This is a genomic window from Anaerolinea thermolimosa (assembly GCF_001050195.2).
Taxonomy (GTDB): domain Bacteria; phylum Chloroflexota; class Anaerolineae; order Anaerolineales; family Anaerolineaceae; genus Anaerolinea; species Anaerolinea thermolimosa.
Window position 1 is genome coordinate 1,673,836 of the sequence record NZ_DF967965.1, and the last position, 57,671, is coordinate 1,731,506.

The window sequence follows — 57,671 nt, forward strand, 5'->3', positions numbered from 1 at the left end:
TTTACAAGCAATATTACGAGATGACCGTCGATGCGCTCAATAAGTGCAACAACATCCAGCACGATATCTGGCGAAAGAACAACATGACCGTGATTAATTCGTTCCTCAAGCCAGATTGTCTGGAGAAAGGACAACACATCGGCAATATGGGCTATCGTTACAACGCCACCTTCAATGTGGAATCCTGCGGAACCATCAACATGGTCAACTCTCTGGCGGCACTTAAGAAGCTGGTGTATGAAGAGAAGAAATACACCCTTGACCAGATGCGTGAAGCGATCCTTGAGAACTTCGGCTTCAAGACGGCTCATGAAGTGGGAAGCTTCTCCCTCTTCTCGCAGGTCAAGAAAGCTGGCGGCGAAAAATACGACAAAATTCACAGCGACTGCCTGCTTGCGAATAAATACGGTAATGACGATCCGTTTGTTGACCACATTTTGCGCGAGTACGAAGAGTGGTTCTGTGAGATGTGCCACAATTACGAGTCGCTGTATGCCCGGCCGTTGTACGCCTGCCAGATTTCTGTTTCTACCCACGGCCCACAGGGTGCAGCCACCCTGGCCACCCCAGATGGTCGCCTGGCCGGCACAACCTATGCCGATGGTTCAATGTCGGCATACCCTGGCACCGACCGCAACGGCCCCTATGCTCTGTTTAACTCAGCTACTGTCTGGGACCACACCCGGTCGCAGAACTCCCAGTTGAACCTCAAGATTCATCCGAGCGCGGTTAAAGGCCTCGAAGGATCACGTAAACTGCTCGAACTCACGCGCGCTTACATGCGCCGTGGTGCATTCCACATCCAGTACAACATTGTGGACTCCAAAGTTCTGCGTGATGCTCAAGCCCACCCCGAGAACTACCGCGATCTTCTCATCCGTGTAGCAGGCTTCACACAATACTGGGTCGAACTGGGTAAACAGATTCAGGACGAGGTCATCGCCCGCACCGAATACGAACAGGTATAACTTACCAGGAGAAAATAAACATGAGCCAGGAAACTTTACGGCACAACGATTGCATGAATTTTCTCGCGGTGGATGTAACCAAAGGAATTTGCCGCCGCACAAACGAGCTGGTACTCATCGACTCGGAAGTATGCGGTTCGTTCACTACTCTGCCCAAGTGTAAAAATTGTGCTTTCTTCAAGGAAAATGGGCAGGAAACTATCGGTACCTGCACCGCTGAGAAGACCCAACCGTGGACCTTCCAGGACTTAATCGCAGTCACCTGCGAAATGTACGCGGAGAATAAGTAAAAGGTTGAATCAACCCCGGGGGGCTTCTATCCGAAAGGCCCCCCGGGGCACACAACATCTCCAAACACGAGGAATTTCGGTCATGGACGAGAAAACAGCCAAACGCTTAGGTTATATGGTAGTGGCGGCTTCCTGGCTGGCAGTTTTCTGCCTCTTTGGTTACCGCTCCACTTTTTCGGTGCTTCAGGGCCCCATGGCAAAAGCCATGGGCTGGAGTACATCACAAACTTCATTGGGTTATTCCCTGATGATGACCGTGTATGCCATTACCGCATTCTTCAGTGGAATGATCATCGACCGCTGGGGAAACCGGCCAGCCTATTTCATCGGCGCAGTGTTTGCCGCCTTGGGCTTTTTCCTGACCAGTAAGGTTGAAGCCTACTGGCAATATCTCCTGGTCTATGCGTTATTTGCGGGTATTGGCACGGGGATGTTATGGGTATCTTCCACGGTCTCAGTACGTAAATGGTACGTGGGACGTACATATGCCACTATGTGGGGCATTGCCTTCGCAGGTGCACCCATCGCCCAGGTGGTACTCAGTCTGGGGGTTAAAGCCGCCCTTTTGAAGACCGACTGGCGCGCTGCAATGGGCGTACTGGCCATTGTGGTCTTCATTGCTCTGATCCTGGCAGGAATTCTGGCACGTAAGAACCCCGAGGGGTATAACCTAAAGCCCTTCGGCCTGACCACCGGTGGAGCTTCTGCGAAAGAAGAGTATAACTGGAGCATCAAAGAAGCCTTCGGTAATTTTGCCATCTGGGGAACCATCCTGGCCTTCCTCACCAGTATGGTAGCCGAATTTCTCGTCTGGACACAAGTAGTTCGCTTCTGGACCGAAGACGCGAAACTCGACCTTTCTGCAGCAACCAACCTTTACGTAGCCATCGGCCTCGCTGGGATCATCACCATGCCACTTATGGGCGTGGTGGCCGATAAACTGGTAGCAAAGTTTGGGATGGAAAGCAAAGCTCGCAAGACCATGCTGATCATCGCACCCATTTGCGGTGTAGTGGCCTGTGGATTACTGCTGGTGAGTCTGACGCCGGGAATGACCATTGTCGCCGGACTGATCGCCTGTGTGCTATTTGCTATCTACTGGGCTATCGAACCCGGCGGGTGCGCTGGTTATGCCGGTGCGGTTTACGGTCGGAAGACTCTGGGGAGAATTTGGGGCCTGGCAACACTCTTCGTCATGGGGATTGGCCCGGCCCTGGGTTCCTTCATGGGTGGATATCTCTTCGATACTACAGGAACCTACCGCTACTCGATCCTCTTTGCCCTGTCTGCTTACATCATTTCAGCCATCGTGGCTTCCCTCCTGCCACTGGCTGCCCAACCTAAAACTGTTGCTGTTAAGGCAACGGAAGGAGCAACCGCAGACTGAGGCCGGATGGATCCAAAGAGGCCGGCAGGTGGGAGCGAAACCTCATCTGCCGGTCCTCTCTAGTGGTAAGAAGGAGCAAAAATGAATGAAGAAAAGGGGTTAATCTTTGATATCCAGGGCTATTCTGTACACGATGGGCCAGGATGCCGGACACTTGTCTTCTTAAAAGGGTGTCCACTCGATTGCGCCTGGTGTTCTAATCCGGAAGGTAAACAATACAAACCCGAAATCATGTATCGGGCAACCAAGTGTATGCATCTCACCCAGGGATGTGAGCGCTGTATTACGGCCTGCCCGGAAGGAGCCATTCAAAAGAATGCTCCAACTAACGGCCACGAGGAAACACCCCCTCTGGTACTTGACCGAACGAAATGTCAGCACTGCCGTGATTTTGACTGTTCCACCCTCTGCTACTTCGAGGCGCTGAAAATATGCGGGCGTTGGTATACCGTCTCCGAATTAATGCGTGTTCTCAAACGCGATCAGCAGTACTGGGGAGGAAATGGAGGTGTCACTTTTTCGGGAGGTGAACCTCTTATGCAACGCCGCTTCATTCAGGCAGTTCTGGAATCCTGCCATGACGCTTACATCCATACGGCCGTAGAAACCAGTGCTTACATCGAGTCTGGAGCCTTTATCGAACTGATGCGCCTGGTTCAATGGGCCTTTATCGACATCAAACAAATGGATCCGGAAAAACATAAAGCCGGAACAGGGGTCTCCAACGAATTGATCCTTCACAATATCGCTCTTCTGGGACGTTCAAACTGGCCCGGTCGCCTGGTCATTCGAATGCCCGTGATCCCCGGTTTTAACGATGATGACGAGAATATCTTGAAAACTGCAGAATTTCTCCGGCAACTGGGCCTGGTAGAGATGAACATCTTACCTTTCCACCGCCTTGGCGATTCCAAGTGGTCCCAACTTGGGGAACTCTATCCTTACCGTGAATTTACCGCCACCCCCGAAGAAAAAATGGCACACATTCAAAACCTCTTCCTGAGCCAGCAAATCGCCTGTTACGTGGGATCTGAAACGCCGTTTTAACCTGTGATTATCCGGTAAACAGGAGGGCAGACTCTGGCAAGAAGTGAGCTGCCCTTTTTTTCACCACAAAGTGCCCAATTCTCTAGCAATACAGCTCATTCTTTACAAACTGACTGCCTCCTGTTCACTCTCTCCCAGAGAGCCGATTTCCCACTTCAGGCCTCAAGCCCATTCTTAAGACCGGTGATGGAGAATTAGATCCAGCTTTTCAAACGCTTTCAATCCATGCCCTGTCAGAGCGATCACAATGATCTCTTTTTTTGATGAAAATTGGATCGCCTGATTAAGTGCGGCCATCGCAGCCGCCCCGGTCGGTTCAATGTATAATCCCATCTTTCCCAACTTAATAAGGGCGGCTTTAATCTCGTCATCAGAAACCGAGACAATGGTCCCCCGGGAGTCTTTCAAAGCCTGCAGTATTTGTTTCGCTCGTACCGGCCTGGCAATTGCAATTCCTTCAGCAAGGGTGTCCTGCCATGTGGTTGAGGCAAATTCCGCATCAGGATATTGAAACATTCTTTCAAGTGGATTACAGGCTGCGGACTGGACCCCAATGATACGCGGAAGTTTTTGAATCACTCCACAGAGGAATAACTCTGAAAATCCAATGTACGCCCCTAACAAAAGGGTGCCATTACCTACCGGAAGCACAAGAACATCAGGAACTCGCCCACCAAGTTGTTCCCATACCTCATAGGCAAAGGTTTTTGTTCCCTGGAAAAAGAACGCATTCCAACAATGACTTGCGTAATACTTGTCCTTAGCTGCATTGTGCACTGCTGACGCTGTTTCTTCCCTGGAGCCTGGGATCTTCCGCACAAGGGCACCGTACATCTTTAGTTGAGACAGTTTTGCCGGTGCTGTTTTTTCAGGCACAAAAATTTCACAGGTGATATTGGCTTTGGCACAGTAAGCCGCAATGGCACATCCAGCATTTCCGGAAGAATCTTCAACAACGCTACGAATTCCTAATGTTTGAATATGACTGACCAGGACAGATGCTCCACGATCTTTATAAGACCCTGTTTGAAAGAGATGGTCATGCTTAAGATAAACCGCTCGATCATCCACCGGAAACGCTGTAAGTGGAGTCATCCCCTCTTGAAAAGTTATTGCTTTTGAAAGCGGAACTGGAAGTGCTTTATGGTACCTCCAAAGCCCCGGAACAGCACGGTCAATCCAGTCACGGGTAAAAGCAAAATCCATTTCAAGATCCAGGAGGCCGCCGCATTGATTACATTTCCAAACGGGTTCTCGATAATCATAAGCATACCCACAGGAGGAGCAACGTAAGACAGGCACAGGTTTTTCTCCAATTTAAAAGCAATTTCCTCTTGATTATATAAGACCCCTTATAATAAGACCAACTCTTGGATTGATGGAGGAGAATGTGGCGTTTCCGAAACCTTTTTATCGATGGAGGCCTCATCCCTGGCATGGGTTAGAGATTGGCCCCAATCCGCCTCAAGTGGTTCATGCCTATATAGAAATCACCCCCTTTGATCTGGTCAAGTATGAGGTAGATAAAGTGACAGGGTATTTACGGGTAGATCGCCCTCAGCGTAGTTCTTCTCAGCCGCCTACCCTGTACGGGTTCATCCCCCGAACCTTTTGCGGTAATAATGTCGGAAAGGTATTTCCAAAACATCAGGTGGGAGATGGTGACCCGCTGGATATCTGTGTCATCAGTGAGCGTCCTATTACTAAATCCGAAGTAGTATTAAGTGCCCGTGTGGTTGGCGGGATGCGTATGATCGATAACGATGAAGCAGACGATAAAGTGATCGCCATTCTCGCCAACGACAATTATTGGGAAAATATAAACGACATCGCCCAACTTCCCAGTGTCCTGGTAGAGCGACTCCGGCATTATTTTGGAACGTATAAATTAATCCCCGGCAAGGAAAATTTGACTTATATTGAGAATGTTTATAATGCTGAAAAAGCGATGGAAGTGGTCCAGGCAGCCATTTTAGATTACGAGCAAATGTTTGGTTGATCACCATCCGGTGAGTTAGCCAATTGGATTAAGGGGACGTGCGAATACAGGCAAGCACTTCCCCTTTATCTATTTTATCTCCTGGCTTTTTACTCAATCTCTCTATTTTCCCAGGCAGGTGCGCACGGATTTCCATTTGCATTTTCATCGATTCAATGATCAGCACCACATCTCCCGCTTGTACTGCCTGGCCATTGACAGCTAACAATTGAACCACCACGCCAGGCATTGGGGCAAGAATTTCATCCTGTGAATGAGTAGCCCTCCCGTTACGAATTTTTACCGAGTTTCTTTCCACTCGCACCATCAGATGGCGCTGATTTACCACCACTGACACACGCCCTGCATCCATTGGCTTTAACAGCATCTCAACTTTCTGCTTGTCACGTTCTACCAGGTAGAGCCCATTACTATTGAGTTGCTGCAATTGCATATCCATTAGCCGACCGTTGACTTTATACTGGCCAGGTTGAATTTCCACCCGATATTCTTTTCTTCCAACCGTCACATGATAGATTGCCATGCTACCCCTCCTAAGGAGTTCCTCGCATCTGTTCTCGCCAGGCTGTAGCCAGCCAGATACTTCCATGAGTTTTTTTCTGAGATTCTTTCCTGGAATGATGGGTAACCAGTGCAGCAGCTAATGCTATCTCTTCTTCAATCGATGACTCCTGCCTCAATGGAATCAACTTGAAATGGTCGAGATAGGTAGTATTGGCGTTTCCTCCAATAAATTTCTCACTGGCTAAAATCTGCTGAAGAAACTCAATGTTCGTGAGAATACCTACCAGCCGATATTCTACAAGTGCCCGTTGGAGTCTTCGAATCGCATGATCACGATTTTCTCCCCAGGCAATCACTTTAGCCACCATGGAATCGTAGTCCGTTGTAATTTCCATGCCGGTAAACAGGGCGCTATCTACTCTGATTCCCGGCCCTCCCGGCTCATGAAGGTACTCTACCGTCCCCGTAGCAGGAATAAAATTATTTTCTGCATCCTCGGCTAAAATTCGCGCCTCAATTGCCCATCCCTGCAACGCAACCTGATCCTGGAAATACCCCATCCTGCCATTTACTGCCAGTTCTAGTTGCGCGGCAACCAGATCGGTTCGGGTGACCATCTCTGTCACGGTGTGCTCTACTTGAATCCGTGGATTCACCTCTATGAAGAAGAAATGACCTTCCTCGTCCATCAGGAATTCCACCGTACCGAGGCTGCGGTAACGAAGCATTTTCGCAAGACGAACGGCATACTCATACAACTCATTTCTTTGTTCATCAGTGAGACCAGGTGCAGGGGCTTCTTCGATCAATTTTTGATGCCGGCGCTGGATAGAACATTCCCTCTCTCCCAGGCAAACAACATCACCTTGCCCATCGCCAAGGATTTGGACTTCAATGTGGCGGGCAGATTGGACCAATTGCTCCAAATAGACCGTGTCATTCCCAAAGGCCGCCAGTGCTTCTTTTTGAGCCGATTCAAGCATAAAGGAGAATTCTTCTGGATTTTTAACCAGCCTGATACCTCTCCCACCCCCACCCGAGACGGCCTTAATGAGAATCGGATATGGTACCTGCCTAGCCAGGTTGACTGGAATACTCTCCCCTAGAGGAACATCCGAACCTGCAAGTACCGGTAACCCTGCCTCACGAGCGATCTTCCGCGCGGCCAGCTTATCGCCGGTTAAGGAAAGCACCTCAGGGGTAGGGCCAATGAAAGTCAACCCGTTTTGCTCGACCTCTCGGGCAAAATCCGCATTCTCCGAGAGAAACCCGTACCCGGGATGTATCGCTTTCGCCCCCACCTGTAAGGCCGCGTGTAAAATCGACTTTCCATTCAGGTAACTTTGCGCCGCAGGGGTTGGCCCGATAGCTACTGCTTCGTCTGCATATCGAACATGCAGAGCATTTTTATCGGCCTCAGAATAAACAGCCACACTTTTTAAGCCAAATTCCCGGCACGTCCTCATGATCCGAATGGCTATTTCACCACGATTAGCAACCAGAATCTTCATAGCGTTATGTCATAAAGGCAGGTTAGTATGTTTACGAGCTGGAGTTGGTGCTCTTTTCTCTTTCAATACCTCCAGCGCTGCGGCAATTTTTAGCCGGGTTTCCTGGGGTTGAATAATCGCATCCAGATAACCTCTGCTGGCTGCCACCAGTGGAGTCGCCAGCTCGGCTCGATATTGCTCAATCAAAGCTGTCTCCAGCTGTTGGGTATTATCTGCGGAGGACAGCTCTTTCCGATAAATGATCCGCACTGCACCTTCTGGACCCATCACGGCTATTTCTGCGGTAGGCCAGGCAAAATTTATATCTCCACGTAAGTGCTTGGACGACATCACAATATAGGCTCCGCCATACGCTTTTCGGAGAATTACAGAAACCTTTGGAACCGTTGCTTCCGCATACGCAAAAATTAGCTTAGCGCCATGACGAATGACCCCATGATATTCCTGATCTACGCCGGGAAGAAAACCCGGTGTATCCACCAGGGTTACCAGAGGAATATGGAAGGCATCACAAAACCGAATAAAACGTGCCCCTTTATCTGAAGCATCAATATCCAGAACTCCCGCCAGTACTGCCGGTTGATTCGCTACAATACCCACCGGTTGACCATCAATCCGTGCAAATCCAACCACCAGATTCTGAGCAAAGGCTTCCTGCACTTCAAGAAATTCTCCCTGATCGACCAGCCTTTCGATCACTTGATGAATGTCGTAAGGTTTATGCGGAACATCCGGCACAATTTCTGAAATATCCTCCAGGAGTCGGGTCGGTGGATCCTCTGTAGCCTGAATATCTGGGGGGGTTAAATTATTAGAGGGCAAATAAGAAAGCAACCAGCGCACCTTGGTCATTAACCTCTCTTCATCCGGCTCAGTAAAATGAGCCACCCCGCTTTGAGCTGTGTGGACTTTAGCCCCTCCCAGAGTAGCAAAATCAACCTCTTCGCCGGTCACCGCCTTGATCACTTCTGGACCGGTAATAAACATATACGAATTTTCTTCGGTCATGAAGATAAAGTCAGTAATAGCCGGGGAATACACCGCCCCACCAGCACAGGGCCCAAGGATAATGGATATTTGGGGAATGACTCCCGACGCTCGCATATTCCGGTAGAAAATTTCGCCATATGCTGCTAACGCATCCACCCCCTCCTGAATACGCGCTCCGCCCGAATCGTTGATGGCGATTAGGGGTGCCCCATTTTGATAGGCCAGATCCATAATTTTGGCGATTTTTAACCCGTGAGCTTCCCCCAGTGATCCTCCCATAATTGTGAAATCTTGAGAATAAAGATAAACTGTCTTACCATCTACCTTTCCCCACCCCGTGATCACACCATCGGTGAACGGGCGATGTTTTTCCATCCCAAATTGATTGGAACGGTGGGTAACAAAGAGATCAATCTCATGGAAAGAACCGGGGTCAACCAGCAAATCAATCCGCTCGCGGGCGGTTTTTTTCCCTCTCGCGTGTTGCCTGTCGATAGCTTCCTTGCCTCCCCCACTCATTGCCTGAGCCATTAGATGATTGAGATCTTCGTGAAGCGTCATCGATTGCCTTTCAGCCCGAGTGAATTTTCTGACACGTCTATCAAAACCCTGAACTATCCTCTTGGTTTCGCCCCGAAAATATTCTCCAGTCTTAAAAAAACCAATAACCCCTGCTCATGATTTTGCAAGAGTTATTGGTGATTATAAACCCATTTGATTTACATTTGGCTAATCGATAAATGGTTTCCTAAATAATAAGCTTCCTGGTTTTGGATAAGATAATTCCCAGGAACGCGTTCTGTAATTGCTCCAAGCATAATCTCATCTGGCAAACCCAACCATTGGGCCAGTGCCCCCAGAAGAATTACATTCATCAGCCTGGGATTTCCAAGCTGCTCAGCCAACCCGGTGCCATTTACCCATACCACGTTGCGGCTTACAGAAGATAGAGCCTCAACAATTTGTGTATTGGTTGGATAAGAGACTTTTCCCTGAATAACCGGTATGGGTAAGATTGCCCCATCGTTCAGCATAATCCAGGCGTCTTTCTTCAAATAATCGCAAAATCTTAACGCTTCAAGTTTTTCAAAGGCGATCATGATATCTCCCCCTCCTTTACCAACAATGGGAGAGAAGACCTTTACCCCCCATCTTACCTGAGATAAAACTGATCCTCCTCTTTGAGACATCCCATGGATTTCAGCTTTTTTTACATCCAACCCCAGTTTTAAACCTGCCTCGGCCAGAATATCACTGGCCAGGATAGTTCCCTGTCCACCCACCCCAACTAATAGAAAGCTTATTCCTTTAGAAATAGTATCCCGATTAACGAGCGGCATATTCATCCTCCCCCGCCTTCGTTTCTACCTGCGAACGAAATAGAATGGCATTGCGTGGGCAAACCTGGGCACATATTTCACAACCAGTGCAAAGAAAAGGATCTATTCGCGCCAACGGACGATGATACACGGGGTCCTTTTCAGATGATTGAGAAATAGCAGGACAGCCAACCCGGAAGCATAATGCACACCCATTACACACATTGGGTAAAACTTTTAAAGGGATCCAGCGTTTCCTGGCGGAGGGTAACAACGCACACTCCTCCCGGGTAATTAAAACCGCAGGTCCTCTCATCTTCAGCCAACCCTTAAGAGTTTTCTCAATTTCTTTAACGTCGTACCCCTTCACAGTTTTAACCCTGGTGATCCCCATCGCCTGTACGATAGGCTCAATCTCCACAGCTACGGTCTCTTTTCCTTGAAGCGTTTTCCCGGTGCCAGGGTTATCCTGATGACCGGTCATGCCGGTAACGCGATTATCCATAATGACGGTAAGAACATCACTCTGGTTATACGCCACATTAAGCAAAGCAGGCATCCCGGTATGGAAGAAGGTCGAGTCGCCCATCACCGCCACATGCCGTTCCGGATCTCCAGCCACCGCTGCCCCATGGGCCACCCCCACGCTGGCTCCCATGCACCCACAGGTATCCATTGCGTTTAACGGAGAAGCCATTCCCAGGGTATAACAACCAATATCTCCATTGACGGGAAGCCCCAGTTTATGCAATACATAGAATGCCCCGCGGTGAGGGCACCCGGGGCACAATACAGGCGGACGCTCGGGAATTTCTAAAAAGCGATCCTCTTGTTTTTCTTCTTTCCACCTTCCATCATCGTTTTGTGACTGGGGTAATAAACCGGCAGTAACCGCTGAGCGAAATACTACTGAAGGGTCAAGTTCTCCAACCACCGGGAAAATAGACTTGTTTGCCGGATACTCCATCGGATGAGAACCATAGACCTCAACCCCCATTAACCTGACCTGCTCCTCAATAAATGGATCCAACTCTTCCAAAACGATCAGTCGTTCAACGGAATTAGCAAAACCGCGGATCATTTCTTTCGGTAATGGATAAACCATTCCCAGTTTCAGGGTACTGGCCTCCGGAAAAACTTCTCTGGCATATTGATAGGCAATCCCTCCCGTGATAATTCCAAGGTGAGTAGACCGCATTTCGACCCGGTTACCAGAAAAAGCTTCAGCATATTGGGATATTTTGATCATTCTGTCTTCAATCCAGAGATGGTGCCTGCGGGCATTGGCTGGCACCATGATGTACTTCTCCGGATTTCGTGGATATCTCCGTTCAGTCGAGATAACCAATCGCTCTTCACTTGCTTCTACCGGGCTACTGGTATGACAGACTCTTGTAGTCATTCTCAACATGACGGGCGTGTCGAACTGCTCGCTCAATGTAAACGCCGCGATCATTAAGTCATGGGCATCCTGGCTGTCCGAAGGGTCAAGACAGGGAATGCGAGCAAAACGGGCATACTGACGATTATCTTGTTCATTTTGCGAGCTATGCATGGAAGGGTCATCTGCCGATACAATCACCAGGCCAGCTTCAATGCCAGTCATTGAGGCATAAAAGAGGGCATCTGCCGCTACATTGAGCCCTACATGCTTCATAGCCGTAAAGGCCCGTCTACCCGCATAAGCTGCCCCAACAGCAACATCCAACGCTACTTTCTCATTCGTGGCCCATTCGGCGTACACACCCGGGAAAAGCGCAAATGTTTCCATGATCTCCGTGCTGGGTGTACCTGGATAAGCTGACCCAACAGAAGCGCCGGCTTCCCATGCACCACGAGCAACTGCTTCATTTCCTGACAACAATCGCTTCATCGATCATCTCCGAGCACAACTCTGCAATCCAGCACCAGAACTCCCTGCCCCTCTGGATAAACTACCAAAGGATTGATCTCAATTTCTGATATTTCCTCAAAATCCAGGGCAATTTGGCTTAATTTCTGCATACAGGCAACCACAGCCTCCAGGTCGCCCCGTGGTTGCCCTCGAAAACCCTCCAGTAATTGCCCGGCCTTGGTTTCATAAATCATCTCTAGAGCTTCCTCATCACAGAAGGGGGCGATGCGAAAAGCCACATCTTTAAACAATTCCACATAAATCCCACCCAGTCCAAACATTAAAAGAGGGCCGAAATTTGGATCACGCCGTATTCCAATCACCACCTCAACGCCACCAGGAGCCATTTTTTCCACAAGCACTCCTTCGATACGCGTTTTCGGGTGGTTCTGTTGAATTCTCGATACCAAATCTCGATAGGCCGTTTCAGTTTCAGATTTTCCTTCGATTCCCAGCTGAATTCCTCCAACTTCAGACTTGTGGAAAAGATCGGGTGAGACGATTTTAAGAACAACTTTCCCGCCCAGGCTGGCCGCAAGCGTTCCAGCCTGTTCAGGGCTACTGGCAAAACCTCCTTCAACAATCGGACACCCGTAGGCTTGTAGAATCTCACGCGCCACCCGCTCTCCAAGTGCCGACTCCCCGGAATGGGCATCCAGAATCGAACGAACTTCCTGCTTCTGAGTGATCAGTGGGGGTTCTTGAGATCGCGAGAGAGGACGAACTTTCCAGGAATGATAACGTGACATCGCCCCAAGAACCTTGCCAATCGATTCTGGGAAGGTATATATGGGGATACCATGTTCATGCAGGAAGTTTCTTGCTTCTTTAACAGATTGATCCCCCATAAAACAACACATCATGGGGATAGGACTGCCTTTCCAGGCATGATGCAGCTCGCGGGCAACCATCTCAGGTTTAATTAGGGCCTGAGGAACAAGAATCGGAACCACAACATCCACATTTTGGTCCTGCAGAATGATCTTTAATGCTTCTCCATAATCCGTTGGCTCGGCTCCACCCAGCATATCCACCGGATTTGTAACCTGAGCACTGGGATTTAATAAGCCACGAAGCCTCTGTTGTGTCTCCTCATTCAAATTCGCTAACTGATGCCCGTACTCCGCAATACTATCTGAAGCCAGAGCTGCCGGGCCGCCCGAGTTAGTTAATAAGACTACTCTTTTCCCGGCGGGAAGCGGTTGGTAATCCAGAGCGACCGCCACATCGAAAAGTTCCGATACACTTTCCACCTCTATGACTCCGCTCTGTTTAAATGCCGCATGATACGCCGCCATTGACCCGGCAATAGAACCGGTATGGGAAGAAACCGCTCTGGCACCGGCACTGTTTTTTCCTGCTTTAAGGATAACCACAGGTTTTACCTTGCATACTTCTCTTGCAACATCGATAAACCGCCGACCATCTCGAATCGCTTCAACATAGGCCGCAATGACATGAGTGTTTGGGTCTTCCACCAGGTATTCAATCAGATCGGTCTCAGTGACATCCGCTTCATTACCCAGGCTGGCAAAACAGGAAAATCCCACCCGCTTTCCCCGTACATAATCGACAATTCCCCCACAAATTGCACCGGATTGAGAGAGAAAACCAATATGTCCACGATCTGGTATCCCATGAATAAATGTGGTATTCAGACCCGAGTATAAGTCCATCGTTCCTACACAGTTCGGTCCAATCATGCGCATACCATAAGATTTAACCAACTCAAGGCAACGTTGCTCGAGTTCAGCTCCTTCCTCTCCCACCTCTCGAAAACCACCCGATATCACGACAATCGCTTTAACCCCTTTCTCCCCGCAAGCGCGAATAATATCGGGCGTCAACCGGGCCGACACCGCTAAAACAGCCAGATCTACTGATCCGGGTACATCTTCGATCCTCGGGTAACAGGGCAAGCCAAGAATTTCACCTGCATTGGGATTGATCGGATAGACTTGTCCCTCATACCCATATTGCGTTAAATTACGAAAGATACCAAAACTGAGTTTATTGGGGTTGGAAGAAGCACCGATGATCGCCACACTTCTGGGGTTGAAAAAGAGGCTTAAGTCGTTGGGCATGGAATTTCCTTTCAGTGCTTTCAGGTATATTCTGGTTATACAGGGAATCATCGGCTCAGTCTACAATGAAAATCACCTACCGTTTTGTAAAGTGTCACCAATCCCTGAAACCATACCATTTTCTGTTATAATATTTCTGGAAATTATTCAGAGAAAAGAAATGATCAGCAGCAGATTGTAACCCCCAAAGCTTTCAGGCAGTTCACCGCGATTACGAGCACCAATCAATCTATTCAGCGGGAGCACTGCTCCCGTTTTCTATTTTAATAAAAGGGTTACATCATGCTGGCAGTTTCCAATCTATCGAAAAGTTACGGCATAAAGCCAATTCTTTCCAGCGTATCATTTACTGTCAAATCAGGCGAGCGCCTGGGATTAGTCGGACCAAATGGTTGCGGCAAAACCACACTACTGCGGATCCTATCTGGACTGGAACCGCCCGATCATGGCTCAGTTCGCTTCACTCCAGCAAAGCCTGACCTGGGTTATCTCCCACAGGGACTGGTAATAGAAGATAAGGAAACAATCGGAGAATACCTGGATCGTTTTCAGAACGACATAAACCAGCTATCGGCTCGTCTGGCTGAAATTTCTGAACGGATGGTTATCCACCCCGATTCCCATGGGCTCCAAGACGAGTACGATAGGATTCTCCAAAAAATGAGCTCTCCTGGAATATCTCAGGATGAGAAAAGGATGGTCCTTCATCAATTGGAACTGGATCACTTCACCGAAAACACGCCCATAAATTTTCTGAGCGGAGGTCAAAAAACAAGGCTGGCCCTGGCAGGGATATTACTTTCAAATCCACAAATTCTGTTTCTGGACGAACCTACGAATCACCTGGATATTGAAATGCTGGAATGGCTTGAAGAATGGCTGATCCACGGCACTTTCACCATGATCGTAGTTTCTCACGACAGGGCGTTCCTCGACCATGTTACCACAGGCATTCTGGAACTGGACTCAGCCTCTCATCAAATCCGTGAATACCCCGGCAACTACACTTTATACCAGAATCTTAAAGCATCCGAAAAGAAACACCAGATGGATGCTTACCAGGAACAACAGGAAGAAATCCAAAAGCTACGGGAAGCAGCAGCTCATTTACGTGGTATTGCTCGTTTTCGGAAAGGTGGCAAGGGCGATTCGGGTGATAAATTTGCCAGAGGTTTCTTTGCGAATCGCACCAAAGGTACTGTGGGAAGAGCGAAACAGATTGAGAAAAAGATCGAACAAATTTTAACCACGGAAAAAATAGAGAAACCGGGCAGAAACTGGCAGATCAAAGTTGAGTTTTCCGATGTGTCGTCAGGAAGTCGGGATGTATTACGTATGGAAAACTTAACCATTGGCTATGATTCCGATCATCCTCTGGTAACAGACATCAATCAGACCATTCGTTTTGGTCAAAAAATAGCCCTCATGGGTAAAAATGGAAGTGGAAAGTCAACCCTCCTGAAAACTCTGGTGGGGCAAGTGCAACCCCTCGCCGGGAAGGTAGCGGTCGGGGCCAGTATCCGAATCGGGTATATGGACCAGGAACAAAAAAACCTGCCCACTCATTCTACCCCTCTGAAGTCAGTTTCCGAGTATTTTTTCGCTTCTGAGACAGAAACCCGGGCTTTCCTCTCCAAATTTTTATTCTTTGGCGACGATGTCTTTACTCCTGTCTCAGACCTCTCCTTTGGGGAACGGGCTCGGTTGTACCTGGCGATCCTGGTTGCTCAGGGATGTAATCTGCTTCTTCTAGATGAACCTGTTAACCATCTGGATATCCCTTCCCGAATTCGATTTGAAGAAGCATTAAATCATTACCATGGAACGCTTCTGGCAGTAGTTCACGATCGTTATTTTATTCAGAATATCGCTACCACGCTCTGGAAACTGGAGAACCGGGTCCTTTCTCAGATCGCATAACCTTTACCAGGATTCTTCAAGGATACGAAGAATTGATCCATGATCCAACTGGACAGGATTCGCCTTCATACTGCTTGCGGCTTGCCCTTTTATGGCTATTTCTTCAAAATCTACCTCGCTGACGCCAAAATCTCTCAACCGGGGAATGTGCAGAAGATTACACAGGTTGAAGAGATGCTCAATAAGATCGTTTACACCCACCTTCTTGTTTCCGGTAACCCACTGCGCAATTTCGTGGAATCGGTTGAGTACTGGGTGGTCAGGCATACCTGCCTTGATGACCGTATAATTCTCACGGATTACCGCAGGTAATAACCGCGCACAGATCGCACCATGTGGCGCCGAAAACATCCCTCCGATTGGACCCGCCAGACCATGGACTGCTCCAAGACCGGCATTTGCAAGAGCCAACCCGCCTGACAGACTGGCATAACTCATCCTTCTCCGCGCCTCCAGGTCTTGTCCATCCTGGTAAGCCCGTAATAGAGCCGAAGATGCCAGGGGGATACTCTCTCTACAAAGTAAATCTGTTATCACGTTTGAACGCCTGGACAGATAAGGCTCGATAAGCTGAGTCAGAGCATCCATGCCTGTCCAGGCGGTTATCTCCGGGGGCATGGTGATGGTTAATTGGGGATCTACTGCTGCAATCCAGGGAACCATAAAAGGACTTCGCAGGCTTACCTTTACTTTCTGTTCCGGCACACTTATCACAGCATTCCGCGTCACTTCAGATCCAGTACCTGCGGTGGTCGGTAATGCAATTACCGGGACGGAAGGGTTTTTCAAGGTCTGACCCAGTCCAACCACTTCCACATAATCCAACAGGTCGCCAGGGTTTGTCGCCATGATGCCAATAGCCTTGGCCGAATCCAACACGCTTCCACCTCCAATGCCCACCACACAATTGGGAGCAAAATTTCTGGCCATCTCAATAGCTTGTTCAAGGTCTTGCAGGGTTGGCTCATGGGCAATGGTGATTTTTAAAATGTCAAAGTGACTGGCTACCAGGGAATCCTCCAATACCTTATGGATACTGGCAGAAATTCCCGTAACAAGGCAAACCCGGTTCCCAAACTCTTTACACCAGGTAGGGACTTCAGCAATGATCCCATCATGGAAAATGATCTGCCGGGGAAGTATTAGGTGGAATTGCATACGACCTCATGATCGGAGAAGGATAAGGTAATTTTACCGAAAAATAGATTACAATTCTTTTTTGGCCTTTTAGAGGGAACCTGGCTACTGATAACAACGTCTATATAAAGACGATTCGAATTTTGAGGAGGATCATGAGATGATTAGAAAAACACTGTGGATTTTACCTCTGTTGGTCCTATTAACCGCCTGTAACATTAGCGGTGGTCAAGGGATTATCTCCACTCAGGATGTAGCATTAACTCTCGATGCAGCCAGAACTCAGGCCGCTCAAACTGTAGCTGCCGAGATCGCCAGTCGGGCTACTGCCACTCCATTGCCACCTACTGCCACCCTTGCACCCACGGCAACCGAATTGCCATCCCCCACTGCTCTGCCAACCTTCACCCCAAGCAACACACCTCCCCCGCCGCCTACAGCTACGAATACATTCATTCCTTTTACTCCAACCAGTACAGCTACCAGCACCCCTACTGATTACAGCTGCTCGGTGACCTTCGTTTCTCCGGCAACCGGTGCTACATTTAGCCCTCGTGCTGATTTTGACGCGAAATGGACTCTAAAGAACACAGGCACTCAAACCTGGCTTGCCTCAGATATCGACTACAAATACCTGTCTGGCGACAAAATGCATAAATACAACGACCTCTATGACCTGCCGAAGGATGTAAAATCGGGCGAGTCAATAGATATCATTGTGGACATGCTTTCTCCAGAAAAAGCTGGAACCTATAAAGAGGTATGGGGGCTTGTCAGGGGTAGCCGAACGATCTGCGAATTCAGCATCAATATCACGGTCAAATAACCCGCTTTAGAAAAAGCTCGGGGGAGATTTCCCGAGCTTTTTCCTCATGGTATCATTGTCGAATGAATACCTGCTTTTTTATTGGTTCCATTCCTGTTAAAGGGAAACTTGTGCTGGCTCCAATGGATGGGATTACCTCCCATCCTTTCAGATTAATATCCAGACAACTGGGGTCGGCCTTCTCGATCTCAGAATTCTTACTCCCCACCGATATCTTAATGGGACACCCGCACCTGGAAGAACGTGTGTTCTTCTCGCATGACGAACGCCCCTTTGGATACCAGTTACTGGATAACAACCCCGAGGCCATGCTCCAGGCAGCCCTTAAGCTTATGTCCAGGCAACCCGATTTCCTGGATATCAATCTGGGATGCCCAGCCCGGTCTGTGTGCAATCGGGGAGCAGGAGCCGCCTTGCTTAAACAGCCGGATAAGGTAGGACAAATCATTTCTTATCTGGTCAGGCATCTGAATCTCCCGATCACGGCAAAAATTCGTCTGGGTTGGGATGAACAGAACCGTAATTATCGTGAAATTGCACAAATACTAGAAGATAGTGGTGTAGCTGCCATCACAGTCCATGCCCGAATGAGAAAACAGAGCCATTCAGGAATGGTCGATCTGGATGCAATAGCGGAAATCAAACAAATGGTCTCTGTTCCTGTAATCGCCAACGGGAATATCCATACCATTGCAGATATAAACCGGGTGCTTTCCTATACTCAATGTGATGCCATCATGATAGGTCGGGGAGCGGTAAGAAACCCCTGGATATTTATGGGTATGGATCGAGCCGATGTTCCCCCAGAGGTGGTTTTGAGTGGCATAGTTCAACATCTTCATACGATGATCTCTTTTTTTGGTGAGCAGCGGGGAATTCTTTTATATCGAAAATACCTCATCAAATATCTGGAACCATATAATTTACCCCGTTCGCAAATGCTGGCGATGATTACCTGTGAAGATCACCAACAACTGGTAGCCTTGCTTAACGAATGTACCCCGGCGCTTTACGCCCTCAGGAATTGAAACCCGTTTTCTGCTTGCCCGCAGTCTGGAAAAGAAATACAATCTCCAAAAATCATCATCGAGGTTGCAAAGAATGGCTTCCAAAGGGATGAGATCAGGAAGAACCCTTTTTGCTCTTGGGTTGGGGTATTTAATTGACCAGGGTGAAGCCCAGGCCATGGGTGTCTTATCACCGATCATTCAACGAATCTGGGGCATCAGTTTCGGGATGATCGGCCTGATGGAAACCCTGCGCAGTATCGCCCAGACCGTTTCGGCACCTTTCTGGGGATATGTAGCAGATAAGTATTCCCGAAAAAAAGTTTTGATCTTTGGCACCGGAATATGGGGATTGTGGACAATCGCTGTTGGGTTGATTCCCAATTTCTCCAGCATGATGATTATTCGCGCCATCTCCGGGCTTGGTCTGGGTTGCCTCATGCCCGCAACTTTTTCGTTGTTGGGAGATCATTATCCCCAGGAGAAACGAGGGCGGGCCCTGGGTGTTATTGGGCTGGTTGGATTAATGGGTACAGTTTTAGGAGTACTGGCCTTAGGGTTTGTAGCCTCTCCTGATTTGTGGCGCTGGGGTTTTATTGGCCTGGGTCTTGCCAGTGTTCTCTCGGGAATAGTTATCTGGGTTCTTGTAGAAGAGCCGCCTCGAGGCTCTGCAGAACCAGAGCTGGCTGGTTTAATCACCCACGAGACGGAAAAAAGATACGAAATCAATCCCCGTGATATGCTTTACACTTTAAAAATACCCACCATTTGGGCGGCAATCCTGCAAGGAATTACCGGCTCGATGCCCTGGGTTGTCATGGAGATTTATTTCATCAACTGGATGGTTCGGGAGCTTGGTTATACCAATGACATTTCCTTCAGCGATCCCAGAGGGTCAGCGCCTTTAATTTTTGCGGCAGTTGTAGTAAGCGCCGCCCTGAGCAATCTGATGGGAGGGTTTATTGGAGATTACGCCGAAAAGATCAATAAAAAATATGGCCGAACAGTGATCGGACAATTCTCTGTACTGATCGGGGTTCCTTTGATGTATTTCTTCTTAACCCGGGCAAAAACCATGACCTTTGGACAGCTTTTTGCCTTTGCATCCATCACAGCTCTTCTGATAGGCTGGCCAGGGCGGGGCGCAAAAGAGCCCATGATGCAGGCTGTCGTCCCACCGGAGATGCGTTCCAGCGCTTATTCTGTCGTTAACTTGATCGAAGGAGGCCTATCTGCATTTGCTGGTCTGATTGCTGGCTCGCTGGCAGATCGTCTGGGATTAACCACAGCCATGCTCTGGACTATTCCCTTCCCGTGGATTATCTGTGGCATCCTTTTCTCGCTTTTCTATTTTACCTACCCAAGAGATGCTGAGAAAGTTCGCCGTCAAATGGCATCACGTAGAGAAGAACTATTAACCCTCGCTCAGGAAGAAATTTCATCGCTCCCTTAAAGAGTTTTTCACGATCAAAAGAGCAACAAGCAACGCCAATAGTCCGCCAGCATCAAAAAAGATGAAGCGCGTCGCTGTAATCCTCAAGGACGCGTGTTCACCCGTCAGAGAATAGTACAGTGCCGTTTCACCTGCCAGCCCAATGCCTTGCATGATCACTGCCTCAAGCAAAGAGATAAAATTCTTTGATGGATCGAAAGCCGCAAAAATATAGGGAATATTCCACATCATGAAAAGAATCCCTATTCCCTGAACGGCAATACTACCAGGTTCATCGACCAGCTCAAAACCGTAAACATATCTCTCCGGGAAAAAGATAAATTGGATAGCACACTGCAAATTTAAAAAAAGAACAATCAGAATTAATCCTCTTGAAATTTGGAGTCGGTTGATCATTTTCATCGGCCCTCCCGAAGAAAGATAAGGTAGAATTGCAGAGCAATTTTCTTTATTGAGGGAAAGATGTGAAGCGATCTATTCTATTTGTTTGCACCGGGAATATCTGCCGGTCACCAATGGCCGAATTTATCATGAAACACCTGGCCAACCATGCGGGAATGAAAAACGAGTTGACGATATCCTCGGCAGCCACCAGCTCATGGGAAATCGGTGAACCTATCCACCCGGGTACCCGGGCAGTTCTTAAGAAAAATAATATTCCTTTCGACCCTCAAAAACGAGCGAGGCAAATTACACCTCAGGATTACCAAATTTATGATCACATCCTGATTATGGATGAGTATAACCTGAACTCCATGCCACGCTTATCAAAAATTGAGAAACTTTCCCGCTATGGCCCACCTGGAATTCCAGACGACATTCCGGATCCTTACTATACCGGTAATTTTGATGAGGTGTATGAGTACATCTTTGCTTCCTGCGCAGGCTTCCTGAAAGCACTTCAGAAACAATCTGATGATGGTGCCCAATGATCTCACAGGAGTTTAAGAAGAAAATTATCGAGACGTTACACCTCCTGGGAATTTCGTCCACATCTATCCGGCTCGAACCTTTAAATGGGGGATGCATTAATCACGCCGCAAGGTTAACCGCTGGAAATCACACCTTTTTTATTAAGTGGAATGAATCGCCTCCTCCAGAGATGTTTCAGAAAGAAGCCAGAGGGCTTGCATTAATCAAACAGACCAACACCATCAGAGTTCCAGAGGTTCTGGCTTATTTCGATGGCGTCGATAGAAAACCTTCGCCCCCGGCTTTTATTTTGATGGAATACATTCCATCAGGTAAGCCCCTTTCCAGTCATACCTTTAAAAACCTGGGTGAACAGCTGGCTCAAATGCATTTACATTCCCTTGCCCCTGGAGGAAAGTTTGGCCTGGAAGAAGATAATTATCTGGGAACAACACTCCAGAAGAATCAGTGGCACGAGGATTGGGCTACTTTTTTCATTGAACAAAGAATCCAACCCCAAATGGAACTTGCTTTAAGAAATGGAAAACTCCCTCCATTTAGGCGTTCCTTGCTGGAAAAGTTGATCATCCGCATTCCTGAACTCCTTGGGAATCAGACGCATCAGCCAGTACTTTTACACGGAGATTTATGGATTGGGAATGTATTAAATGACCCGGGTAATCATGCTGTAGTCATTGATCCAGCGGTATACTACGGAGATAGAGAAGCAGAAATTGCATATACGCAATTATTCGGTGGATTTCAGCCCGAATTTTATCTGTCTTACCAGCAAGTCTTCCCTTTAGAAGCAGGCTTTGAGATAAGAAAAGATCTATACAACCTTTATCATTTACTCAACCATTTAAACCTGTTTGGCGAGCCCTATGGATTGCAGGTAGATTCCATTGCCCGTTATTTGATAGGGTAGAAAAGATCCACCACATGAAAACCATTGACGAATTTATAGAAAACCTACCCCCGGAAACCCGGGAGAAAATTCAAACCCTCTGGGACACCCTCCCGGAAACCGAAAGAACCGCGTTTGAATTTTTATCAAGGGGAGATATTCCATCGAATACAACGCTCTTGAAACTTTTAGTTAAACTGGCAACCACTCAATTAAAGATGGCATTTGGGGATAAAAAACAGGTCGTAATCCTGGGCCCAACCAACGTTGGAAAGTCAACCCTTTTTAACCAGCTAATTCAGAATGCCACGGATCGTGCTGAGGTCAGCCCTCTTCCTGGAACTACCCGCCAAAATAAGATGGCAGACGCCGGTCTATTTACCATTGTAGATACCCCTGGAGCAGATGCGGTAGGAGAAACCGCCACCCGGGAACGCCAGTCAGCCATGGAAGCGGCCCGATCAGCTGATTGTATTATCCTCGTTTTTGATGCCTCCCAGGGAATCAGGCAATCAGAACTGGCAATTGCTCAGGAAATATTTCAGCTTCAAAAGCCATGGGTTGTAGTACTCAATAAAATCGACCTTGTTAAGCGCGACCTTGACCGGGTAATTGAACTGGCATCCAAGAATCTCGGTTTGAAACCAGATCTGATTATCCCTGTTTCAGCTCGAAGTGGCCAGAACCTTTCTCGAGTAGTCATGAGGGTCGCCCTGGTCGAACCAGAAATGATCGCCGCTCTGGGCCGCGGGTTACCGCAATTCCGCCGGCAGTTGGCCTGGCGCACCATTATCAGCACTGCTACCGGGGCAGCTGCGGTTGCCCTGGTTCCCCTACCGATGATAGATTTTATTCCATTGGCTGGATTACAAACCATGATGACCCTTAGCATTGCTCGTATCTACCAGTTTGAAATATCTCCAGCACGAGCCCGAGAATTGATAGCCACCCTGGGGCTTGGATATCTTGGCAGGACCCTTTTTTACGAGTTGAGTAAACTGGGTGGCATTCCAGGCTGGCTCTTAAGCGTCGCCATTGCTGCCTCAGTAACTGTCACTATGGGCTACGCAGCAATCCTTTGGTTTGAGTCTGGGGTCAGGATTTCCAACGCTACCCTTAATCAAATCTCTCGCCAGTTAACCCGTAACTTAATTCAATCCCTCAAAAATTTAGGGAAAAAGAGACCGGGTGTAGAGACCATACAGGAAGAGCTTTCATCATTTCTGGAAAAACTTCAACCAGACCAAATCCTTTCTCCAGAACATTTACCGAAGGAAGACACAGGAGAAAGCAGGCCGAAATGATCACAGTTTTTGGAGCCACAGGGTATACCGGCGTTCTGGTTTCGCAGGCCCTCGACCGGCGCAAATTGCCTTTCAGAATCGCAGGGAGATCTGCTCAAAAACTGGAAGCCCTTTCAGATCGTTTGAGTTGTCATCCTCAGTGGATAGTTGCAGATGTAGCCAACACTTCCAGCCTATCCTCTCTGGTTGAAGGGACCAGTGTACTGGTTAACTGTGTTGGGCCATTTACCGATCTTGGCGAGAAAGTCGTCCGTCTTGCAGTAGGATCAAAATGTCACTATCTCGATTCATCCAATGAACTGGGGTACCTCTACCGAATGCAAACCTATCATAAGCTCGCAGAGAAGGTAATGGTCTCGGTGGTTCCTGCCTGCGCCTTTGAAGTGACCCTGACCGATATCGCCACATCTATGGTCTTTCAAAATCTGGGGGCCACTGCCATCGACGAATTTCGAGTCATATATCATTTTCAGGGAGTTCGTTCCAGCCGGGGAACTCGTCGTTCTCTCCTGCGTTCACTGGCTACTTCCTGGATCGGTTACCAAAAAGGCCAGTGGAAAGGATACCTCCCAGGCGCTCATGCAAAAAAAGAACAGATTCACGGGGAATGGGTTCCTGTCCTTTCCATCCCAAGCGGTGAAAGCGTAACCATTCCAACCCATATTCCCGTGTCAACCGTGACGGTGTGGATGAGAACAAACGCCATCCAGGCCATTTTGGGCCCGCTTCTAATCCCCTATTTCGCCCGATTCCTGCGTAGCATTGCAGGACCATGGATTCAGAAAATCATTACCGTTGGGTCTCCCAACCCAACCCTTCATCCTGAAAAGGATAACGAGAGCTTTCAAATTTCACTGATTGCGTTCGACCATAAACAGGGGATCAGGAAAACCATTTCGTTATCCGGAGGTAACCCGTATGTGATAACAGGCGAGATCATGGCAGATGCTGCAACCCGTCTTCACCAAAACAGAGTTCCCAAGTATGGGGTAATTCCTCCTGCGTTAGTTTTCGAAAATTCGTTTAGTGAACATTTGTCCCGGTGGGGTATATCCATCCATTGGGACCAATGACCGGTAAAGAAGATTAAAAATTCGATTGCATACTTAACGATTATTCTATTGGGATCGCCCCGTAAATAAACCGAAAGCTATCCCTATCCTGGTAATTTGATGATCCTGTAAATTGACCAGATCTGAAGCCGGAAACTCAGGATCAGACAGACTGAACCAGGCCCAGCGCTGCACCAGGTGATATTCATCAAGCGGATAACCAATTTCTGGATCAGAAGCAGTATTTAACCATGAGAAAGTGGTTTCCAGATATTGCCCAATAACCTCCTCAGAAAACCCGAACTCCGCAGGGAGAAGTATTCCCATTTCAGTAATCGCCAGTGGGCAGCCTTGAAATCCATTTTGTGCCATCCATCTCCGGAAGTTCACAATCTGGTCTTTAAAAATCTCAATATCTCCATGTTGCGCAGGTTCAATCAACAAACCCAACGCTTCATCTTCACTCACCCCAACCGGAATTCCTGCTCCCCATGAGCCCATCTGTTCTCTCAAAACATATCCATGCACTGTCCACCAGTCAGCTTGTAAATCCACACCATAGGCTTCTCGATAATGTAGGAGCATTTGATCAAGATATTTCATTCTTAAAAGAGACGGTTGGGTCACTCCCCCAACGGCGACTTTAGCGGTAGGATCCACTTTTTTTATCTTTTGGTAATAATCATGGTAGTATCTGGCAAATAACTCAGGAGGAATATTATCCTGATATGGATTATCTGGCTCATTTCCAATGATCCAGGTTGAACCTGGATTTTCTCTTACCAGCATGGATAAATCCTGATGATCTGGACGTCCTCCCTCAGGTGATAAACGAATGGTTTGCCAGTAAGTCAAAGGAGCTTCACGAGGCCACCGTCGAGTTCCCCAGTCCAGAAACCAGCCTGCACCCAGTCGAACCGCCCATTCATAAGCATTGGTTCGAGTAGAAAGCCCAAACCCAACACGATCGTTATGAATATGTGCTGGCTCACACGAAGCAAGCAAAACCGCAAGCATTACCCAGCACAGGAAGACTCTTTTCATATTCCCCCATGCCCCCCTTTCCTGTGAGTATAATAGTTGAAATCAGGGAACATCATGAAACTATTACTCACTGGCTTTGAACCTTTTGGCGGCAGTCCCATCAATCCATCAGCTTTGGTGCTTGATCGAGTCAGAGAAGACCATCTCGATCATACGAGGATATTCACGTCTGTTTTACCCGTCGATGGTGAAACAGCCCCGGTACAACTTATTCATAAAATTGATACAATCCGTCCCGATATAATCCTTTGCCTTGGAGAAGCTCCAGGACGATCTGTAATTTCTATTGAGAGAGTAGCGATCAATCTACTGGATTACAGAATTCCTGACAATGCTAACCGGATTTTTTCTGATCGTCCTGTTATTGAGGGCGCTCCTGCCGCTTATTTTTCGACCCTTCCCGTAAGAGTATTATACGATGCCCTCATCAACCAGAATATCCCGGCAGAATTATCCCTCACAGCTGGCTCTTACCTTTGTAACCAGATATTCTTTCATCTGATGCATCGAGCCTCAGTCGACCCGGGCATCCTGTCAGCCGGTTTCATTCACCTTCCATCACTGCCAGAACAGGTTGTCAAACGACCCAACATGGGCCCTTCCATGAGTCTGGATACGTTAGTCAATGCAATCCATATCATTCTCAAGGTGCTCAATGACCATACTCAGGACATTTTATGAAAAAATATATTGAGAGGGTTCAGCCTTATATAAAATTTAGAAATCTCATCATCATATTTATGGTGATTATCCCCTTCAATATTCTGATTTTCCCGATACTTTCCGAGAATTTCCGCTCAGTTTCCGGAAACTTACAAACGCTGGATGTTCAATTCGGATATTCCCCTGAAGATGCGCTCAATTTCATACAACGGCTTGGAGAAACAGCCCGCCATTTTTATCTTCTCATCGAATGGACAGCCGATCTCTTTTACCCAATTATTTATTCATCTCTTTTTACCCTTCTTTTAGGCCTTCTCTTCAAGGCAGTCCACCTGCAAGATAAGCTTACGGGGCTCCGTTACCTGATTGTCTTACCCGTTTTCATGATGGGTTTTGATTATTCGGAAAATATTCTCCTATCCATTCTCCTGCTCTGGCACAACTCATTATCAGGCTATGGCATGGCGCTGTGGGTAGCATCCTTTGCTTCCATCGCATCCCTCTGTAAGTGGTTAACCGGGGGACTGATCCTGATTACTCTTTTCACAGGTTTTATCCTCTTCACAATCAACATCATTCGCACAAATTCCCTGTCCAGGAGTGAAGAATAATGAAAAAGCTTCGTTGGGGACTTTTATCCACCGCTCATATCAACCGCCGTCTTATACCAGCAATCTGGGCTTCTCAACGAAGCGAGCTTCTTGCAGTTGCCAGCAGAGATATTCAGCGAGCCACAGAATATGCCAGCCAGTGGAATATTCCTCTGGCATTTGGACCTTATGAAGCCATGCTCGACTCACAGGAGATTGATGCGGTGTATGTCGGTTTGCCTAACCATCTCCATGCCCCATGGTCGGTGCGAGCTTTAAAATCAGGCAAACACGTACTATGTGAAAAACCCATTGCCCTGAGTGTGGAAGAACTTAATGAAATGGAAATGGCCAGCCGGGATTCTGGAAAAGTTCTTGCAGAGGCCCTGATGTATCAGTATCATCCACAAACGCAAATGGTACTGGATTTTCTTAAATCCGGAAAAATAGGCAGAGTCCTTCACACCCTGGGGATCTTTACATTTAAACACTCGCGAGATAACGATTATCGCCTATTACCCGACCAGGGAGGAGGTAGCCTTTGGGATATTGGAATTTACCCGATCAGCTTTACCCGAGCCATTTTTCAGAGACTGCCTGATCAGGTTCACGGAACCGAAATACAAGGGGCAACAGGGGTGGATATGAGTTTCTGGGGAGAATTGTTGTATACAGCAAACCAGGGTAGTTCGCAATTTTTCTGCTCCTTTGAAACCCCATATACCACCAGTATGGTTATCTTCGGTGAAACAGGGCGAATTGAGGTTCCTCGTCCATTCACCGGAATGCAAGAAGCGGCTCAAATCTTTGTTTATGACGTAGAAGGAAAACAAACCGTGGTATCTGTGGAAAACAAGGATCCTTACCTGTGTGAAATTGAAGGATTTGAAGCCGCGGTCTTTGGAGAAAAACCATTGACCGTCACCCTGGCTCATTCCAGAGATCATATCCTTATAATCAATGCTTTGAGGAGATCATCACAGACTGGTCACTCCGTGCACCTGGCTGGGTAAAAATGGAAAAGTACGACTATATCATCGCCGGAGGGGGTGCAGCCGGGCTGAGCCTGGCCTATCATCTTCTACACAGCAAACTTCGCGAGCACTCCATCTTAATTGTAGATCGTGATAAAAAGGTAAAAAATGATCGGACCTGGTGCTTTTGGAGCAATCGACCAACTTATTATGATCCGATTTATTATCGATCCTGGCAAAAGCTGGCCGTTATCGCTTCTGATACAAAGAATGTATTTTCATTGGGTTCATACCAGTACTGCATGATCCGAGGAATTGATTTTTATGCTTATACCCGACAGGCGTTAGAGGCCCGAAAAAATATTCGGTTCCTCACGGCATCCGTTGACCAGATCATCGATGGCCCAGAGTACTCGATTGTTGTTGCAAATCATGAATCTTATCTGGCCGACTGGGTGTTTGACAGTCGATTCTCCCCGGATATCATTCAGCAAGGCCCAGGTCGTTGGCACTATTTATATCAACATTTTCGGGGTTGGCTCATTAGAACTGAGCAGGACGAATTTGATCCTTCTACCCCATATCTTTTTGATTTTCGTACCGCTCAGGAAAGGGGCCTGTGCTTCTTTTATGTCCTGCCATTTTCTTCTCAGGAGGCATTAATCGAGTACACCATCTTTTCTGATCTCCTGTTACCCTCTGATGCGTATGATGAGAAACTGAAGCAATATATCCATGACACCCTCATGATCAGCAAATATACGGTTATAGAGGTAGAAAGCGGTGTCATTCCAATGACCGATTATCCTTTTCAAAGAAAACTCGGGAATCGAATCCTTTCCATTGGCACTCGAGGCGGTTTAGTAAAACCATCTTCTGGATACGCATTTTTAAGGATTCAAAATGACTCCGCCGCAATTGTTCGATCATTAGAGAAATACGGACACCCGTTTGGTATTCCCCACTCTCCTTCCAGATACCGATGGTTTGATTCTTTGCTGTTGGAAGTACTTCAACGGGAAAGCAAAGCTGCCTGCCCGATCTTTCTGGATTTGTTTACAAAAAACCCCATAGAAACAATCTTTCGATTTCTGGATGAAACTGGCAACATCGCTGAAAATCTAAAAATATTGGCCTCACTTCCAGCGTTGCCTTTTATGAGGGCTTTGATAAGATTATTGTAACCTGGCAGGGTTTACTGGTTACGTACCTTAATCATCGTCTTGATCCCCACCTCAATCTCGAACGAGAGAAAACTACCGAAAGGCTTCTCATCATGAATGCGCAAATTACCCAGGTTCTTAACCCGATTATCGAAAATGTAGAAAAGGTCATCCTTGGAAAGCGTTCTACCATTGAGTTGCTGTTGGTCGCCATACTGAGCGATGGGCACGTCCTCCTCGAGGATGTACCAGGTGTGGGTAAAACCATGCTCGCCCGGTCTCTCGCAATCAGCCTGGGTGGTCAGTTTAAACGCATCCAATGCACGCCTGACCTTCTTCCCAACGATATTACCGGGGTCTCGGTTTTCAATCAGAAAAGAGGAGAGTTTGAGTTTCATCCAGGCCCTGTTTTTGTCAACATTTTACTCGTTGACGAAATTAATCGTGCAACCCCACGCACACAATCTGCTCTCTTAGAAGCCATGCAGGAAAGGCAAGTCACGGTGGATGGAATCTCCCACCGATTACCAGCGCCATTTCTGGTCATGGCAACCCAGAACCCCATCGAATATGAGGGAACCTTCCCTTTACCTGAAGCTCAACTCGATCGTTTTCTCCTCCGACTTTCAATGGGATACCCTACTCAGGACGAGGAGAAAATGCTCCTTGAAAAGCTTCGTCGAAAACACCCCATCGACCAGCTTTCCCCCGTCACCTCGCCCGAAACAGTATCCAGCCTGCAACAACTGGTCTGGGAAATTCATGTAGATGAGACCTTACAACACTACATCGTTCAGATTGTAAATGCAACCCGTGAGACCCCCGAGTTAGCTCTCGGGGCAAGCCCCCGGGCAAGTCTCTCCCTTTTCCGGGCCAGCCAGGCCCTGGCAGCCATCCGCGGACGAGATTTCGTTCTTCCAGAAGATGTCCAAACCTTGCTCGTTCCTGTTCTTGCTCACCGGTTAATTCTTACTCCAGATGCTGAACTACGTGGGAGGACTCCTTCAAGGATTCTTGAAGACATCCTTGCCAAAATCCCTTTACCCTTAGAGATCAAGCAGAAGTAGCAAACTCATGTCCGAACTGGTCTTGATCGTTGTGGCCATTTTTTTGCTGATCGGTGCCATTACCGGAGAAACCTACCTTCTGGTTTTAGGTTATTTGATGGCAGGTGCTTACCTTTTGGCGCGATGGTGGCCAGGACACTCCCTGAAGAACCTCTCTGCCAGACGGGATTTCCCCGACCATGTTTTTCCAGGAGAGATAATTCCGGTTCAGATCACCATAAAAAACCACAGTATCCTACCGGTTGTCTGGCTTGCAGTTCGAGATTTACACCCCATTGATTTATCAGACGTCCATACTTTTAAACAAGTCATCACACTCTCACCCAAGAAGTCCGTCCATCTCAAATACTTCTTGAAAGCCAATCACCGTGGGTATTTTCCTGTTGGGCCCATGACGTTAGAGACCAGCGACTTGTTCGGCTGGACAAACCCAATTCAGAGTGGAATTCCAGCGAGTTTTCTCACCGTTTACCCAACTGTAATTCCCCTTAAAAATCCTTTCCTGCCTTCGAATTCTCCCATTGGCCTTCTGGCTCATATCCAGCCTCTCTATGAAGATCCCAATCGTGTCGTCGGGAAAAGAGAGTACCAGCAGGGTGATCCCCTCCGGAAGGTGGATTGGAAAGCCACCGCTACTCAACAAAAATTACAGGTAAAAACTTATGAGCCCTCTACTGATCTGGAAACAGTCATCTTTTTAAATCTAGACACCGAAGCCTACCATCCTCGATCGCGTTTTGACGGCCCGGAACTTGCAATTGTAGCTGCGGCGTCTATTGCTGCCTGGTCCGTTAAAAAACGCCAGGCGGTGGGCATCATCACCAACGGGTTGGACATTTTGAACCAGACCGGTCAGATTCGTCCCATAGCCCCTCGAAAGGGGAAACAGCATCTCATGAGGTTGCTGGAATTACTCGCCAGGGTGAAAACGCTTTCCTCCCCAATTCTGGATCTGAACCAAATGATCAATCAATATCGGCAGGAACTTGGCTGGGGGACAACCCTTTTCGTACTTACCGGTTCTGTCGATGAAACCCTGATCCATGACTTGCGTGTTACTCAAAGAATGGGGTTGAAACCCATCGTTATCCTGTGTGGCTGGTTCGTCGAATTGAAGGTTCCCATTCACAACGGCCTGGTATATGAAATTCCAGTTCGAATCCTGAACACCGAAGAAGACTTAAAAGCCTGGTGAATATCGTGAAATCCTCTCAGTCTTTAAACTTTTCGTTTCAGATTCTTCCCTTCACCCAGAGGTTGGTTAATCTTTGTCTGCTTTTTCTGCTGGGATTGGGCTTTACCGGCGCATTAAGTAGAATATTTCCACAAACCAGGTTTCAACATATCCCCTGGTTAATGATCGGAATTGCTCTGGTAGCTCTCTTAACTCATACCCGAACCAGAAGTATGGATACTTCCGAAAGGAATGCGTTTCGCATTTCGGAAGGCATAACCTACCTGGTTGTCCTCAAAGTCATATCAATGATAATCAGCGGCCAAACCAATTTGGTCGAAGCATTTCATCGTTGGCAGGTTCAGTTTCTCGAGTCCATTTTCGACCTCCCGTACATTACTTCACTATTGCCTGGAATGGTCGCCTGGGGTTATACCCTTATCTTTGCCGATCTTTACGATGAATTTGAGGATCGGAGGCAAGATTTTCGATGGGATGAACTGGGAAAAGTACAGAACTCACTCAAAGCAATCCGATCAAAAATGGTAGGCGGGAATGTTGCTTTACTCGTTGCGCTGGTTTTTCTTCTTGCTTTTGCCAACACCCCCATTGACATTCCCAATGTAGTTTCATTACCTTTGACTGTAAAATCCTCCGCCGCAATAGTAATTCTATTTACAGCTTTTCTATTGATCCAACTGGCGATCACCCAGCTATCTCTTCTACGAACCTACTGGGAACATGATCGTTCTCAGATCGATGTCTCGATTAACCGCAAATGGTTAATGTACAGCCTGGTTGTGATGGGTGTTGCTGGCGTCATCTCTTTATTCCTTCCAACCGATTACTCCCGTCAATTTTTCACTTTGTTTCTTTGGTTCAGCTCAATTTTATTTTCTTTCTTTAGCCTTTTATTGTATTTACTGTCTTATCCTTTTCTCCTTCTTTTTCACTTTCTATTTGCTCAGGACGAAAGCTCCCCCTCTCTTCCAGGATTACCAGCCATCCAACCTCCGGTAACCGCCGCCGAGCCTGGCCCACTGCCCCTCTGGTTCGAGATAGCCAAAACCATCATCTTGTGGGGGATCATCCTTGGCATAATATTCATTGCTGGTAAGCGTTTTTTCTCAACCACTTCTACACTGTTTCCAAAAATTAACCGAAAAGTCCTCTTCCAGAAAATGCGGGATTTCTTCAAAGCTCTCTTTCATTTTCTCTTTGGGGTAAAGATCCTGATTCAAGAACAAATTGCCCAGCTAAAATTACAAAGCAAACCCCGCCAGTTGTCTTCAAAACCATCCTTTCGACCATTACGATCTCGTCGCGCCCATAACGCGAGAGAGAAAATATTAAATCTTTACTGTGATTTAGTCGACTTTGCGGGAGATCACGGCCTTCAGAGGTTAAGGAACCAAACACCTTATCAGTATCGCTCTTTCCTTTCGAGCGCACTCCCCGATCTCTCCAGTGAGATTATAGATATCACAGAGATCTTTATAGAAGCAAGATATAGTCTGCACCCACTGGATGAAAATACCGCTTCTCGAATCGCCAGCGAAACACTATTGGTTAAAAAAGCGATCAAACATAACGCGGAGGAATCCCCTTTTAATTCAATTCCGCGTTCCAGTTGACCGAACGATCTTGTCACGGAGCGGGTTTTGTCCCAAAAATTAAATCCCACAACGGTGAACTAACCCCAAAACGAGCATTGGGTGTTTTATAGTGGTGTTGCATGTGGTATCGCTTGAGATATTTCCAGACCCCCCGGCGCATGGGAAAATGGTGAGTGGCATAATGGGTAAGGTCATAAAAAAGATATCCCGCAATAAACCCTGAAAACACCGGCCCTACCCACAATGGCAGCCTTAATATCCAGCCGAAGAGGAGATAAAGCAGCCCATAGGCCATAAAAGCCATGGGAATACTGACCACAGGGGGCATCACCAGACGCGTTTTACATTGAGGTTGCGCGTGATGCACGCCATGAAAGAGAAAAAAAATTCGTTCAGCCCGAGGAGTCTTGGGTTGGTAATGGAAAAGGAAGCGATGTAACGTATATTCTGCAAAAGTCCAGAGAAAAGCACCTGTCAGGAAAGCGATGGGTAAATACCCCCAAGAGCTATTGGGCTGGACTGGCTGAACCACACCCTTTAATAGGAAAAACAATGAAACAGGTACCCAGATGATGACAACTGCAACCGGGCTTATGTGGGTAAAGAATTCCAGAAAGTCCGATTTAAATAACCGAATCGGAACATCGCTGTGATCTATGGGAAAGTGCGCCATTCGATCTCCCTAAGTATATAAAATAGAGTGAATTGGTTAGAGTATAGCAGGAAAGAATAGAAAATCAAGCCGGTTACTTTTGAAAACCTTGACTTTTCACCCCCTCCCCCGTAGAATGAAAGTGAGCTCCGATCAACCGGGAAGAGATTCCTCATTTTTGAGGAACACCGAAGGGGCAAACCTGTCTACCAGGCGAATCTCTCAGGTAAAAGGACCCGGTTATGAACACTCTCTGGAGAGTCGCAAGACACCGAAGGGGCAAGCCCGCTTTTCCGGGTGAATCTCTCAGGTCAAAAACAGAGGGCGCGGTTTTAATCAACCGCGCTTTTCTACTTTAACTTTTCAATCAGGAGGAAACACTATGAATACACCCGCCGATCTGAGATACACCAGGACCGATGAATGGGTTAAGGTGGAAGGAAATATTGCCACCATCGGAGTAACGGATTATGCCCAGGATGCCCTTTCAGATGTAGTGTTTTTCGAGGCCGTGGTCAGTGTTGGAGATGAAATACGTGCCGGTGACCATATAGCTACTCTGGAATCGGTCAAAGCCGCCGCAGAGGTCAACTCTCCGGTTACCGGGAAGGTCGTCGCGATCAACGAAAATCTGGCAAGTTCTCCTGAGCTTGTAAACTCAGACCCATACGGTGCGGCCTGGATGCTTAAAGTCGAGTTGTCAGATCCTTCTGAAACAGCAAAACTATTAGCGCCTGAAGAATACGATCAATATTGCCAGACCAGGAGCCATTAATGTTCGCCCCACATACTCCCTCAGAGAGGGAAGAAATGCTCAAGGTCATCGGAGTATCGTCTATCGATGACCTGTTTCGTGATGTGCCAGAAAACTTTCGTTATCCACAGTTAAACCTTCCACCTGCGCTAACCGAAATGGAGGTTGTGGCGGAGCTAAACGAAATAGCGATGAATAACCTGCCCGCCAGTGAAATGCCCTGTTTCCTTGGCGCCGGGGCATATCGTCATTACATACCTGCAGCAGTGGATGCATTACTTCAACGGGGAGAATTTTTTACAGCGTATACCCCCTACCAACCCGAAGTCTCACAGGGAACTCTCCAGGCGATTTTTGAATATCAAACCCTGATCACCGCCCTCACCGGAATGGATGTGGCCAACGCATCTCATTACGATGGCGCAACCGCTGCGGCTGAAGCCGTCATCATGGCGTATCACAACTTCCGCGGGAAACGCACCCAGGCGGTCGTTTCTCCATCTCTTCATCCCCAATACCGCCAGGTGATTCGTACCTATACCCAGGGATATTCCGGTTTTTCCATCGTTGGAGATGAACTTGCTGCAACCGAGCCGTTGACCGGACCAGATACCCTGCTGGCAAAAATCAACGAGAATACAGCCATCGTCATCGTGCAATACCCCGACTTTTTCGGGCGAATTTATGACTACACGCAAATCGCTGCCGCGGCTCATGCTGCAGGTGCTCTTTTCTGCGTGGCGGTCAATCCCATTGCACTCGGCTTGCTCAAACCTCCTTCCGAATTTGGGGCTGATATTGTTGTCGGCGAAGGGCAACCCCTGGGAATTCCATTGTCCTACGGTGGTCCATATCTTGGCATTCTGGCGGCTCGCAAAGAATACGTCCGGAAACTGGCTGGCCGTCTGGTTGGTGAAACCATTGACGCTGATGGGAAACGGGCTTATGTGCTCACTTTAACCGCTCGCGAACAACATATCCGCCGTGAAAAAGCTACCTCCAACATTTGCACCAATCAAGGGCTTATGGCCCTGGCATCAACCATCTATCTGAGTCTGCTGGGAAAAACCGGTCTCCGTCAAGTAGCTGAGTTATGCTATCACAAAGCACACTATGCCGCCGCTCAGATTTCGAAAATCCCGGGTTTTCAGGTGTACTCAGATACCCCCTTCTTCCATGAATTTATCGTTCAGTGTCCCGCCCCGGTAGAAGAAATAAACGATTTTCTTTTTGAAGAGGGTATCCTTGGTGGTTATGATTTGAGCCAGGACTATCCTTCATTGCCCAATGCAATGTTAGTTGCGGTAACCGAGCTGACCGGTAAAGAGGATATTCATGCCCTCTGTAAAGCTCTGGAGGAATTCCATGCCTGAACCAACCATCTTTGAACTATCATCACCTGGTCGCACCGGGGTTACCTTCCCGACCTCTGACGTCCCCGAATCTCCCTTGCCAGTAGATTTTTTACGCTCCGATTTGCCGCTTCCAGAAATGTCGGAGGTGGACGTCGTTCGTCATTTCACCCGATTATCAAAACTGAACTATAGCATTGACCAGGGGATTTACCCGCTGGGTTCATGTACCATGAAATACAATCCCAGGGTCAACGAGATGGTGGCTCGCTTTTCGGGATTCACCCAAACACACCCCCTTCAACCTCTGGAAACTGTTCAGGGCAATTTATACCTGATGTATTTACTTCAGGAATGGTTGAAAGAAATTGGCGGATTTGCCGGAGTTACCTTGCAACCGGCGGCCGGCGCTCAGGGAGAACTCACCGGTATTCTTATCATGCGTGCCTATCATGTGGACCGGGGAGATACCCGTCGCACCCGAATTCTCATTCCAGACTCCGCTCATGGCACAAATCCAGCCTCCTCGGCAATGAGTGGTTACGAGGTAATTAATATCCCCACCGATCCCCGGGGAAATATCGACTTGAATTTCCTGCAGTCCGTCTGTGATGATCGGGTCGCAGGAATAATGATCACCAACCCCAACACCCTTGGTTTATTTGATCAAAACATCATTCCTGTCATCCAGGCAGTCCATCGAGTCGGCGGATTGGTCTATGGGGATGGAGCCAATCTTAATGCTCTCCTGGGGATAGCTCGACCTGGCGACCTGGGAATCGATATTATGCATTTCAACCTCCATAAAACCTTTGCCACACCCCATGGAGGTGGAGGCCCTGGTTCAGGGCCAGTAGGTGTTGCTGCTTCTCTGGTTGACTTTCTCCCTGGCCCAATTGTCAGCATGGTTGAAGAAGGTGATGAAGACATTCCCCCCTTCTTCGGGTTCGTTCAACCGGCAAAATCTATCGGAAGGGTAAAATCCTTCTTTGGGCACTTTGGTATGATGGTGCGGGCTTTCACGTACATCGCCATGCATGGGCCAGAGGGATTACGCAAAGTTGCAGAGAATGCGGTTTTAAATGCCAATTACCTCCTTGCCCGCCTGCGAAACACTTATCACGTTCCGTATGACCGAATCTGCATGCACGAGTTTGTCCTTGAAGGTCGTTGGAAGGAAGTGCCAGAAATTATCGCCCTGGACATTTCGAAAAGATTAATGGATTATGGCATTCACCCTCCCACCAATTATTTCCCATTAATCGTTCATGATGCGCTAATGATTGAGCCAACCGAAACCGAGTCAAAAGATTCCCTGGATTATTTTGTTGACGCGATGGAAAAGATCGCATTCGAGGCCAGAACCCATCCCGAATGGCTCAAGGAAGCTCCTCATCAAACCCCGGTTCGTCGAGTAGACGAAGTCAAGGCGGCTAAAGAACTGGTTTTGTGCTGCCAGCCAATCGATCGAGAATAGTTTCAGGTAAAAAAATGGGCGGGAAACAAACCCGCCCATTACATTTTCATTACAGTTTATAACTGGCATAGAAATCGTTAATCAGGGAACTGTATAATCTTGAAAAGTCGTCGATTTAATTTTTTTACCGCGAAAGGAGGTGGTGGCTTTATGTGCAAAGCCCGGCTAGAGAATGGCCAGGGTCTTCTTGAATACGCACTTATTATTATGCTTGTTGTCATTGTAGTCATTGTCGTCCTGGCCTTGCTCGGTCCCAAAATCGGTGAAATGTTTAGCAATGTCGTTCTTCAAATTTAAAAAAGGCTTTCAATCCAGACCCATTATGACTGTTCAGAGAGGCATTCGGGAAAAGGAACTCGAGTGCCTTTCTGTATTTTTTCAAAGAGTTTCATTCTTTCTTGCCATGAGACCTTCATCAGTGTATGATTATCAAACATTCTGCTCGCGAGGAATTTTGTGGAAATTGAAGATTTTCGCCATGTCCGCCATTTTCCGGGAACAGAGGGAAATCCTTTTGACCGCTGGCTTCGGGTATTGGAAGATTTACAAAAGCTCCCTGCTGTGATCTTCCTTCTCATTTTATTTTTTATCTCCTGGCTTCCTTTGCATCATGAGCCCACCAAAGCTCTCCTCCTCTTTATATTTTTTTCTTCCGATTGGCTCTCTTTGTCCCTCTTGCCACGTTTCAACCGATCATTTGGTCCCCCGCGTCCTCCGACCCTCCTATTAGCCTTATTTCGGCTTCCCTTTGCATTCGTTCCTTTACCGTTTTATCTCATCTTCCAATTAACAGGCAGTCTTCTCGTATTTTATGGTTTCTGGATTGAACCCCATCGATTAACCCTGACAAAAGAGAAACTTGTTACGCCCAAACTACCAGCCGATTTTTCACTGCGCCTTTTACACCTGGGTGATCTTCACATAGAACGCATAACCCAGCGCGAAATAAAGCTCAATAAGTTAATCCAAAACCTGCAACCTGATCTCATCTTATTCTCTGGCGATATCCTTAATCTTTCTTATCTGGAAGATCCACAGGCCATTCAGGATGCAATCAAGGTCATTTCTGAGTGGAAGGCTCCACTAGGGGTATTCCTGGTGTCAGGGAGCGAAGCGGTTGATCTGGCTCACGTCATTCCATCTCTAATTAATCAGACCGGCCACACCTGGCTAGATAATCAGGTCATCACACTCGAACACCGGGGAGCCTCTTTTGATTTGATTGGAATCACCTGTTCTCACCGTCCTTTCGTCGATGCTCCGATTCTTGAACATTTACTCAGTGAATTACCGGATCGGTTCCGGATTCTCCTTTACCATAGCCCCGACCTTGCCCCCAACGCAACGAAGATGGGGATTGACCTGCAATTATCCGGGCATACACATGGCGGACAAATTCGTTTCCCATGGATCGGCGCCTTTTTCACCGCCTCTCTATATGGGCGCAAATTTCAATCTGGCCGCTATTCCCTGGATTCAATGACTCTTTATATCACCAGGGGAATTGGGCTGGAAGGAAAAGCTGCTCCCAGGGTGAGATTCCTTTGCCCGCCAGAAATTATCTTATGGGAAATAACTGGAAAAACCAGTAATTCAAACACGAGGTGAACAACATGACGTCCATAACAACCAGACCTCAACAATGGATAGATATCCAGTTAACTTCTTCCGTGGAAGGTGCCGTCCCATGGTTAATCCGACCATTTCTTGCATCGGAACAACCTTCCATCAGCGAACCCGGTAAAAATCCTGGCGACATCCTTGTAGAAAAGGGTGAAAATGCCCTTACCCTTTGGGTTTCATTAGGGATGGCCAGTAAACTATCACCCCAGGTAATCCGTAATGCGGGAGGTTCTGCCGGAAAATGGTTGCTTTCCGGAAATGCCGATTCTGTGGCCCTCTACTCCCAGGATTTTGAAGCAATCTCGATCGAAGAAGCACTCCTCCTTTTTATTGAGGGTGTCAAATTGGGGGCTTATCGGTTTAATCGATATAAAACCGGAGAGAATCTTTCTCCTCGCATTACCTTGAAAATCATCACGGATCACAATCAGGCTCTGGAAGAAGCCATCCATAAGTTGAATATTGTGACCGATTCGGTTTTGTTAGCCCGTGAATGGGGACATGAACCTGCCAATGTGATAAATCCCCCCCGGCTTGCCGAACTGGCACAGACTCTCGCACACGAATACGGACTGAAATGTACCATCCTCGATGAGAAAGACCTTCAAGAAATGAATGCCGGGGCTATTCTCGCCGTCGGAAAAGGAAGCCAGACGTCCCCTCGCCTGATCATCCTCGAATACCCTGGAAAAGCTTCTCAGAAACCCCTGGTACTGGTCGGCAAAGCATTAACCTTCGATTCTGGAGGGCTCTCTCTAAAAGACACCAACAACATTCAGGGGATGAAATATGATAAATGTGGGGGAATTGCTGTTTTGGCAACTATGGTTGCAGTAACGCGCCTCGGGCTGGAACAACCAGTGATTGGCGTCATCGGAGCGGCCGAAAACATGATTTCCGAAAACGCCTACCGGCCAGATGATATCGTCTCTACGCTCTCAGGCAAGTCAGTAGAGATCATCTCAACGGATGCAGAAGGCAGGCTCGTCCTTGCCGATGCTCTCACTTTTGTACAAAAGCAATTTCAACCTTCGGCGATCATCGACCTCGCTACTCTTACTGGAGGTGTCATTGTTGCCCTGGGGCGCGTTCGGGCTGGATTAATGGCAAATAACGATCACCTCGCTCAGACTCTGTTACAGGCCGGGAAAGATACAGGTGAATTGCTCTGGCAATTGCCCCTCGATGAAGAATATGACCAACTGACTAAAGGCGATGATGCGGATTTAAAAAATTCCGGTGGACGAGAAGCTCATCCCATCCTTGGAGGAATCTTTTTAAAGCAATTCGTGGATGACTCGATTCCCTGGGCTCACCTTGACATCGCTGGAATGGCCGATACCCCTAAAGATTTACCCTGTTGCCCAAAAGGGGCAACAGGTTTCGGAGTTCGACTTTTGGTTCATTTTATACAAAAACTTACATGAAAACCTTTCACTTCATAGAATGCAGCCGGTGAAAACAACCCGGAAGCTCACCTATGGTATAATCCAATCCCGCAAGGGGAAGTGCTGGAATTGGCAGACAGGCATGATTTAGGATCATGTGCCGAAAGGCGTACGGGTTCAAGTCCCGTCTTCCCCATTGTATCTATACCACACATACAACAGGAAGGCTACCTTGAAACTCGAAATTATTGATCGTGACGATCACCAGAAGCAAGTAATTGCAGAAATTGACAACGAATCATTTGAGCGATTTAAACACCAGGCCGCCAGAAAAATTTCGAAAGAAATTCGCATTCCAGGTTTTCGCCCCGGAAAAGCCCCTTACGATGTAATTCGTCGGGTCGCCGGAGATAAAGCCATCCAGGACGAAGCCGTCGAATTGATGTTGAAAGAAATATATCCAAAAATCCTGGAAGAAGCCGGGATTGATCCGTATGGCCCGGGGAAAATTGATGAAATTCTCAGCCTCGACCCGCCCAAGTTTTCATTTATCATTCCATTGAACCCTTCTGTCGAATTGGGGAATTATAAAGAAATCCGGCGTGAATATAATGAGCCCGTGATCACCGATGAAAAAGTAGAAGAGGTGATCGAACGTCTCCGCCGCCGCATGGGGGTCGCTATTCCAGTGGAAAGGCCTTCTCAACCCGGGGATTTAGTTGCCATAAAAATGTCAGCTCGCTTATTGAATCCCGAAGAGGGGGAAGAAGCCGTCCTGATTGAAGAAAACACCTTCGAAATGGTCGCGGGAATGCCAGAAGATCATACCGATGAGAATGGAAATGAGTGGCCTTTCCCGGGGTTCGTCAATGAATTGGTTGGTTTGCAGGCCGGAGAAAAGAAGACTGTTCTCCATACATTCCCTGAAGACGATTCCGATGATGATCTTTCCGGAAAGGAAGCCGAATTCGTCATCGAGGTTGAGAGCGTCAAGGAAATTCAAAAGCCGCAGCTGGATGATGATTTTGCAAAAACAGTTGGCGGTTTCGAGACTGTAGAAAATTTACGCAAGACCATCCGGAATCAGCTCCAGGACAGCGAAACCAGCAAATATAACCAGGAATATTTCCAGGCTCTCATCGAAGAACTGGTGAACGGTGCTACAGTCCAGTATCCGCCTGTTGCCCTCGAGGAAGAAATTGAGCACGTTTTGTCTCATTTCCTCCAGGATTTACAACAGGAAAAGATGGATTTCGATACTTACCTGAAGACGCGCGAATTAAGCCGGGAAGAATTCATTGAACAAGAAATTAAACCCGTCGCAGAAAGACGCTTAAAACGCGATTTGGTGTTAGAGGAATTCGCCACCAGAGAAAATCTCCGTTTCCGGCCGGAGGAACTTGTATCCATTTACAACATGGCACGCGAACAGGCACGTTCTAACGATCTGTTTCGTACCTTCCGAAAAGGGAAAATGGATACCCGCACCTTAACCGATACTCTTGCCCGTTCGACCATTAATGAGTTATTTAACCAGCGATTAACCTCCCGGTTGCGGGCCATCGCCACCGGTCAGGCAGAGCTTGCCCAAAATACCACTCAATCCGAGCCTGGAGAAACCGCAACGAATGAACAAACAGTAGCCTCTCCTGAACCAGAGGTGAACGAATCCGAGCAGGCTACTCCAGGGGTCGAATCGGATCTTTCCCAATCAACCGTCCAGGAATAACGCCCTTTATGAGCTTGAAGGAGTGCTCATGCCAAACCTGAATTTTTCATCCGTCATCCCCATGGTGATCGAATCATCAGCCCGGGGAGAACGTGCCTATGATATCTACTCGCTCCTGTTAAAGGAGAGGATTATCTTTCTGGGCACGCCTATAGACGATCAAGTTTCTAATCTGATCGTCGCTCAGCTACTTTTCTTGAGTCGGGAAGATCCCGATAAAGATATTCAGATGTACATTAACTCGCCCGGGGGGCTCATTTATGCGGGCCTGGCGATTTATGACACCATGCGAATGATCCCTAATCGGATTAGTACCGTTGCAGTTGGTGTCACCGCATCATTTGGCACCGTTCTTCTGGCTGCTGGTTCAAAAGGCCAGCGATATGCGCTTCCCCATGCAACCATTCACATGCATCAACCGCTGGGAGGCGCTCAAGGGCAGGCAACGGATATTGAAATTCAAGCAAGAGAAATCCTCCGCCTGAAATCCATGCTCAATGATATCCTCGCTAATGCCACAGGGCAACCCATGGATGTGATTGAACGTGACACTGAGCGAGATTTTTACATGGATGCCTACCAGGCAGGGTCGAATCGGATCTTTCCCAATCAACCGTCCAGGAATAACGCCCTTTATGAGCTTGAAGGAGTGCTCATGCCAAACCTGAATTTTTCATCCGTCATCCCCATGGTGATCGAATCATCAGCCCGGGGAGAACGTGCCTATGATATCTACTCGCTCCTGTTAAAGGAGAGGATTATCTTTCTGGGCACGCCTATAGACGATCAAGTTTCTAATCTGATCGTCGCTCAGCTACTTTTCTTGAGTCGGGAAGATCCCGATAAAGATATTCAGATGTACATTAACTCGCCCGGGGGGCTCATTTATGCGGGCCTGGCGATTTATGACACCATGCGAATGATCCCTAATCGGATTAGTACCGTTGCAGTTGGTGTCACCGCATCATTTGGCACCGTTCTTCTGGCTGCTGGTTCAAAAGGCCAGCGATATGCGCTTCCCCATGCAACCATTCACATGCATCAACCGCTGGGAGGCGCTCAAGGGCAGGCAACGGATATTGAAATTCAAGCAAGAGAAATCCTCCGCCTGAAATCCATGCTCAATGATATCCTCGCTAATGCCACAGGGCAACCCATGGATGTGATTGAACGTGACACTGAGCGAGATTTTTACATGGATGCCTACCAGGCAGTCGAGTACGGCGTGGTAGATAAAGTTCTGGAAACTCCGCAAAAGTAGGCCGGTTCGTTCCTGTTCTATTCGACTACTAAAGCCCAAGCCGGATACGGATATCCGGCTTGGGCTTCGATAAAGTACGAAAGGGATATATGGATTTTTCAGAAATTAGAGGGGTAATTCTGGATATGGATGGTGTCCTGTGGCGAGGGGACTATCCTTTAGTAGACTTGCCCGGCTTCTTTGCCCGGTTAAAGTCTCTCGGTCTAAAGATAGTCCTCGCCACCAACAACTCAACCCGAAGCGTCCCCCAGTATTTAGAAAAACTCAGGGGCTTTGGAGTTATGCTGGGCCCCGAAAATATCGTGACATCTTCAATGGCAGCTTCCAGTTATTTAAGCCAGAAATACCCTTCTGGAGCGCCAGTTTACGTGATTGGAGAGGTTGGCCTCAAAGATACCCTCCGCGAATGGGGATTTCACTATTCTGAGGCCGAGGATGTTGTCGCCGTAGTCGCCGGTCTAGATCGCAACTTAAATTACAATATCCTCACCAAAGGTGTACAATTAATTTATCATGGTGTTGAATTTATCGGCACCAATCCCGATCGGACATTCCCCTCTCCTTCCGGTCTGACCCCGGGAACCGGTGCCCTGCTTGCGTTCATCCAGGCTGCCACCGGGAAAAACCCTGTTGTGATGGGAAAACCGGAACCCTATCTTTTCCAGCTCTCTCTCCAGCGTATGGAGCTGTCTTCGTCTCAGGTATTGGTCGTTGGTGATCGACTCGATACAGACGTCCTCGGGGCACAGCGGATTGGCTGTAAGAGTGTACTCGTTCTAACGGGAGTAACCACACCTCAGGATATCCATCCCCCACATTCTGTGCAATCCATCCTCCCCGACTTTATCCTCAACAATGTCGATGAACTGCCCAACCTGATCTCCAATCCCCATAAGGTCTAATATGAAAGACCGTCCACGGTTAATTTACGACTTAAGTTTTAACGACCTTCTGGGTCTGATGCAGCAATGGGGATTGCCTCGCTACCGGGCCGTTCAAATCTGGGAAGGACTGTATCGTTCTCTCTGGAAGAGTCCGGATGAATTTATCACCTTGCCCGGGAATTTGCGTGAACGACTATCTCAAGAATTCACCTTTCAGGCGCTTCTGCCTGGTGCCGAGTTACATTCATCCGACGGCGAGACCATAAAGACCCTATTTCACCTCCGAGATAACCATGCCATCGAGGCAGTTCTAATGCGGTATAAAACCCGCCGAACGCTTTGCATTTCCACGCAGGCTGGATGTGCCATGGGATGCGTCTTTTGTGCAACCGGGCAAATGGGGTTTAAACGTAATCTTTCCTCCGGTGAAATCATTGAACAGGTGCTTTACTACGCCCGTCAGCTCAAGGCACATGGAGAAGCAGTATCGAATATCGTCATTATGGGAATGGGAGAACCCTTTCATAACTACGAAGAGACCCTTCGAGCTATCGACTGCCTTAACCACCCGGAAGGATTTAACCTTGGCGCTCGCCGTTTCACCATTTCGACGGTAGGAATCATCCCCATGATTCGAAAGTTTACTCAGGAAAATCGTCAGGTGAACCTGGCAGTCAGTCTTCATGCTGCCGATGATGAGACCCGTTCATCGTTGTTGCCAATCAACAAAAAATATCCCATCTCAGAATTGATTTCTGCCTGCCGCGATTATGTCTCCCAGACTCATCGACGAATTACCTTTGAGTGGGCATTGATTCGTGATGTTAATGACACCCCCGAGCAAGCTCATAAATTGGCCAGTCTTCTGAAAGGATTACTCTGCCACGTCAATGTCATCCCCCTTAATCCCACTCGCCGTTACCAGGGAGAAGCCACCACACGCGAGAGAGCAGAAATGTTTTGTGAAATTCTCAGTCAGGCCGGCATCCCCTCCACCATTCGCCTGCGCCGTGGCATTGATATTCAGGCTGGATGCGGGCAGCTGGCAACCCAAAACACCTCCATTGAAGGATGATATAATTTCGGCCAATGGCAACTACATTCTTTTCACGCTGGAAAACAGGGCTGGAGCGCACTCGAAAAGTTGCGTTTGGTCGTTTGTCTCAGCTCTTCGGGGCAACAAAAATCACTGAAGATATATGGGACGAACTTGAAGCCATCCTCATTCAGGCAGATCTCGGCGTAAATATCACCCAGCAAGTCATCGCCACCTTACATAAACGCGTTTTCGATGAAGGACTTACCCAGCCAGCCGATCTCCAGAAGGCTTTACAGGAAGAATTACTCCAGCTACTTGAACCCGCTCCACATTTGGATTTTTCCCATGAGCATCCCGCTGTGATTCTTCTGGTCGGGGTAAACGGATCAGGGAAAACAACCACCGCTGCAAAACTGGCCGCACTGTTTACCAGTCAGAAAAAGAGTGTCATCCTTGCCGCGGCTGACACCTTTCGGGCAGCTGCTGTGGATCAGCTCCAGGTTTGGGGAGAAAGGCTCAAGGTGCCGGTAATTGCCGGGCAACCCAATGCCGACCCTGGCGCCGTCGCTTATGATGCTGTTCAGGCGGCCATTGCCCGTAAAGCAGACTACCTGCTTGTAGATACAGCAGGACGCCTTCACACCCGGACAAACCTGATGGAGGAGTTAAAGAAAGTCTATCGTGTCATTGGTAAAGCCTTACCCGGAGCACCCCATGCCACCTGGTTGGTTTTGGATGCCACCACCGGTCAAAACGCATTGAACCAGGCCAGGTCATTTAAAGAGGCTGTGAATGTTACCGGGATCATCCTCACGAAACTGGATTCCTCAGCTCACGGGGGAATGGCATTTGCCATTCAAAATGAACTGCATCTACCCATCCTGTACGCCGGACTCGGTGAAAAACCCGATGATCTCCAGGTTTTTGACCGACAGGCTTTCGTGGAAAACATCTTTGAACCCAGATAGGCCCTGGAGGACTCATGCAAGATTTAGTTGAACGTTTACAGACCATCCAGAAAAAACTCCTTGCGCTTCAGGAGCATCTTTGACTTAGCCAAAAAACAGGAAGAAATTACCCGGCTGGAATCCAGGACTGAAGACATTCACCTGTGGGATGACCCTGCGGAAGCCCAAAAGGTGATGAAAAGACTTTCTGCCTTGCGCGACGAGGTGGAACAGTGGAACACTTTAAATCAGAGAATACATGACGCCCTGGAGCTGGCTCAGCTTGATGATGAGAGCATTCGCAGCGAATTAGAACAGGAATCCACCCACCTGGAAGATACAATCGCTCGATTAGAAATTCAAATCCTCCTCGGTGGAAAATATGATCGTGGGAATGCTCTGCTTTCCATCAATGCCGGCGCAGGCGGCACAGACTCACAGGATTGGGCCGCTATGCTCCAGCGAATGTATCTGCGATGGTGCGAACGGCGCGGTTACCAAACGGAGATCCTTGACCTTACAGAAGGAGAAGAAGCAGGGATCAAGTCCGTAACCATTGCAGTTAATGGGCCTTACGCCTACGGGTATTTAAAGGCTGAAAAAGGTGTACATCGCCTGGTCAGGCTCTCGCCTTTCGACGCCGCACATCGCCGGCATACCTCCTTTGCTCAGGTTGAGGTTTTACCGGAATTGGAAGACGACGATACTGCCATACAGATCAACCCCGACGATTTACGCATTGATATTTACCGATCATCCAGTGCAGGGGGACAGAACGTCCAGAAAAACGCCACCGCTGTTCGCATCACCCATCTGCCGACCGGCATAGTCGTTTCCTGCCAGAATGAACGGTCACAAATGCAGAATCGTGAAAATGCCATGCGTGTCTTGAGGGCAAAACTGGCCGAATTACAGCGAGAAGCTCAGGAGCGTCAGATGGCTGAACTGCGCGGAGAGTATATCAAGGCAGAATGGGGCAGCCAGATTCGCTCCTATGTGTTACATCCCTATCAGATGGTCAAAGACCATCGCACAGATTTTGAAACCGGCAACACCCAGGCAGTGCTTGATGGGGAAATCGACGGTTTTATTGAAGCTTATTTACGATCTTCCATTCGTTCCGAAACCTGATGCCCACGCTGAAAGCAATTCTTTTTGACTTCGACGGCGTAATCATCGATTCAGAAACCCCGGAATACCAGATCTGGCAAAGCACCCTTGCCAGATTTGGTGTTCGTTTACCTCTCCATGAATGGGCCCGTGGTGTTGGGTCTTCCATCGAAGCCTTTGATCCACTCACCTATCTCGAGGAAAAAATCGGCCACGCAGTCGATCGCCAGGCCCTCCTCCAGGAACATAAAACGAAGCTAATGAAAGCATTGCAAGACCAACCTCCGTTACCTGGAGTGCAAGAAACCATCCTGAATGCTTGTCGTTTGGGTTTGCGTTTGGCCATTGCATCAAGTTCATCCAAAACCTGGGTAACCTCACATCTGGAAAAATTAGGGTTCATTTCCTGTTTCCATGCAATTTGCACCCGGGAAGATGTGCCTGAAGTTAAGCCAGCACCCCATTTATATAACCTCGCACTTTATCGTTTGGGTGTACACGCTTCAGAAGCGATTGTCATTGAAGATTCGCCCAACGGGATTCTTGCCGCAAAACAGGCAGGAATTTTTTGCATTGCCGTTCCTAACCCTGTCAGCTCTCAACTCGACATATCGGGTGCAAACCTCATCTTGCCCTCCCTGGAGCACTTAGACCTTAGCCGTTTCCAGCTACCAGACGAATGAAGTCCCTCCCCGATCGTTTCAATTTACTTTTTGCCCCTTATACGGTCTTGCAAATCAACACAAAAGGTGAGTATATTTAACCAACCTGGAAGTACCGGTGGGATAAAACATGGGCATTGATGATTTATTGAAAAGCCTGCCAGAACAATACACAGCGGTGGATCGCGAATTGATCCAACGCGCCTATCAGTTCGCCGAATCAGCCCATGAAGGCCAGAAGCGTCTTTCAGGTGAGCCTTATATCACCCATTGCCTGGCCGTCGCCTCGATTCTGGCCGATCTTCGCGTTCCGCCGGTCATCATTGCCGCTGGCCTGTTACATGATACCGTTGAAGACACCAAAGTAACCCTGGAGGACATCCGGTCTGAATTTGGAGATGAAATTGCTCGCCTGGTTGATGGTGTTACCAAACTGAGTAATTTGCCCAGGGTCTCCCGTGGCGATCAGCTCTACACCGAACAGAAAGAAGGAGAACCTGCCGAACCTGAAGCTGCCGATACTGATTTTGCTGATGATACACGCCGAAAACAACTAGCCCAGGAAACTTTACGAAAAACCTTCCTGGCCATGGGAGAAGATATCCGTGTAGTGCTTATTAAACTGGCTGATCGCCTTCACAATATGCGCACTCTCTGGTATATGCCAGAGCATAAGCGGAAGCGTATCGCTCAAGAGACTTTGGATATTTTTGCCCCACTGGCAAATCGTCTGGGTATCTGGCAAATCAAATGGGAACTGGAAGACCTGAGCTTTCGACACGTCAATCCGGAGAAATATAAAGAAATCGCCGAGTTACTCTCTCAGCGTCGCGCCGATCGAGAGAAACAGGTGACAGAAATTATTAATCACCTGAAGACCACGCTGGAACAGGCAGGAATCACGGCCGAAATTTCTGGCCGCCCCAAGCACATCTATTCCATATATCGAAAAATGCAGGAAAAATCGCGGCCCTTTGATATGCTCATGGACCTTCGCGGGGTACGCCTGATCGTTCCAACGACCCAGGATTGCTATTCAGCCCTTGGCGTCATTCATACCCATTGGCGGCCTATCCCCCATGAGTTTGATGATTACATTGCCGCTCCAAAAGATAACAACTACCAGTCCTTACATACTGCAGTGATTTATGATGATGGGAAGCCCCTGGAAGTTCAAATTCGCACACCGGAGATGCACCAGAACGCTGAATATGGTATTGCAGCTCACTGGCGGTATAAAGAAAAAAGCGGGCGCATTGGTGAAGAATATGAACAACGCGTGAACCTGCTTCGGCGATTAATGGACTGGCGTCAGGAAGTGACCGACGCCGCCGAATTTATGGACGGGATGAAGACAGACGTCTTTCAAGACCGGGTTTATGTCTTCACCCCGCGCGGTGACATCATCGATTTACCTCAAGGCTCTACCCCCATTGATTTTGCCTACCACGTCCACACCGAAATTGGCCATCGCTGTCGCGGCGCTAAGGTGAATGGTCGCCTGGTGACCCTGGATTATGAGTTGAAAACCGGCGATCAGGTCGAAATCCTCACCGCCAAACACGGTGGGCCCAGCCGTGATTGGTTGAATGCCAACCTTGGGCTGGTAAAAACCCAACGCGCTCGCGCCAAAATTCGCAGTTGGTTTAAATGGCAGGACCGGGAACAAAACCTCACCCAGGGTAAGAACATCCTTGATCGAGAACTCCGACGCCTTGGGATTGAGATAGACATCGAAAAATTGGCCCGGGCATTTGACTTCCGCACCCCGGAAGAGCTTTACGTGGCCATTGGCTGTGGCGACATTACGATCGGGAAAATCGTCAACAAAATCATCGATCTGGGGAAAGAAAAAGTTTCTGATCCATTGCTCGTTCCCCATCCAGCACTTGACGAAAGTAAAGTGCAGCAAGCAACAGTTACGGTACTGGGTCTTAAGGGGATCCTCACGACCTTCGCCCGGTGTTGCAAACCCGTTCCCGGGGACGAGATCATCGGTTATATTACCCGGGGGCGCGGTGTCACCATCCATCGGCAGGATTGCCCCAATATTCTCAGCCTTCACGAACGAGATCGCATCATTCGAGTCTCCTGGGGTTCGGCACCTAAAACCTACCCTGTGCCGGTTGAAATTAAAGCCTATGATCGCCAGGGATTAATGGGAGATATTTCCACAATCCTGGCTGAAGAAAACATTAACATTTTAGATGTCAATCTTAAGGTCAGCCACCATCTGGCAAATTTACGTCTGGTTTTGGAAGTGGGTGATATTGCTCAACTCAGCCGGGTACTGACCCGAATCGAAAATTTACCCAACGTCACCGAAGCTCATCGGGTTAAGCCCGGATGAGCATGAGTTTTTCAGTATCGATGAAAGCAGATGCCATGGACAAGCTTCTATCAGTCAGAGAGGCACAAGAACAAATCATCGGGCATTTTGCACCGTTGTCATCCATCGAAATCCCATTACTGGATGCCCTCGGCCGTGTACTGGCAGAACAGATCATTGCCCCTTTGGATTCACCATCTTTCTCAAATTCAGGAATGGATGGATTCGCTGTAAACAGCGCAGACGTCTCGTCTGCTTCTTCAACAACTCCGATAACCTTAAAATTAGTAGGGGACATTCCAGCGGGCTCTTCCCCTGTAAAAAACATTGAGGTCGGGCAGGCAGCTCGAATTATGACTGGAGCCCCTCTCCCTCCAGGGGCTGATGCGGTTGTTCCGGTTGAATATACTGATGCTTATCTCCCAGAAATGAACCGGTCGGTTCAGAAATTATCAGATGTAGTCCGCATCTATCGCCCTGTAAAACCCGGAGAATATGTTCGTCACCAGGGTCAAGATTTTCGAAAGGGAGAGAAGATTTTTGAACCCGGCAGGAAATTATCACCTCAAGATATTGGATTGCTAGCGTCGCTTGGCTACACGAAAACAAAAGTTCATAAACAACCGAAAGTAGCCCTGTTTTCCTCCGGCGACGAGCTTCGTCTCCCCGGCCAGGCCCTCGAATACGGTCAGATTTATGATGCTAATCGATTTCTCCTTTATGGGTTGTTGATCCAATCAGGCGCACAGATTCTTTCCGTGGAGACTCTCCCTGACGACCCATTCATCATTGAACAGTCCCTGGACAGAGCCATCCAATCCCATCCCGATTTCATCCTCACTTCCGCGGGGGTCTCAGTCGGTGCGTATGATTTCGTCAAACAGGTCATTCAAACCCATGGCCATCTCGATTTGTGGCGGGTCAATATGCGTCCGGGAAAACCTCTAGCTTTCGGGTCCTACCGGGGCATACCGGTGATTGGGTTACCGGGGAATCCTGTGTCTTCATTTGTAGGTTTTTTAGTGTTCGTACTCCCCATATTAAGAAAATTGCAAAACCTTCAGCCTTTCTTACGTACCATCCTCCTGGCCACCCTGCAAGAAGAAGTGTCATCCGATGGTCGAGAAAGTTACCTGCGGGCTCGTCTTGATCAAACCAATCCCGCAGAACCCAAAGTTTTTCTTGAGGGTCACCAGGGATCGGCGAATCTTTATGCTTTAACCCGTGCAAATGCTTTACTGATTCTTCCGTCTGGAGTAAAATCGCTTCCTGCAGGTGCAAAGGTTGAAGTATGGCCACTGGATAACATGATTCGATGAACCTTAACCAAACCCTTAAAAATGTCTCCATTTTATCGGCATTCATTGGCTGGGTTGATTCAAGTTATCTTGCCTGGGTAAAATGGACAAATTCAACGGTTGCTTGCCTTCCAAACCTTGGTAACTGCAACGCAGTAAATAGCAGCCGCTTTTCGCAAATCTATGGGATACCCATTGCATTCCTGGGGGGAGTGGCCTACTTACTGATCCTGGTCTTTCTACTTTTGGATAAAGAGGGACACCGCTCTAATCAAACTTTCTTACTGGCTATTTTCGGTTTGAGCCTGGTTGGGGTGTTGTTTTCAGCGTACCTTACCTATATCGAAATTGCCGTACTAAAGGCGATTTGCCCTTATTGTGTATTATCGGCAATAACCATTTTGCTGATTTTTATCTGTACCTTGGTACGAATAAAAACTTTTGGATAGTTTGATCTCTATAACTGGAGGATCTCATGCCCCGTATTCGATGTCGCTACCTCGACTGTGTCTTCCTCGACGAAGGTTATTGTAGCGCTGCCCTGGTTGAAATTGACCCCGATACCGGCTGCAACACTTATAGCCCGAATGCTGAAGCTGCCGTTGAGGATGAATGGGACGAAGAAGAGGAATTGGAAGAATGGGAGGATCTTGAGGAGGAAGAAGGCGAGGAGGATGCCGATCTTTGGATCGATGATGACGAAGAAGAATATTAAATCGACATAATGATCCCACACCTCCCTGCTTCCGAAGTGTAAACCAAAAGTATCCTTCGGAAGCTTTTTGTACTTGGCTGAGACAGTCTATGGATGAAGAGATCCGAAAAAATTTTCGGTTTAATTATTTTGTGAATGTGATGGACGGAGCCTTTTTTGGTTTTGGCCTGGGTTTTGCTTCCTTTTCAACTGTGCTTCCTCTGTTCATCTCATCCATGACCGATTCTGCGATTCTCATCGGCCTGGTGATGGCTGTTCATTCTTTAGGCTGGCAATTACCTCAGCTCTTCATGGCTAAATCTATTGCCCGTCAAACACAGTATAAACCCATGGTGGTTTTGCTGACCATTCATGAAAGAGTACCCTTTCTCGGGCTAACTCTCATTGCATTGCTTCTTCCAAAAATTGGCGTAACCGCTGGTTTGACACTTACTTTTCTCATGCTCGCCTGGCAAGGTTTTGGTGGAGGATTCACGGCCAATCCATGGCAGGTGATGATTCATAAAGTCATTCCACCCGATTACCTCGCGACATTCTTCGGTGTCCAGGGGGCAGCGGCCAACCTTCTGGCAAGTGGAGCTGCTATTATCGCCGGAACCATCCTCGATCGACAGCCATACCCCAGTAATTATGCGCTTGTCTTTGCCCTCACGAGCGTCTGTTTGTTGATTTCCTGGTTTTTTATTGCATTAACGCGTGAACCAGAACATGAAGTCAATCATGAGGAGGTCGTCCAAAATTCCGTCATCAGAAATGCACTGGAAATTCTTCGCAAAGATAGAAACTTCACCTGGTTATTGGTCAGCCGCTTTCTAAGCCAGTTTGGTGTGATGGGGTTTAACTTCTATGCCGTTCATGCAGTGAAAAACCTTGGTGCCTCCGAAACTCAGGCTGGGTTGATGACGAGTATCTTGATGATCTCTCAGGTAATAATGAACATTTCTCTCGGTTGGTTGGCAGACCGCTGGAGTCGGCTGAATGTTCTTAAGATTGGATTCATCGCCATGGGGTTAAGTGCCACAGTGGCCTGGGCTGCTCCTTCCTTCAACTGGTTTTTCCTGGTCATGGTTCTTACCGGCGTTTCCAACACAGCATTATGGACCATCATGATGGCTCTCACCCTTCAGTTTGGAGATGATACCAATCGTCCCATCTATGTAGGAATGGCAAACACATTGATTGCTCCCTTCACCATTTCTGCCCCGTTGATCGGCGGATGGCTGGCCAACCAGACCGGTTACCAGACCACATTTTTAGCCTCTATTCTCTTTAGCATTCTGGCAATCATTGTCTTACAGCTTCGTGTACATGACCCCCGAGAGAAATTCTCTAACACTCCGCAATCGCAAGAAGTCTGAGCGGTGATTTTATCCAATGCTTGATTTCTTGTTGAAACTTTTCTTCCATCATCTCTATCATTCATTCGCCTGGGTTTATGATTGGGTAGCCTGGGTGGTTTCTGGAGGAGCCTGGCAAAAATGGGTAGCATCGATTGAACCGTTGGTCACCGGAGAAAATATCCTGGAACTCGGTTTCGGTACCGGTCATCTCCAAACCATCCTCACCAGCGGTCATAAAGCTGTTTTTGGAATAGATGAAAGTAATAATATGGCCAGGATCGCCCGCCGCCGATTCAGACACTTCTATTCAAAAAACCCGAACCTCGTTCGTGCCAGAGCTCAATGGCTTCCCTTTCCAGGCGCGAGATTTGATACCATTGTGTCCACCTTCCCCACTCCTTACATTACCCACAACCAAACCATAGAAGAAATTTACCGTGTCCTGAAACCTGGCGGAGTTCTCATCATTTTGTTCGCAGCCATGCATCATGAAAATCACTGGGTCGGACGCTTTTCCAATGGGTTGTTTAAAATTTTCAGACAACGCCCTTCAGATACGGATGCCTTCCAGTTGAAAATAGAAAATCTATTTCTCACAGCTGGATTCACCCCCCAGGCCCAATGGCATTCCATTCAATCCGGAAAGCTTTTCATTCTCAAGGCCAGAAAACCACCGGCCTTATCTTGAATTTATGACAAAGCTCGCCGGGCAAGAAGAACATAACACCTGCCCTATCAGCCCCCCACTACATTTACAGCTTCTCCATGAAACCCGTATGAAACTGGAATTCTCTCGTTTTCATACTATAATTGGAGTGGTTGTTGATGGTTCGCAAGTCAGAAAGAACAGAAAGATATAACGGTAATGATCGAGACATTTACAACAAACATTCTGCGGATTATTGAATTTATCCTGGCCCTGGGTGTGTTGATTTTTCTTCACGAGTTGGGGCACTATCTCTTCGCCAGGTTGTTTAAGATCGAGGTTGAAGAATTTGGATTTGGCTTTCCACCCCGGATCGTCAAACTTTTTACACTTGGTGGTACAGATTTCACCCTCAACTGGATCCCTTTCGGAGCATTTGTCCGCCCCAAAGGTGAAAACGATCCCAGTACCCCGGGAGGGATGGCGGCTGCCCCTCCCTGGCATCGCCTTTTCATTTTACTCGGTGGCCCACTGATGAACCTCATTGCCGGTATCTTGCTGTTCAGTGTGGTCTTCAAAACCATGGGGGCACCGGTTGCAAATGTAGTGCAAATTATCAGTGTGAATCCTGGCTCACCCGCCGAACAGGCCGGGCTTCTCCCCCAGGATATATTCGTCTCAGTGAATGACCATCCGATTCATGCCACTCAAGATCTTTCGGAGCTGGTCAGCGCCAATCTGGGAAAAAACATCACCATAACTGTAAAGCGCGGCGATCAGCTTGTCATTGTCCAGGCTATTCCGCGCCTTAATCCTCCTCCAGGAGAAGGACCATTGGGAATTATCATGGGTTCTCCTGTTCGGCCTGTATCGTGGTCAGAATCCATTCCCCTGGCGCTTCAAAGCACCTACAATCAGGCCCGCACATTGATATCCTTGCCTGTACAACTTCTCCGGGGGCAGGTTTCACCTGATCAGGCACGTGTGGTTGGTCCAAAGGGAATGTATGACATTTACAATCTTGCCCGAACAGAAGATCAGAAGGTCGACCAGTCTAACCCCTCCGGTCTCCCCATACGCACCATCAGCCTCATGGCGATAATTTCTGTAGCATTGGGGATGACCAATCTTTTGCCTATTCCAGCCCTTGATGGCGGACGAATTCTCTTTGTCCTTCCTGAAATCCTGTTCCGGCGTCGAGTTCCTGCGAAATATGAAAATATGGTGCACCTTATTGGGTTTGCCACTTTGATCATTTTAATGATCCTGATCACTGCGCAGGACATTTTCAACCCAATTCAATTAAGATAATCGGGGAGTAATCATGGCTTCCAGACAGGAAAAAATCTCCATCCAGCAGCTGGTCAATGCCCTGTTGGATATTTCTACTCCCTTTCCTCCAAGATACCTTCACCGCCTTTCTGATCTGGAAGGTTCAGAGCTTGAGTCTGTGCGGCAGGCCTGGCCTCGTATTCACCCAACCCGCAAACTCGCTCTTCTGGAAGATCTCGAGGAACTGGCCGAATCGGATACACTGGTATTCTTTGATGAGCTGGCACGGATTGCCCTGGATGATAACGAACCCGGGGTTCGCTCACGAGCCATCAGTCTCCTCTGGGAAAGCGAACGCCTGGATCTTGTTCCTCGTTTTTTACAAATGCTCACCACTGATGCTTCAAGTGAGGTTCGAGCTGCTGCGGCTTCTGCCCTGGGGAAATTCATTTATCTTGGTGAAATTGATGAAATTCCACCGGAGACACTCCATACAATTGAGGATCGGTTAATCGATGTAGAGAAAAGTAACGATGAACCCATGGTGCGTCGACGTGCATTAGAAGCACTCGGATTTTCCAGCCGCGAGGAAGTTTCTTCCCTTATTCAGGCCGCTTATGAGACCAACGACCCAGATTGGGTGGCCAGTGCCCTGTTCGCCATGGGACGTTCTTATGATAAGGGCTGGGAAACTGCCATCCTAAATAATCTCCATCATCCGAAAGCGAATATTCAACTGGAAGCAATCCGGGCAGCCGGCGAGTTAGAACTCGAATCCTCCCGCCGTATATTACTCGATATCCTTGAAGAAGAAGCCCAGGATTCTGAAATCCGCTTCGCTGCCATCTGGTCTCTTTCTCAAATCGGGGGCGATGAGGTCCGCGAAACGCTTGAAAATATTCTGGACGAGACCGAAGATGAGGAAGAAGCTGAATGGATCGAAAATGCCCTCGATAACCTTACGCTTACAGAAACCGGCCATGAGATGGACTTGCTCAACATCGACCTCACGGATAAAGACTTGCTCGGTCATGTCATTGACCTGAGTGAAGAACCCAAAGATACCGACGAAGAACTTGATGACGATAATGATCTAATCCTTTAGGGGGATTCATGGGGGGGAAAATTCGTTCGGCCATTTTTTGGACACTTCTTCTAAGTCTTAGCTTTTCTCTAGCAGGGAATCGGGTAATTTTTGCTCAGGCGGAAACTCCCTTTACTGAAGTCGCCACGACTATTGATTTTGGCAATTCAATTACCTTTCAGGCTTCCTTACAACTTGACACCACTCCCCAGGAAGCTTACCTCATTTTCCAACCCGAAGGACAGGAAACTGAAACAATAACCTTACCACCCGGTGATGGACAGACTCTCACATACACTCTTGACCTGAATCAGCACCCACTGAGAGCCTTCTCCCAGGTATCCTATTCTTATCGTTTACGGCTCTCCGACGGCAGGATCATCAACAGCCCGTCGTATCAATTCGAATATTCGGACACCCGCTTTCAGTGGATGCAACTGGAGAATCCCCTCTTCCAGGTTTTCTGGTATGACCGGGATCTCGCCTTTGGCCAACTGGTAATCAACACCGCACAGACCGGGTTTCAATCCGCCAATCAACTTCTCCCTTTGCAAATAAAGCAAAAGATTAGAATCTACATCTACAATTCTCCGGCAGATATGAAAGCCACCCGCACGGGCAGTCAGCCGTGGGTAACAGGTCAGGCGGCACCAGACCTGGGCGTGATTGTGCTCACCATCCCCCAGGGTCCTGAAGAACGCCTTGAACTGGAACGTCAGCTTCCTCACGAATTGATGCATATTTTAATTTACCAGCTTATGGGCGAGAAGACATCCAACCTGCCTGCCTGGCTGGTTGAGGGGTTAGCCTCCAATACCGAACCTTACGCCAATCCTGAATATGAGCGGGTGCTCCTCAAAAGTGCTGAGGAAGGAAAATTGATTCCCATTACGGCCTTGTGCTCTAATTTTCCACAGGATGCGTCGAGCGCCTTCCTGGCTTATGCCGAATCAGCCTCCTTTGTGCGTTTTCTTCATCGAACCTATGGATCATCCGCAATTCGCTGGCTCATTGAACGTTACAACAATGGGGTGGGTTGCTCTGAAGGCATTGAGACAGCTCTGAATAAACCCCTCTCTCAACTTGAATATCGTTGGAAACAGGAAGAACTCCATCTCAATACAGATCATTTAATTTTCCAAAACCTCCTCCCATTTATCCTGCTGGTAGGGATATTGTTCGGCGCAATTTCCGTGACGATACTGGTTGCTTCTAAACGTTTTCATCCAACCTCAGCCCTGGAGGAGAAATGAATCCCGAAATCAAAGCAAGGCTTCATGTATGGATTGATGGGCATGTTCAGGGAG

53 protein-coding genes, 1 tRNA gene, 1 pseudogene and 1 riboswitch (2 of these 56 only partly in view) are annotated in these 57,671 nt (G+C 48.0%); of the genes and pseudogenes, 44 read left to right on the top strand and 11 right to left on the bottom strand.

Annotation, left to right across the window (positions count from 1 at the left end):
- The 4 genes from hpdB to hpdA all read left to right on the top strand — a co-directional run.
- Window positions 1-968 carry the end of a 4-hydroxyphenylacetate decarboxylase large subunit gene (gene hpdB / locus ATHL_RS07590; RefSeq protein WP_062191718.1) on the top strand. The gene continues 1,771 nt to the left of window position 1, outside the view, so the window shows 968 of its 2,739 coding nt (coding positions 1,772-2,739); its start codon lies off the left edge, out of view; the stop codon is at window positions 966-968.
- 20 nt (window positions 969-988) lie between these two features.
- On the top strand, window positions 989-1,258 hold the full coding sequence (hpdC, locus tag ATHL_RS07595) for a 4-hydroxyphenylacetate decarboxylase small subunit (protein WP_062191721.1): 270 nt from the start codon (window positions 989-991) through the stop codon (window positions 1,256-1,258).
- An 82-nt stretch (window positions 1,259-1,340) separates the two neighbouring features.
- Entirely contained in the window at window positions 1,341-2,645 is a 1,305-nt protein-coding gene (locus ATHL_RS07600; protein ID WP_062191724.1) for an MFS transporter, read from the top strand.
- Between the two features lie 81 nt (window positions 2,646-2,726).
- Window positions 2,727-3,692: a 4-hydroxyphenylacetate decarboxylase activase gene (hpdA, locus tag ATHL_RS07605; protein WP_062191727.1), complete on the top strand. Its 966-nt coding sequence runs from the start codon at window positions 2,727-2,729 to the stop codon at window positions 3,690-3,692.
- A 174-nt stretch (window positions 3,693-3,866) separates the two neighbouring features.
- On the opposite strand, the gene ATHL_RS07610 is transcribed toward hpdA, so the two are convergent.
- A complete protein-coding gene (locus tag ATHL_RS07610; protein ID WP_084001260.1) occupies window positions 3,867-4,898 on the bottom strand; it encodes a threonine synthase in 1,032 nt (343 codons plus the stop codon).
- 184 nt (window positions 4,899-5,082) lie between these two features.
- Between ATHL_RS07610 and ATHL_RS07615 the strand changes: the two genes are divergently transcribed.
- Entirely contained in the window at window positions 5,083-5,691 is a 609-nt protein-coding gene (locus ATHL_RS07615) for an inorganic pyrophosphatase (RefSeq protein ID WP_062192370.1), read from the top strand.
- Between the two features lie 28 nt (window positions 5,692-5,719).
- Here the strand turns inward: ATHL_RS07615 and ATHL_RS07620 are convergent, their stop codons facing one another.
- The 6 genes from ATHL_RS07620 to ATHL_RS07645 all read right to left on the bottom strand — a co-directional run bounded on the left by ATHL_RS07620 (window position 5,720) and on the right by ATHL_RS07645 (window position 13,993).
- A complete protein-coding gene (locus ATHL_RS07620; RefSeq protein WP_062191731.1) occupies window positions 5,720-6,214 on the bottom strand; it encodes an acyl-CoA carboxylase biotin carboxyl carrier protein subunit in 495 nt (164 codons plus the stop codon).
- A 10-nt stretch (window positions 6,215-6,224) separates the two neighbouring features.
- On the bottom strand, window positions 6,225-7,706 hold the full coding sequence (locus ATHL_RS07625) for an acetyl-CoA carboxylase biotin carboxylase subunit (protein ID WP_084001262.1): 1,482 nt from the start codon (window positions 7,704-7,706) through the stop codon (window positions 6,225-6,227).
- Window positions 7,707-7,715: 9 nt separating this feature from the next.
- Window positions 7,716-9,257 carry an acyl-CoA carboxylase subunit beta gene (locus ATHL_RS07630; RefSeq protein ID WP_062191733.1) on the bottom strand — a complete coding sequence of 514 codons (1,542 nt, stop codon included), beginning with the start codon at window positions 9,255-9,257 and terminating at the stop codon, window positions 7,716-7,718.
- A gap of 158 nt (window positions 9,258-9,415) precedes the next feature.
- On the bottom strand, window positions 9,416-10,036 hold the full coding sequence (locus ATHL_RS07635; RefSeq protein WP_201797952.1) for an indolepyruvate oxidoreductase subunit beta: 621 nt from the start codon (window positions 10,034-10,036) through the stop codon (window positions 9,416-9,418).
- Window positions 10,023-11,888, bottom strand: a complete 1,866-nt coding sequence (gene iorA / locus ATHL_RS07640) for an indolepyruvate ferredoxin oxidoreductase subunit alpha (RefSeq protein ID WP_062191736.1) — start codon at window positions 11,886-11,888, stop codon at window positions 10,023-10,025. Before iorA ends, ATHL_RS07635 begins: the two co-directional genes overlap by 14 nt.
- Window positions 11,885-13,993 (bottom strand): acetate--CoA ligase family protein, encoded by a 2,109-nt coding sequence (locus tag ATHL_RS07645; RefSeq protein WP_062191739.1) that lies wholly within the window; start codon window positions 13,991-13,993, stop codon window positions 11,885-11,887. The genes iorA and ATHL_RS07645 overlap by 4 nt, the downstream gene beginning before the upstream one ends.
- Window positions 13,994-14,275: 282 nt before the next feature.
- On the opposite strand from ATHL_RS07645, the gene abc-f reads away from it, so the two are divergent.
- A complete protein-coding gene (abc-f, locus tag ATHL_RS07650) occupies window positions 14,276-15,913 on the top strand; it encodes a ribosomal protection-like ABC-F family protein (protein ID WP_062191744.1) in 1,638 nt (545 codons plus the stop codon).
- 3 nt (window positions 15,914-15,916) lie between these two features.
- Here the strand turns inward: abc-f and ATHL_RS07655 are convergent, their stop codons facing one another.
- Window positions 15,917-17,071 carry an iron-containing alcohol dehydrogenase gene (locus ATHL_RS07655; protein ID WP_062191747.1) on the bottom strand — a complete coding sequence of 385 codons (1,155 nt, stop codon included), beginning with the start codon at window positions 17,069-17,071 and terminating at the stop codon, window positions 15,917-15,919.
- Between the two features lie 139 nt (window positions 17,072-17,210).
- Between ATHL_RS07655 and ATHL_RS07660 the strand changes: the two genes are divergently transcribed.
- The 3 genes from ATHL_RS07660 to ATHL_RS07670 all read left to right on the top strand — a co-directional run bounded on the left by ATHL_RS07660 (window position 17,211) and on the right by ATHL_RS07670 (window position 20,336).
- Window positions 17,211-17,876: an NBR1-Ig-like domain-containing protein gene (locus ATHL_RS07660; RefSeq protein WP_062191750.1), complete on the top strand. Its 666-nt coding sequence runs from the start codon at window positions 17,211-17,213 to the stop codon at window positions 17,874-17,876.
- Window positions 17,877-17,938: 62 nt separating this feature from the next.
- Window positions 17,939-18,904, top strand: a complete 966-nt coding sequence (locus ATHL_RS07665; RefSeq protein WP_062191752.1) for a tRNA dihydrouridine synthase — start codon at window positions 17,939-17,941, stop codon at window positions 18,902-18,904.
- Between the two features lie 88 nt (window positions 18,905-18,992).
- Complete coding sequence (locus ATHL_RS07670; protein WP_162787639.1) at window positions 18,993-20,336, top strand: MFS transporter; 1,344 nt, start codon at window positions 18,993-18,995, stop codon at window positions 20,334-20,336.
- Here ATHL_RS07670 and ATHL_RS07675 read toward each other — a convergent pair.
- Complete coding sequence (locus ATHL_RS07675) at window positions 20,322-20,738, bottom strand: hypothetical protein (RefSeq protein ID WP_062191757.1); 417 nt, start codon at window positions 20,736-20,738, stop codon at window positions 20,322-20,324. The two genes, ATHL_RS07670 and ATHL_RS07675, sit on opposite strands and share 15 nt — an antisense overlap.
- 62 nt (window positions 20,739-20,800) lie before the next feature.
- Here ATHL_RS07675 and ATHL_RS07680 point away from each other — a divergent pair, with 62 nt between their 5' ends.
- The 4 genes from ATHL_RS07680 (at window position 20,801) to ATHL_RS07695 (ending at window position 24,532) form a co-directional block, all read left to right on the top strand.
- Window positions 20,801-21,268 (top strand): low molecular weight protein-tyrosine-phosphatase, encoded by a 468-nt coding sequence (locus ATHL_RS07680; RefSeq protein ID WP_162787640.1) that lies wholly within the window; start codon window positions 20,801-20,803, stop codon window positions 21,266-21,268.
- Window positions 21,265-22,176, top strand: a complete 912-nt coding sequence (locus tag ATHL_RS07685) for a fructosamine kinase family protein (RefSeq protein WP_062191763.1) — start codon at window positions 21,265-21,267, stop codon at window positions 22,174-22,176. Before ATHL_RS07680 ends, ATHL_RS07685 begins: the two co-directional genes overlap by 4 nt.
- Window positions 22,177-22,373: 197 nt before the next feature.
- Window positions 22,374-23,459, top strand: coding sequence for a GTPase (locus ATHL_RS07690; RefSeq protein WP_236822394.1), 1,086 nt, complete (start codon window positions 22,374-22,376; stop codon window positions 23,457-23,459).
- On the top strand, window positions 23,456-24,532 hold the full coding sequence (locus tag ATHL_RS07695) for a saccharopine dehydrogenase NADP-binding domain-containing protein (RefSeq protein ID WP_062191768.1): 1,077 nt from the start codon (window positions 23,456-23,458) through the stop codon (window positions 24,530-24,532). Before ATHL_RS07690 ends, ATHL_RS07695 begins: the two co-directional genes overlap by 4 nt.
- A gap of 45 nt (window positions 24,533-24,577) precedes the next feature.
- On the opposite strand, the gene ATHL_RS07700 is transcribed toward ATHL_RS07695, so the two are convergent.
- Window positions 24,578-25,555, bottom strand: coding sequence for a hypothetical protein (locus tag ATHL_RS07700; RefSeq protein ID WP_062191771.1), 978 nt, complete (start codon window positions 25,553-25,555; stop codon window positions 24,578-24,580).
- Between the two features lie 54 nt (window positions 25,556-25,609).
- On the opposite strand from ATHL_RS07700, the gene pcp reads away from it, so the two are divergent.
- The 7 genes from pcp (at window position 25,610) to ATHL_RS07735 (ending at window position 32,820) form a co-directional block, all read left to right on the top strand.
- Complete coding sequence (gene pcp, locus ATHL_RS07705) at window positions 25,610-26,236, top strand: pyroglutamyl-peptidase I (RefSeq protein ID WP_062191774.1); 627 nt, start codon at window positions 25,610-25,612, stop codon at window positions 26,234-26,236.
- Entirely contained in the window at window positions 26,233-26,829 is a 597-nt protein-coding gene (locus ATHL_RS07710) for a hypothetical protein (RefSeq protein ID WP_062191777.1), read from the top strand. The genes pcp and ATHL_RS07710 overlap by 4 nt, the downstream gene beginning before the upstream one ends.
- Window positions 26,829-27,821, top strand: coding sequence for a Gfo/Idh/MocA family protein (locus ATHL_RS07715; RefSeq protein WP_062191778.1), 993 nt, complete (start codon window positions 26,829-26,831; stop codon window positions 27,819-27,821). Before ATHL_RS07710 ends, ATHL_RS07715 begins: the two co-directional genes overlap by 1 nt.
- Window positions 27,822-27,823: 2 nt before the next feature.
- Entirely contained in the window at window positions 27,824-28,966 is a 1,143-nt protein-coding gene (locus tag ATHL_RS07720) for a lycopene cyclase family protein (protein ID WP_062191780.1), read from the top strand.
- 92 nt (window positions 28,967-29,058) lie between these two features.
- On the top strand, window positions 29,059-30,012 hold the full coding sequence (locus ATHL_RS07725) for an AAA family ATPase (RefSeq protein WP_062191781.1): 954 nt from the start codon (window positions 29,059-29,061) through the stop codon (window positions 30,010-30,012).
- A 7-nt stretch (window positions 30,013-30,019) separates the two neighbouring features.
- Window positions 30,020-31,207, top strand: a complete 1,188-nt coding sequence (locus ATHL_RS07730; RefSeq protein WP_062191783.1) for a DUF58 domain-containing protein — start codon at window positions 30,020-30,022, stop codon at window positions 31,205-31,207.
- Between the two features lie 212 nt (window positions 31,208-31,419).
- Window positions 31,420-32,820: a DUF4129 domain-containing protein gene (locus ATHL_RS07735; protein ID WP_162787641.1), complete on the top strand. Its 1,401-nt coding sequence runs from the start codon at window positions 31,420-31,422 to the stop codon at window positions 32,818-32,820.
- Between the two features lie 13 nt (window positions 32,821-32,833).
- Here the strand turns inward: ATHL_RS07735 and ATHL_RS07740 are convergent, their stop codons facing one another.
- A complete protein-coding gene (locus tag ATHL_RS07740) occupies window positions 32,834-33,475 on the bottom strand; it encodes a sterol desaturase family protein (protein WP_062191787.1) in 642 nt (213 codons plus the stop codon).
- A gap of 128 nt (window positions 33,476-33,603) precedes the next feature.
- Window positions 33,604-33,702, top strand: a riboswitch (glycine riboswitch).
- Window positions 33,703-33,836: 134 nt separating this feature from the next.
- Here ATHL_RS07740 and gcvH point away from each other — a divergent pair.
- The 24 genes and pseudogenes from gcvH to ATHL_RS07865 all read left to right on the top strand — a co-directional run.
- The gene (gene gcvH / locus ATHL_RS07745) at window positions 33,837-34,229 is read left to right on the top strand and encodes a glycine cleavage system protein GcvH (protein WP_062191790.1); all 393 of its coding nucleotides are present in this window, start codon (window positions 33,837-33,839) and stop codon (window positions 34,227-34,229) included.
- A complete protein-coding gene (gene gcvPA, locus ATHL_RS07750; protein ID WP_062191792.1) occupies window positions 34,229-35,581 on the top strand; it encodes an aminomethyl-transferring glycine dehydrogenase subunit GcvPA in 1,353 nt (450 codons plus the stop codon). Before gcvH ends, gcvPA begins: the two co-directional genes overlap by 1 nt.
- Entirely contained in the window at window positions 35,574-37,037 is a 1,464-nt protein-coding gene (gene gcvPB / locus ATHL_RS07755; protein ID WP_062191795.1) for an aminomethyl-transferring glycine dehydrogenase subunit GcvPB, read from the top strand. Before gcvPA ends, gcvPB begins: the two co-directional genes overlap by 8 nt.
- Window positions 37,038-37,493: 456 nt before the next feature.
- Window positions 37,494-38,645: a metallophosphoesterase gene (locus ATHL_RS07765; protein WP_062191797.1), complete on the top strand. Its 1,152-nt coding sequence runs from the start codon at window positions 37,494-37,496 to the stop codon at window positions 38,643-38,645.
- A 5-nt stretch (window positions 38,646-38,650) separates the two neighbouring features.
- Window positions 38,651-40,087 carry a leucyl aminopeptidase family protein gene (locus ATHL_RS07770; protein ID WP_084001266.1) on the top strand — a complete coding sequence of 479 codons (1,437 nt, stop codon included), beginning with the start codon at window positions 38,651-38,653 and terminating at the stop codon, window positions 40,085-40,087.
- 75 nt (window positions 40,088-40,162) lie between these two features.
- Window positions 40,163-40,244 (top strand) — tRNA-Leu (locus tag ATHL_RS07775).
- 36 nt (window positions 40,245-40,280) lie between these two features.
- Window positions 40,281-41,777 (top strand): trigger factor, encoded by a 1,497-nt coding sequence (gene tig / locus ATHL_RS07780; protein WP_062191801.1) that lies wholly within the window; start codon window positions 40,281-40,283, stop codon window positions 41,775-41,777.
- A gap of 28 nt (window positions 41,778-41,805) precedes the next feature.
- A pseudogene (locus tag ATHL_RS19690) lies at window positions 41,806-42,363 on the top strand (ATP-dependent Clp protease proteolytic subunit); the annotation flags it as partial.
- A gap of 69 nt (window positions 42,364-42,432) precedes the next feature.
- Window positions 42,433-43,038 (top strand): ATP-dependent Clp protease proteolytic subunit, encoded by a 606-nt coding sequence (locus ATHL_RS19695; protein WP_062192373.1) that lies wholly within the window; start codon window positions 42,433-42,435, stop codon window positions 43,036-43,038.
- An 89-nt stretch (window positions 43,039-43,127) separates the two neighbouring features.
- A complete protein-coding gene (locus ATHL_RS07795; protein ID WP_084001268.1) occupies window positions 43,128-43,940 on the top strand; it encodes an HAD-IIA family hydrolase in 813 nt (270 codons plus the stop codon).
- A gap of 1 nt (window position 43,941) precedes the next feature.
- Window positions 43,942-44,997 carry a dual-specificity RNA methyltransferase RlmN gene (gene rlmN / locus ATHL_RS07800; RefSeq protein ID WP_062191806.1) on the top strand — a complete coding sequence of 352 codons (1,056 nt, stop codon included), beginning with the start codon at window positions 43,942-43,944 and terminating at the stop codon, window positions 44,995-44,997.
- Window positions 44,998-45,011: 14 nt separating this feature from the next.
- The gene (gene ftsY, locus ATHL_RS07805; protein WP_062191809.1) at window positions 45,012-45,929 is read left to right on the top strand and encodes a signal recognition particle-docking protein FtsY; all 918 of its coding nucleotides are present in this window, start codon (window positions 45,012-45,014) and stop codon (window positions 45,927-45,929) included.
- A 14-nt stretch (window positions 45,930-45,943) separates the two neighbouring features.
- A protein-coding gene (gene prfB / locus ATHL_RS07810) for a peptide chain release factor 2 (protein ID WP_114679478.1) occupies window positions 45,944-47,039 on the top strand; the annotation gives its coding sequence in 2 pieces (ribosomal slippage) (window positions 45,944-46,009 and window positions 46,011-47,039; 1,095 coding nt in all).
- The gene (locus ATHL_RS07815; protein WP_062191812.1) at window positions 47,039-47,701 is read left to right on the top strand and encodes an HAD family hydrolase; all 663 of its coding nucleotides are present in this window, start codon (window positions 47,039-47,041) and stop codon (window positions 47,699-47,701) included. The genes prfB and ATHL_RS07815 overlap by 1 nt, the downstream gene beginning before the upstream one ends.
- Window positions 47,702-47,810: 109 nt before the next feature.
- Complete coding sequence (locus tag ATHL_RS07820; RefSeq protein WP_062191813.1) at window positions 47,811-50,030, top strand: RelA/SpoT family protein; 2,220 nt, start codon at window positions 47,811-47,813, stop codon at window positions 50,028-50,030.
- A gap of 2 nt (window positions 50,031-50,032) precedes the next feature.
- Window positions 50,033-51,328: a molybdopterin molybdotransferase MoeA gene (locus tag ATHL_RS07825; RefSeq protein WP_062191815.1), complete on the top strand. Its 1,296-nt coding sequence runs from the start codon at window positions 50,033-50,035 to the stop codon at window positions 51,326-51,328.
- Entirely contained in the window at window positions 51,325-51,756 is a 432-nt protein-coding gene (locus ATHL_RS07830) for a vitamin K epoxide reductase family protein (protein WP_062191816.1), read from the top strand. The genes ATHL_RS07825 and ATHL_RS07830 overlap by 4 nt, the downstream gene beginning before the upstream one ends.
- Window positions 51,757-51,782: 26 nt before the next feature.
- The gene (locus tag ATHL_RS18850; RefSeq protein ID WP_062191824.1) at window positions 51,783-52,022 is read left to right on the top strand and encodes a hypothetical protein; all 240 of its coding nucleotides are present in this window, start codon (window positions 51,783-51,785) and stop codon (window positions 52,020-52,022) included.
- 140 nt (window positions 52,023-52,162) lie between these two features.
- Window positions 52,163-53,380, top strand: coding sequence for an MFS transporter (locus ATHL_RS07840; RefSeq protein WP_236822395.1), 1,218 nt, complete (start codon window positions 52,163-52,165; stop codon window positions 53,378-53,380).
- Window positions 53,381-53,396: 16 nt separating this feature from the next.
- Window positions 53,397-54,050 (top strand): class I SAM-dependent methyltransferase, encoded by a 654-nt coding sequence (locus ATHL_RS07845; RefSeq protein ID WP_062191829.1) that lies wholly within the window; start codon window positions 53,397-53,399, stop codon window positions 54,048-54,050.
- Between the two features lie 177 nt (window positions 54,051-54,227).
- Window positions 54,228-55,319 (top strand): M50 family metallopeptidase, encoded by a 1,092-nt coding sequence (locus tag ATHL_RS07850; protein WP_062191832.1) that lies wholly within the window; start codon window positions 54,228-54,230, stop codon window positions 55,317-55,319.
- Window positions 55,320-55,332: 13 nt separating this feature from the next.
- Window positions 55,333-56,385: a HEAT repeat domain-containing protein gene (locus tag ATHL_RS07855; protein ID WP_062191835.1), complete on the top strand. Its 1,053-nt coding sequence runs from the start codon at window positions 55,333-55,335 to the stop codon at window positions 56,383-56,385.
- 8 nt (window positions 56,386-56,393) lie between these two features.
- Window positions 56,394-57,617: a peptidase MA family metallohydrolase gene (locus tag ATHL_RS07860; protein ID WP_062191837.1), complete on the top strand. Its 1,224-nt coding sequence runs from the start codon at window positions 56,394-56,396 to the stop codon at window positions 57,615-57,617.
- Window positions 57,614-57,671, top strand: partial view of an acylphosphatase gene (locus ATHL_RS07865; protein ID WP_062191840.1) — the 5' end (the start) only. It continues 236 nt past the right edge of the window; the window shows 58 of its 294 coding nt (coding positions 1-58); it begins with the start codon at window positions 57,614-57,616; its stop codon lies off the right edge, out of view. Before ATHL_RS07860 ends, ATHL_RS07865 begins: the two co-directional genes overlap by 4 nt.

Excerpts from the sequence above, each read along its gene's own strand:
- hpdC (WP_062191721.1), top strand. The coding sequence starts at position 989 with ATGAGCCAGGAAACTTTACGGCACAACGATTGCATGAATTTTCTCGCG.
- ATHL_RS07600 (WP_062191724.1), top strand. The coding sequence starts at position 1,341 with ATGGACGAGAAAACAGCCAAACGCTTAGGTTATATGGTAGTGGCGGCT.
- hpdA (WP_062191727.1), top strand. The coding sequence starts at position 2,727 with ATGAATGAAGAAAAGGGGTTAATCTTTGATATCCAGGGCTATTCTGTA.
- ATHL_RS07610 (WP_084001260.1), bottom strand. The coding sequence starts at position 4,898 with ATGGATTTTGCTTTTACCCGTGACTGGATTGACCGTGCTGTTCCGGGG.
- ATHL_RS07620 (WP_062191731.1), bottom strand. The coding sequence starts at position 6,214 with ATGGCAATCTATCATGTGACGGTTGGAAGAAAAGAATATCGGGTGGAA.
- ATHL_RS07625 (WP_084001262.1), bottom strand. The coding sequence starts at position 7,706 with ATGAAGATTCTGGTTGCTAATCGTGGTGAAATAGCCATTCGGATCATG.
- ATHL_RS07630 (WP_062191733.1), bottom strand. The coding sequence starts at position 9,257 with ATGACGCTTCACGAAGATCTCAATCATCTAATGGCTCAGGCAATGAGT.
- ATHL_RS07635 (WP_201797952.1), bottom strand. The coding sequence starts at position 10,036 with ATGCCGCTCGTTAATCGGGATACTATTTCTAAAGGAATAAGCTTTCTA.
- iorA (WP_062191736.1), bottom strand. The coding sequence starts at position 11,888 with ATGAAGCGATTGTTGTCAGGAAATGAAGCAGTTGCTCGTGGTGCATGG.
- ATHL_RS07645 (WP_062191739.1), bottom strand. The coding sequence starts at position 13,993 with ATGCCCAACGACTTAAGCCTCTTTTTCAACCCCAGAAGTGTGGCGATC.
- abc-f (WP_062191744.1), top strand. The coding sequence starts at position 14,276 with ATGCTGGCAGTTTCCAATCTATCGAAAAGTTACGGCATAAAGCCAATT.
- ATHL_RS07655 (WP_062191747.1), bottom strand. The coding sequence starts at position 17,071 with ATGCAATTCCACCTAATACTTCCCCGGCAGATCATTTTCCATGATGGG.
- ATHL_RS07660 (WP_062191750.1), top strand. The coding sequence starts at position 17,211 with ATGATTAGAAAAACACTGTGGATTTTACCTCTGTTGGTCCTATTAACC.
- ATHL_RS07665 (WP_062191752.1), top strand. The coding sequence starts at position 17,939 with ATGAATACCTGCTTTTTTATTGGTTCCATTCCTGTTAAAGGGAAACTT.
- ATHL_RS07670 (WP_162787639.1), top strand. The coding sequence starts at position 18,993 with ATGAGATCAGGAAGAACCCTTTTTGCTCTTGGGTTGGGGTATTTAATT.
- ATHL_RS07675 (WP_062191757.1), bottom strand. The coding sequence starts at position 20,738 with ATGAAAATGATCAACCGACTCCAAATTTCAAGAGGATTAATTCTGATT.
- ATHL_RS07685 (WP_062191763.1), top strand. The coding sequence starts at position 21,265 with ATGATCTCACAGGAGTTTAAGAAGAAAATTATCGAGACGTTACACCTC.
- ATHL_RS07690 (WP_236822394.1), top strand. The coding sequence starts at position 22,374 with ATGGCATTTGGGGATAAAAAACAGGTCGTAATCCTGGGCCCAACCAAC.
- ATHL_RS07695 (WP_062191768.1), top strand. The coding sequence starts at position 23,456 with ATGATCACAGTTTTTGGAGCCACAGGGTATACCGGCGTTCTGGTTTCG.
- ATHL_RS07700 (WP_062191771.1), bottom strand. The coding sequence starts at position 25,555 with ATGAAAAGAGTCTTCCTGTGCTGGGTAATGCTTGCGGTTTTGCTTGCT.
- pcp (WP_062191774.1), top strand. The coding sequence starts at position 25,610 with ATGAAACTATTACTCACTGGCTTTGAACCTTTTGGCGGCAGTCCCATC.
- ATHL_RS07710 (WP_062191777.1), top strand. The coding sequence starts at position 26,233 with ATGAAAAAATATATTGAGAGGGTTCAGCCTTATATAAAATTTAGAAAT.
- ATHL_RS07715 (WP_062191778.1), top strand. The coding sequence starts at position 26,829 with ATGAAAAAGCTTCGTTGGGGACTTTTATCCACCGCTCATATCAACCGC.
- ATHL_RS07720 (WP_062191780.1), top strand. The coding sequence starts at position 27,824 with ATGGAAAAGTACGACTATATCATCGCCGGAGGGGGTGCAGCCGGGCTG.
- ATHL_RS07725 (WP_062191781.1), top strand. The coding sequence starts at position 29,059 with ATGAATGCGCAAATTACCCAGGTTCTTAACCCGATTATCGAAAATGTA.
- ATHL_RS07730 (WP_062191783.1), top strand. The coding sequence starts at position 30,020 with ATGTCCGAACTGGTCTTGATCGTTGTGGCCATTTTTTTGCTGATCGGT.
- ATHL_RS07735 (WP_162787641.1), top strand. The coding sequence starts at position 31,420 with ATGGATACTTCCGAAAGGAATGCGTTTCGCATTTCGGAAGGCATAACC.
- ATHL_RS07740 (WP_062191787.1), bottom strand. The coding sequence starts at position 33,475 with ATGGCGCACTTTCCCATAGATCACAGCGATGTTCCGATTCGGTTATTT.
- gcvH (WP_062191790.1), top strand. The coding sequence starts at position 33,837 with ATGAATACACCCGCCGATCTGAGATACACCAGGACCGATGAATGGGTT.
- gcvPA (WP_062191792.1), top strand. The coding sequence starts at position 34,229 with ATGTTCGCCCCACATACTCCCTCAGAGAGGGAAGAAATGCTCAAGGTC.
- gcvPB (WP_062191795.1), top strand. The coding sequence starts at position 35,574 with ATGCCTGAACCAACCATCTTTGAACTATCATCACCTGGTCGCACCGGG.
- ATHL_RS07770 (WP_084001266.1), top strand. The coding sequence starts at position 38,651 with ATGACGTCCATAACAACCAGACCTCAACAATGGATAGATATCCAGTTA.
- ATHL_RS19695 (WP_062192373.1), top strand. The coding sequence starts at position 42,433 with ATGCCAAACCTGAATTTTTCATCCGTCATCCCCATGGTGATCGAATCA.
- ATHL_RS07795 (WP_084001268.1), top strand. The coding sequence starts at position 43,128 with ATGGATTTTTCAGAAATTAGAGGGGTAATTCTGGATATGGATGGTGTC.
- rlmN (WP_062191806.1), top strand. The coding sequence starts at position 43,942 with ATGAAAGACCGTCCACGGTTAATTTACGACTTAAGTTTTAACGACCTT.
- ftsY (WP_062191809.1), top strand. The coding sequence starts at position 45,012 with ATGGCAACTACATTCTTTTCACGCTGGAAAACAGGGCTGGAGCGCACT.
- ATHL_RS07815 (WP_062191812.1), top strand. The coding sequence starts at position 47,039 with ATGCCCACGCTGAAAGCAATTCTTTTTGACTTCGACGGCGTAATCATC.
- ATHL_RS07820 (WP_062191813.1), top strand. The coding sequence starts at position 47,811 with ATGGGCATTGATGATTTATTGAAAAGCCTGCCAGAACAATACACAGCG.
- ATHL_RS07825 (WP_062191815.1), top strand. The coding sequence starts at position 50,033 with ATGAGTTTTTCAGTATCGATGAAAGCAGATGCCATGGACAAGCTTCTA.
- ATHL_RS07830 (WP_062191816.1), top strand. The coding sequence starts at position 51,325 with ATGAACCTTAACCAAACCCTTAAAAATGTCTCCATTTTATCGGCATTC.
- ATHL_RS18850 (WP_062191824.1), top strand. The coding sequence starts at position 51,783 with ATGCCCCGTATTCGATGTCGCTACCTCGACTGTGTCTTCCTCGACGAA.
- ATHL_RS07840 (WP_236822395.1), top strand. The coding sequence starts at position 52,163 with ATGGACGGAGCCTTTTTTGGTTTTGGCCTGGGTTTTGCTTCCTTTTCA.
- ATHL_RS07845 (WP_062191829.1), top strand. The coding sequence starts at position 53,397 with ATGCTTGATTTCTTGTTGAAACTTTTCTTCCATCATCTCTATCATTCA.
- ATHL_RS07850 (WP_062191832.1), top strand. The coding sequence starts at position 54,228 with ATGATCGAGACATTTACAACAAACATTCTGCGGATTATTGAATTTATC.
- ATHL_RS07855 (WP_062191835.1), top strand. The coding sequence starts at position 55,333 with ATGGCTTCCAGACAGGAAAAAATCTCCATCCAGCAGCTGGTCAATGCC.
- ATHL_RS07860 (WP_062191837.1), top strand. The coding sequence starts at position 56,394 with ATGGGGGGGAAAATTCGTTCGGCCATTTTTTGGACACTTCTTCTAAGT.